The 56,707-nt window shown below is 61.1% G+C and carries 55 protein-coding genes (2 of these 55 cut by a window edge); 28 read left to right on the forward strand and 27 right to left on the reverse strand.

From position 1 onward, the window contains the following. The 5 genes from RLW55_RS07430 to bcsS all read right to left on the reverse strand — a co-directional run. Nucleotides 1-1,921 carry the 5' portion of an efflux RND transporter permease subunit gene (locus RLW55_RS07430; protein WP_423416019.1) on the reverse strand. It extends 1,202 nt beyond the left edge of the window, so only the first 1,921 of its 3,123 coding nucleotides appear in the window; its start codon is at nucleotides 1,919-1,921; its stop codon lies off the left edge, out of view. Beyond that, on the reverse strand, nucleotides 1,921-3,135 hold the full coding sequence (locus RLW55_RS07435; RefSeq protein WP_423416020.1) for an efflux RND transporter periplasmic adaptor subunit: 1,215 nt from the start codon (nucleotides 3,133-3,135) through the stop codon (nucleotides 1,921-1,923). Before RLW55_RS07435 ends, RLW55_RS07430 begins: the two co-directional genes overlap by 1 nt. Next, entirely contained in the window at nucleotides 3,132-3,782 is a 651-nt protein-coding gene (locus RLW55_RS07440; RefSeq protein WP_423416021.1) for a TetR/AcrR family transcriptional regulator, read from the reverse strand. Before RLW55_RS07440 ends, RLW55_RS07435 begins: the two co-directional genes overlap by 4 nt. Before the next feature lie 478 nt (nucleotides 3,783-4,260). After that, nucleotides 4,261-4,566 carry a hypothetical protein gene (locus RLW55_RS07445; protein WP_409561243.1) on the reverse strand — a complete coding sequence of 102 codons (306 nt, stop codon included), beginning with the start codon at nucleotides 4,564-4,566 and terminating at the stop codon, nucleotides 4,261-4,263. 86 nt (nucleotides 4,567-4,652) lie between these two features. Further along, the gene (bcsS, locus tag RLW55_RS07450) at nucleotides 4,653-5,507 is read right to left on the reverse strand and encodes a cellulose biosynthesis protein BcsS (protein ID WP_423416022.1); all 855 of its coding nucleotides are present in this window, start codon (nucleotides 5,505-5,507) and stop codon (nucleotides 4,653-4,655) included. Between the two features lie 565 nt (nucleotides 5,508-6,072). On the opposite strand from bcsS, the gene RLW55_RS07455 reads away from it, so the two are divergent. Beyond that, complete coding sequence (locus RLW55_RS07455) at nucleotides 6,073-6,300, forward strand: hypothetical protein (RefSeq protein WP_409561241.1); 228 nt, start codon at nucleotides 6,073-6,075, stop codon at nucleotides 6,298-6,300. 38 nt (nucleotides 6,301-6,338) lie between these two features. On the opposite strand, the gene RLW55_RS07460 is transcribed toward RLW55_RS07455, so the two are convergent. Then, nucleotides 6,339-6,890, reverse strand: coding sequence for an invasion associated locus B family protein (locus RLW55_RS07460; RefSeq protein WP_013949786.1), 552 nt, complete (start codon nucleotides 6,888-6,890; stop codon nucleotides 6,339-6,341). Nucleotides 6,891-7,336: 446 nt separating this feature from the next. Here RLW55_RS07460 and coxB point away from each other — a divergent pair, with 446 nt between their 5' ends. From coxB to RLW55_RS07520, 12 genes are all read left to right on the forward strand, one after another. After that, nucleotides 7,337-8,320, forward strand: coding sequence for a cytochrome c oxidase subunit II (gene coxB / locus RLW55_RS07465; protein ID WP_409561240.1), 984 nt, complete (start codon nucleotides 7,337-7,339; stop codon nucleotides 8,318-8,320). A gap of 84 nt (nucleotides 8,321-8,404) precedes the next feature. After that, a complete protein-coding gene (gene ctaD / locus RLW55_RS07470) occupies nucleotides 8,405-10,030 on the forward strand; it encodes a cytochrome c oxidase subunit I (protein ID WP_013949784.1) in 1,626 nt (541 codons plus the stop codon). Nucleotides 10,031-10,117: 87 nt separating this feature from the next. After that, the gene (locus RLW55_RS07475; protein WP_409561239.1) at nucleotides 10,118-11,041 is read left to right on the forward strand and encodes a heme o synthase; all 924 of its coding nucleotides are present in this window, start codon (nucleotides 10,118-10,120) and stop codon (nucleotides 11,039-11,041) included. A 6-nt stretch (nucleotides 11,042-11,047) separates the two neighbouring features. Continuing rightward, nucleotides 11,048-11,227, forward strand: coding sequence for a protein CoxF (locus RLW55_RS07480; RefSeq protein WP_409561238.1), 180 nt, complete (start codon nucleotides 11,048-11,050; stop codon nucleotides 11,225-11,227). Then, complete coding sequence (locus tag RLW55_RS07485; RefSeq protein ID WP_013949781.1) at nucleotides 11,227-11,844, forward strand: cytochrome c oxidase assembly protein; 618 nt, start codon at nucleotides 11,227-11,229, stop codon at nucleotides 11,842-11,844. The genes RLW55_RS07480 and RLW55_RS07485 overlap by 1 nt, the downstream gene beginning before the upstream one ends. 121 nt (nucleotides 11,845-11,965) lie before the next feature. Continuing rightward, nucleotides 11,966-12,904, forward strand: coding sequence for a cytochrome c oxidase subunit 3 (locus tag RLW55_RS07490; RefSeq protein WP_409561237.1), 939 nt, complete (start codon nucleotides 11,966-11,968; stop codon nucleotides 12,902-12,904). Between the two features lie 146 nt (nucleotides 12,905-13,050). Next, a complete protein-coding gene (locus RLW55_RS07495) occupies nucleotides 13,051-13,434 on the forward strand; it encodes a DUF983 domain-containing protein (protein ID WP_423416390.1) in 384 nt (127 codons plus the stop codon). A 2-nt stretch (nucleotides 13,435-13,436) separates the two neighbouring features. Further along, nucleotides 13,437-14,231: an SURF1 family protein gene (locus RLW55_RS07500; protein ID WP_423416023.1), complete on the forward strand. Its 795-nt coding sequence runs from the start codon at nucleotides 13,437-13,439 to the stop codon at nucleotides 14,229-14,231. A 97-nt stretch (nucleotides 14,232-14,328) separates the two neighbouring features. Beyond that, a complete protein-coding gene (gene thrC, locus RLW55_RS07505; RefSeq protein WP_414464081.1) occupies nucleotides 14,329-15,744 on the forward strand; it encodes a threonine synthase in 1,416 nt (471 codons plus the stop codon). Next, on the forward strand, nucleotides 15,741-17,042 hold the full coding sequence (locus RLW55_RS07510) for a M16 family metallopeptidase (RefSeq protein ID WP_423416024.1): 1,302 nt from the start codon (nucleotides 15,741-15,743) through the stop codon (nucleotides 17,040-17,042). The genes thrC and RLW55_RS07510 overlap by 4 nt, the downstream gene beginning before the upstream one ends. Nucleotides 17,043-17,048: 6 nt before the next feature. Continuing rightward, entirely contained in the window at nucleotides 17,049-17,657 is a 609-nt protein-coding gene (locus RLW55_RS07515) for a GNAT family N-acetyltransferase (protein WP_013949775.1), read from the forward strand. After that, complete coding sequence (locus RLW55_RS07520) at nucleotides 17,657-21,643, forward strand: EAL domain-containing protein (protein WP_423416025.1); 3,987 nt, start codon at nucleotides 17,657-17,659, stop codon at nucleotides 21,641-21,643. The genes RLW55_RS07515 and RLW55_RS07520 overlap by 1 nt, the downstream gene beginning before the upstream one ends. Before the next feature lie 62 nt (nucleotides 21,644-21,705). Here the strand turns inward: RLW55_RS07520 and RLW55_RS07525 are convergent, their stop codons facing one another. Further along, nucleotides 21,706-22,323: a YqgE/AlgH family protein gene (locus RLW55_RS07525; protein WP_024276502.1), complete on the reverse strand. Its 618-nt coding sequence runs from the start codon at nucleotides 22,321-22,323 to the stop codon at nucleotides 21,706-21,708. Nucleotides 22,324-22,499: 176 nt separating this feature from the next. Here RLW55_RS07525 and RLW55_RS07530 point away from each other — a divergent pair, with 176 nt between their 5' ends. Next, nucleotides 22,500-23,327: a protein-disulfide reductase DsbD domain-containing protein gene (locus tag RLW55_RS07530; RefSeq protein WP_423416026.1), complete on the forward strand. Its 828-nt coding sequence runs from the start codon at nucleotides 22,500-22,502 to the stop codon at nucleotides 23,325-23,327. A gap of 58 nt (nucleotides 23,328-23,385) precedes the next feature. Continuing rightward, entirely contained in the window at nucleotides 23,386-23,883 is a 498-nt protein-coding gene (locus RLW55_RS07535) for a peroxiredoxin (RefSeq protein ID WP_013949771.1), read from the forward strand. Here RLW55_RS07535 and rnhA read toward each other — a convergent pair. Genes rnhA through ispH form a run of 3 tightly spaced genes read right to left on the reverse strand, consistent with a single transcriptional unit; the run spans nucleotide 23,875 to nucleotide 26,355 of the window. Continuing rightward, on the reverse strand, nucleotides 23,875-24,363 hold the full coding sequence (gene rnhA / locus RLW55_RS07540) for a ribonuclease HI (protein ID WP_423416027.1): 489 nt from the start codon (nucleotides 24,361-24,363) through the stop codon (nucleotides 23,875-23,877). The two genes, RLW55_RS07535 and rnhA, sit on opposite strands and share 9 nt — an antisense overlap. Next, nucleotides 24,360-25,331, reverse strand: coding sequence for a homoserine kinase (locus RLW55_RS07545; protein ID WP_423416028.1), 972 nt, complete (start codon nucleotides 25,329-25,331; stop codon nucleotides 24,360-24,362). The genes rnhA and RLW55_RS07545 overlap by 4 nt, the downstream gene beginning before the upstream one ends. A 22-nt stretch (nucleotides 25,332-25,353) precedes the next feature. Further along, nucleotides 25,354-26,355, reverse strand: coding sequence for a 4-hydroxy-3-methylbut-2-enyl diphosphate reductase (ispH, locus tag RLW55_RS07550; protein ID WP_423416029.1), 1,002 nt, complete (start codon nucleotides 26,353-26,355; stop codon nucleotides 25,354-25,356). A gap of 172 nt (nucleotides 26,356-26,527) precedes the next feature. On the opposite strand from ispH, the gene RLW55_RS07555 reads away from it, so the two are divergent. Then, a complete protein-coding gene (locus RLW55_RS07555; RefSeq protein WP_409561228.1) occupies nucleotides 26,528-27,190 on the forward strand; it encodes a hypothetical protein in 663 nt (220 codons plus the stop codon). A 98-nt stretch (nucleotides 27,191-27,288) separates the two neighbouring features. On the opposite strand, the gene RLW55_RS07560 is transcribed toward RLW55_RS07555, so the two are convergent. The 10 genes from RLW55_RS07560 to RLW55_RS07605 all read right to left on the reverse strand — a co-directional run bounded on the left by RLW55_RS07560 (nucleotide 27,289) and on the right by RLW55_RS07605 (nucleotide 36,284). Next, nucleotides 27,289-27,780 (reverse strand): F0F1 ATP synthase subunit B, encoded by a 492-nt coding sequence (locus RLW55_RS07560; RefSeq protein ID WP_409561227.1) that lies wholly within the window; start codon nucleotides 27,778-27,780, stop codon nucleotides 27,289-27,291. A 12-nt stretch (nucleotides 27,781-27,792) separates the two neighbouring features. Further along, entirely contained in the window at nucleotides 27,793-28,353 is a 561-nt protein-coding gene (locus tag RLW55_RS07565) for a F0F1 ATP synthase subunit B' (RefSeq protein WP_414464075.1), read from the reverse strand. Nucleotides 28,354-28,397: 44 nt separating this feature from the next. Continuing rightward, nucleotides 28,398-28,622, reverse strand: a complete 225-nt coding sequence (locus RLW55_RS07570; RefSeq protein ID WP_013949763.1) for a F0F1 ATP synthase subunit C — start codon at nucleotides 28,620-28,622, stop codon at nucleotides 28,398-28,400. Between the two features lie 92 nt (nucleotides 28,623-28,714). After that, nucleotides 28,715-29,464, reverse strand: coding sequence for a F0F1 ATP synthase subunit A (locus tag RLW55_RS07575; protein WP_013949762.1), 750 nt, complete (start codon nucleotides 29,462-29,464; stop codon nucleotides 28,715-28,717). A 20-nt stretch (nucleotides 29,465-29,484) separates the two neighbouring features. After that, nucleotides 29,485-29,892 (reverse strand): AtpZ/AtpI family protein, encoded by a 408-nt coding sequence (locus RLW55_RS07580; RefSeq protein WP_013949761.1) that lies wholly within the window; start codon nucleotides 29,890-29,892, stop codon nucleotides 29,485-29,487. 244 nt (nucleotides 29,893-30,136) lie between these two features. Then, a complete protein-coding gene (locus RLW55_RS07585) occupies nucleotides 30,137-30,376 on the reverse strand; it encodes a hypothetical protein (protein ID WP_414464074.1) in 240 nt (79 codons plus the stop codon). 199 nt (nucleotides 30,377-30,575) lie between these two features. Further along, nucleotides 30,576-34,037, reverse strand: a complete 3,462-nt coding sequence (smc, locus tag RLW55_RS07590) for a chromosome segregation protein SMC (protein WP_423416030.1) — start codon at nucleotides 34,035-34,037, stop codon at nucleotides 30,576-30,578. Nucleotides 34,038-34,099: 62 nt separating this feature from the next. Then, a complete protein-coding gene (locus RLW55_RS07595) occupies nucleotides 34,100-34,912 on the reverse strand; it encodes a DsbA family protein (protein WP_409561224.1) in 813 nt (270 codons plus the stop codon). Nucleotides 34,913-34,924: 12 nt separating this feature from the next. Beyond that, nucleotides 34,925-35,596 carry a DsbA family protein gene (locus tag RLW55_RS07600; protein ID WP_409561223.1) on the reverse strand — a complete coding sequence of 224 codons (672 nt, stop codon included), beginning with the start codon at nucleotides 35,594-35,596 and terminating at the stop codon, nucleotides 34,925-34,927. A gap of 145 nt (nucleotides 35,597-35,741) precedes the next feature. Beyond that, nucleotides 35,742-36,284: a DUF721 domain-containing protein gene (locus tag RLW55_RS07605; RefSeq protein WP_409561222.1), complete on the reverse strand. Its 543-nt coding sequence runs from the start codon at nucleotides 36,282-36,284 to the stop codon at nucleotides 35,742-35,744. Nucleotides 36,285-36,382: 98 nt separating this feature from the next. Here RLW55_RS07605 and mutY point away from each other — a divergent pair, with 98 nt between their 5' ends. Continuing rightward, on the forward strand, nucleotides 36,383-37,513 hold the full coding sequence (mutY, locus tag RLW55_RS07610; RefSeq protein WP_423416391.1) for an A/G-specific adenine glycosylase: 1,131 nt from the start codon (nucleotides 36,383-36,385) through the stop codon (nucleotides 37,511-37,513). 12 nt (nucleotides 37,514-37,525) lie between these two features. Here mutY and RLW55_RS07615 read toward each other — a convergent pair whose 3' ends face one another. From RLW55_RS07615 to RLW55_RS07630, 4 genes are all read right to left on the reverse strand, one after another. Beyond that, nucleotides 37,526-39,715 carry a putative bifunctional diguanylate cyclase/phosphodiesterase gene (locus RLW55_RS07615; RefSeq protein WP_414464072.1) on the reverse strand — a complete coding sequence of 730 codons (2,190 nt, stop codon included), beginning with the start codon at nucleotides 39,713-39,715 and terminating at the stop codon, nucleotides 37,526-37,528. A gap of 318 nt (nucleotides 39,716-40,033) precedes the next feature. Then, a complete protein-coding gene (locus tag RLW55_RS07620; protein ID WP_414464071.1) occupies nucleotides 40,034-41,149 on the reverse strand; it encodes a site-specific DNA-methyltransferase in 1,116 nt (371 codons plus the stop codon). A 173-nt stretch (nucleotides 41,150-41,322) separates the two neighbouring features. Then, nucleotides 41,323-41,964, reverse strand: a complete 642-nt coding sequence (locus tag RLW55_RS07625; RefSeq protein WP_414464070.1) for a ribonuclease HII — start codon at nucleotides 41,962-41,964, stop codon at nucleotides 41,323-41,325. Between the two features lie 32 nt (nucleotides 41,965-41,996). Beyond that, nucleotides 41,997-43,109, reverse strand: coding sequence for a PA0069 family radical SAM protein (locus RLW55_RS07630; RefSeq protein WP_409561217.1), 1,113 nt, complete (start codon nucleotides 43,107-43,109; stop codon nucleotides 41,997-41,999). 153 nt (nucleotides 43,110-43,262) lie between these two features. On the opposite strand from RLW55_RS07630, the gene RLW55_RS07635 reads away from it, so the two are divergent. Then, nucleotides 43,263-43,970, forward strand: a complete 708-nt coding sequence (locus RLW55_RS07635; RefSeq protein ID WP_013949750.1) for a TIGR04283 family arsenosugar biosynthesis glycosyltransferase — start codon at nucleotides 43,263-43,265, stop codon at nucleotides 43,968-43,970. An 11-nt stretch (nucleotides 43,971-43,981) separates the two neighbouring features. Here the strand turns inward: RLW55_RS07635 and moaB are convergent, their stop codons facing one another. Together moaB and RLW55_RS07645 are read right to left on the reverse strand one after the other, a co-directional pair. Continuing rightward, a complete protein-coding gene (gene moaB / locus RLW55_RS07640; protein ID WP_414464068.1) occupies nucleotides 43,982-44,524 on the reverse strand; it encodes a molybdenum cofactor biosynthesis protein B in 543 nt (180 codons plus the stop codon). Between the two features lie 20 nt (nucleotides 44,525-44,544). Next, the gene (locus tag RLW55_RS07645; protein ID WP_423416031.1) at nucleotides 44,545-45,423 is read right to left on the reverse strand and encodes a uracil-DNA glycosylase; all 879 of its coding nucleotides are present in this window, start codon (nucleotides 45,421-45,423) and stop codon (nucleotides 44,545-44,547) included. A gap of 139 nt (nucleotides 45,424-45,562) precedes the next feature. On the opposite strand from RLW55_RS07645, the gene RLW55_RS07650 reads away from it, so the two are divergent. The 3 genes from RLW55_RS07650 to RLW55_RS07660 all read left to right on the forward strand — a co-directional run bounded on the left by RLW55_RS07650 (nucleotide 45,563) and on the right by RLW55_RS07660 (nucleotide 50,235). Continuing rightward, entirely contained in the window at nucleotides 45,563-47,245 is a 1,683-nt protein-coding gene (locus tag RLW55_RS07650; protein WP_414464574.1) for an electron transfer flavoprotein-ubiquinone oxidoreductase, read from the forward strand. A gap of 241 nt (nucleotides 47,246-47,486) precedes the next feature. Continuing rightward, a complete protein-coding gene (locus RLW55_RS07655; RefSeq protein ID WP_409561213.1) occupies nucleotides 47,487-49,301 on the forward strand; it encodes a tetratricopeptide repeat protein in 1,815 nt (604 codons plus the stop codon). A 37-nt stretch (nucleotides 49,302-49,338) separates the two neighbouring features. Then, on the forward strand, nucleotides 49,339-50,235 hold the full coding sequence (locus tag RLW55_RS07660) for a 4-(cytidine 5'-diphospho)-2-C-methyl-D-erythritol kinase (RefSeq protein ID WP_423416032.1): 897 nt from the start codon (nucleotides 49,339-49,341) through the stop codon (nucleotides 50,233-50,235). 30 nt (nucleotides 50,236-50,265) lie between these two features. Here RLW55_RS07660 and RLW55_RS07665 read toward each other — a convergent pair whose 3' ends face one another. After that, nucleotides 50,266-51,282: a polyprenyl synthetase family protein gene (locus tag RLW55_RS07665; protein WP_013949744.1), complete on the reverse strand. Its 1,017-nt coding sequence runs from the start codon at nucleotides 51,280-51,282 to the stop codon at nucleotides 50,266-50,268. A 103-nt stretch (nucleotides 51,283-51,385) separates the two neighbouring features. On the opposite strand from RLW55_RS07665, the gene RLW55_RS07670 reads away from it, so the two are divergent. The 7 genes from RLW55_RS07670 to glyS all read left to right on the forward strand — a co-directional run. Continuing rightward, nucleotides 51,386-51,619, forward strand: a complete 234-nt coding sequence (locus RLW55_RS07670; RefSeq protein ID WP_024276492.1) for a DUF2007 domain-containing protein — start codon at nucleotides 51,386-51,388, stop codon at nucleotides 51,617-51,619. Next, entirely contained in the window at nucleotides 51,606-52,409 is an 804-nt protein-coding gene (locus RLW55_RS07675; RefSeq protein ID WP_423416033.1) for a tRNA1(Val) (adenine(37)-N6)-methyltransferase, read from the forward strand. Before RLW55_RS07670 ends, RLW55_RS07675 begins: the two co-directional genes overlap by 14 nt. Nucleotides 52,410-52,502: 93 nt before the next feature. Next, entirely contained in the window at nucleotides 52,503-53,336 is an 834-nt protein-coding gene (locus RLW55_RS07680) for a S49 family peptidase (RefSeq protein ID WP_423416034.1), read from the forward strand. A gap of 18 nt (nucleotides 53,337-53,354) precedes the next feature. Continuing rightward, nucleotides 53,355-53,561, forward strand: coding sequence for a hypothetical protein (locus RLW55_RS07685; RefSeq protein WP_423416035.1), 207 nt, complete (start codon nucleotides 53,355-53,357; stop codon nucleotides 53,559-53,561). Nucleotides 53,562-53,746: 185 nt separating this feature from the next. After that, entirely contained in the window at nucleotides 53,747-54,694 is a 948-nt protein-coding gene (locus RLW55_RS07690; protein WP_423416036.1) for a glycine--tRNA ligase subunit alpha, read from the forward strand. After that, a complete protein-coding gene (locus tag RLW55_RS07695; protein WP_423416037.1) occupies nucleotides 54,691-55,188 on the forward strand; it encodes a hypothetical protein in 498 nt (165 codons plus the stop codon). Before RLW55_RS07690 ends, RLW55_RS07695 begins: the two co-directional genes overlap by 4 nt. A 142-nt stretch (nucleotides 55,189-55,330) precedes the next feature. Beyond that, on the forward strand, nucleotides 55,331-56,707 hold the 5' portion of the coding sequence (glyS, locus tag RLW55_RS07700; RefSeq protein WP_423416038.1) for a glycine--tRNA ligase subunit beta. It continues 846 nt past the right edge of the window; only the first 1,377 of its 2,223 coding nucleotides appear in the window; the start codon lies at nucleotides 55,331-55,333; the stop codon falls past the right edge of the window.

A 56,707-nucleotide genomic window follows, 5' to 3' on the forward strand; every position in this document is an offset into this window, starting at 1 on the left:
ACCATGCGCGCGTATCGGGAATGTCCGAGATCTTTGCCGCAATAATCGATTTAAGCTGCTTCTGCGTAAGCTTGCGGTCTTCCTTCGGGACGAGCTTCACATAGAGCGCCGCACGCCGGACTTCGAGCTGGCCCGTGGGGCTCGTACCGCCAAGCACGAAAACCTGCGCTACCTCCGGAATGCTTTCCAGCGATTTGACGACCTCATCCGTCTTGGTCAGTGTTTCATCGAGCTGCGTGCCCGGTGGTAATTCAACGGCGACGACGACGCGCGACGTGTCTTCGTCAGGCAGGAAGCCGGTCGGCAGCAGCGTCGTTGCGTAGATCGACGCAGAGAACAGCGCCACGCCGGTCACGAGTGTCAGATAGCGGTGGCGCAGTGTCATCGATAAGAAGCGCGTATAAAAGCGCATGAGCGACCCGTCGGCGTGATGTTCTTCCGGAACGGGACGCAAGAAGTAAGCCGCCATCATCGGCGTTATGAGACGCGCAACGAGCAAAGAGACGAGCACGGCGACGGCAACCGTCAAACCGAATTGCCGGAAATACTGTCCGGCTATGCCGCCCATGAACGATACCGGCGCAAAAATCGCGACGATCGTCAGCGTGATTGCGATCACCGCGAGGCCGATCTCGTCGGCAGCTTCGAGCGCGGCGCGATAGGGCGATTTTCCCATATGCATGTGGCGCACGATGTTCTCGATCTCGACGATGGCGTCGTCGACGAGAATGCCGGTCGCGAGCGTGATGCCGAGCAGGCTGACGAGGTTCAGCGAAAAGCCAAGCGCACTCATCGCCCAGAACGTCGGGATCGCTGCAAGCGGGAGTGCGATGGCCGAGATCAAGGTCGCGCGCCAATTACGCAGGAACACCATGACGACGAGCACCGCGAGCACGGCACCCTCCATCAGCGTTTCCATTGCCGCAACATAGTTGCCGCGCGTATATGCGACCGCGTCGTCGATCTTCGTCAGGTGAACATCGGGATATTCGGCTTCGAGTTCCTTCAGGCTTTCGTTAACCGCGTCGGAAACGGAAAGCTCGCTCGAACCTTTCGTCCGGAACACCGAGAACGACACGACCGGCTTGCTGTCGAGCCGTGCGAACGACCGCTGCTCGCTCGCGTCGTCGATGACTTGACCGAGATCCTTGAGTCTTACTTCGCGCCCACCCGCCAGGATGATCTTGGCATTGGCAAGCGTCTCGACCTGTCGGGCGCCCGCAAGCGTGCGGATCGCCTGTTCCTGACTGCCGATCTCGCCGCGTCCTGAGCCGAGATCGACGTTCGTTGCACGGACCTGAGCGTTCACCTGCGCGGCCGTGATGCCGTAGGACAGCAACTTGTCGGGATCGAGGTTGATGCGGATCTCCCGATCAACGCCGCCATAGCGCTCGACCCGGCCGACGCCCTTCGTCGCCTGCAGCTTGCGCTTGATGACGTCGTCAACGAACCAAGAAAGCTGTTCGAGCGTCATGCCCGGCGAAGTTGCAGCGAACGACAAGATCGCTTGGCCCTCGACGTCGATGCGTTCCACGATCGGCTCGTCGATCGTGCGCGGCAGGTCCGCGCGTACTTTCGCAACCGCGTCTCTGACGTCGTTCAACGAGCGGTCGGTATCGGTGCCGAGCCGGAATTCAAGCACGGTCGACGACAGACCATCCGTCAGCGTCGACGTGATGTGCTTCACGCCGATGAGATTGGCGACCGAATCTTCGATGATCTTCGTCACCTGCGTTTCGAGTTCCGCAGGCGCCGCCCCCGATTGCGTGACTTTGATCGACACGATCGGAATGTCGATGTTCGGAAACCGCGTGACGGGCAGAGATTTGAAACTGAGCGTGCCGAGCAGCATCAGCACCGCGAACAGAACGATCGCGGGAACCGGACGGCGGATCGACCATGCCGAGATGTTGATCCGCATCACTTCGCCTCGCTCAGTCGCGCTTCGGGAAGGATCGGGCGCACGACATCGCCGTCGCGCAGAAAGGTTCCGGCGCGCGTCACGATGAGATCGCCCTCGCTGACGCCATCCTTGATCTCGATGAGATCGTTGGCGACGAGGCCGATCGTGACCATGTGCTTTTTGACTTTGTCGTCTTTCACAACCTGAACCGACGCAAGATCGTGATCGAACGTCACTGCCGATGCCGGAACGGCGAGCCCTCGGCTTGAAGCCGTTTCGATCCGACCGCGCGCGTACGTGCCGATCCGCAAGACCGGATTGACGCCGAGGAAAATCTTTACGCGTCCGAGCCGCGTCGTCTTATCGACCTCCGGCGAAACGAGACGCACCTGACCTTCGAAGTCGCCGATTTGCGGTACCGTGACGATGGCCTTCTGTCCGACCTTGACGTTCTTCAATTCGGTCTCGACGATTTCACCATCGAGCTCGATTTGGCCGTTCTCGATGATGCGAAACATCGGTTCGCCGTTGGCCGATGCCATCGCGCCGATGCGTGCCGTTCGCCTGCTGATGATCCCGTCTTCCGGCGACGTGACGTCGGTATTGCTCCGCCGCCAGAGAAGCTCGCGCCGCTGCGCCTCGACCTGCTCTTTCTCGGCCTCGGCGGCTTTCAGGCCGTCGCGCGCCGCTATGAGTTGCGCCGCCGTCGTCCGCGCAGCGCTCTCACGCTGATCGTAGGTCGAACCGGAGAGATATCCCGATTGCTTCAGCGGCACGGCGCGTTCGAGCTGGGCCTGCGCCTCTTTCGACTGCGCGTCGGCCTGTACGATTTGGCTTTGCGCTTGCGCGATGGCAGCCGTGGCGCGCGCCAGGTTCGCATCATTCTGCGCCAACTGCGCATCGAGCTGCTCAGCCACGAGACGGGCAAGCACCTGTCCCTTTTTCACCTTGTCGCCTTCATCGGCGAGAAGTTCGAGAACGCGAAGGCCCTCGACCTCGGGCGAGACCAAAATTTCTTCGCGCGGCACGAGCGACCCGGATACGGCGGCTGTCTCGACGAAATTCTCCGTCGTCACCTTCGAAACGGTAATCGCAGGTGCGGCAACGGTTTTGGCGACCTCGAGCCGGGCGGCCTGGATTTCCGCCGTGTGCTTCTTTTCGAGGTAGATGTAGCCAGTGCCGGCCAGTGCTCCAGCGGCAACGAGACTGAAAAGGAATTTCTTGAGGTTCATTGTCTGGCCTCACGGGCAGAAAACTTTGTCGAAGGCCGCGCGTCGTCGGACGTGTCTTTCGGATTGAGCAGATCGCCGATGATATCCATGATGACCGGCAGCACGGTGCGCATGTCGGCCGTTGGGTCGATCGCGCGGCGCCAAAACATGCCGTCGCCCAAGACGTTGAACACTTTCACGAGCGTCTGAATGTCTGTTCTGGGTGCGATGCGGCCTTCGTCGATCAGACGGCGAAACAGAGCTTCGAAATTGTCCTTGCAGAATTTGTCGACGCTCATGAAAATTTCGGCGATGCGTGGATTGCGTGTCGCCTCAACGCCCATCTCGGCGACGAAACGCTGCTTCTCCACCGCCTCTTCGAAAAAATAGTGCTCGCCGATCTCGCGCAGCGCCCCGAGGAAATCCGGTGCCGTCGCCAGCGCCGCAAAGCGTTCGGCAAATTCCGCCCGGTCGCGTTCGCACAAGCCCGCGATCAGCGCTTCCTTGCTGTCGAAATAGACATACAGCGCGCCGGGCGAGACATGCGCTTCCCGGCAGATCGCCTGCATCGTCGTCGCGTGGAAGCCGCCGCGCGCGAAGCATCGAAGCGCGGCATCGAGAATGTGCTCGCGCCGCGCACGTTGGGTATCCGGCTTGAGCTTCGGCATAACGGACGGATCGTCCCCTCGGTAAAAATAAAAAACGAATGACTATTCTGTTTGACGTCAGATTGCGGTGGCCGCAAGGCGAATGATTGTTCGCTTTGTAAATTTTTGTTGCAAAGGCATGCCTCCAAAAGCGCCGGTCTGGGGCTTTGCGGCACATAAGTTATTGGATTGAATGAGATATTTAAAAAGAGGAGCAGTAGGTCCCGCAACCCACCGCTCCTCTCTCATCTGCCCGTGCCGTACGGCCGGGCGGATTTCTGCCGGTACGTCGAACGAATCAGACCCGGTTCGTCTCGATGCCGGGTTCGGTGGCGCAAAAGCCCTTTCGGCAGTCAGCGCGCGGCCGTCGGGCGGCTATTGCATTTCATATGGGGCGCTGTTCCAGCGATCGCCAAGGTCACCTTGGCGACGAAACGCATCATTCCGACGCGCGTCGTAGCCGCAGGCCAGGATCGCAGCGGATCGCAGCGACCGCGCCTTAGCGCCGGCAGGGTATTCCGGTGAAGATGCACACCGTTCCTTTGGGACCGGTCATGCATCGTTCTTCGGTATCCTGCGCCCGCCCCCAGTTGGCGTAATCGGGACCGAGTGTCGTCATGGCCCGGACCTTTGCGCGCCAGTTGGCACGCGTCTTGGCCTTTGCCGACCATTCGAAGCGCGATTCCTCGCCTCGCGCCACGACCGGAGCCGAGGCGCACGTGTCGGCATGTGCACCGTTCGGGAATTCAGGAACCAGGATCGTCGCAAGAATGATGACCGAGACGGTCCCGAGAATGTTCTTCATTGTCTCATGCGTGTGGCGGCATCTGCTTTTGGAACAGAATACAACGACGCTTTCCCTCGCCTTGGCAAGTCTTCGCACCAACTTCGTCAGTAGTGGAAAAGCACGTTGAGAGTGCCGTAAGCGGAAGGATCGTCGGGCGTCCAGCCGTCGATCCACCACGCCCCGCCGCTCGCCAGGGACACCTCGCCGCCCGTCCATTCGTAACGTGCGAAAAGACCCGCGCGGCCGTTCCACGCCCCATCGCCCGTTTCGATATTTTTATCGTAGCGAAGCTCCGGCCCGATTGAGAGCGCAGGCGTCACGCGCCAACCTGCACGCCACCGTGACGCCGTCTCGTTTCGCGCCGTCGAATAGCTGACGTCGAGCGACGTCCACGATGTGTCGGTAAGGTTGAGCCAGAACTCCAGCGCGCCTTTGACGCCGAACTCGGTGCCGTCGCTATCGTGCGCCGGATCGAAAGCGTTGAGATGATTTTCCGATGACATCGACAAGCCGCCAAAGGCTTTCGCCGTCAAACGGCCGAGCTGGAGATAATATCCCAGCAGCGCCTCGGCGTAGGAATGCGAGACCTCGTAGTGTTGTCGGGTTCGGTCCTTTTCCGTGCAGATATCGTTCAGCCATGCCATGCCGCAGTTCGTATGCGGACCCATGGAATCGTAGCTATAGCGCCCGTACCCGCCTCCGAAGCGCAACCGCAAGCCGTCGCTGTAGATGTTTGGGCTGAAGGGCACGATCGTCATGCCCGAATAGAATAGCCACTGGTCGCGGGCGGCATCGACGCCGCCATACATTTCGCGCCAGCCGTATGCGGGAACGTCGGGCTGGGCTTGAAGGTCTCCTGCCGAAGCCGCCATGGACGCAGAAATCATGATGAGCGTCGCGATTGCCGCAGCAATCACGCCGGTAACGCCGATGCCCCCCTGACGCCACGCCCCACGCATTCGAACGCCAACTTGAATAAATTTGTATTAGGCAACTTGATCATAAGGCCGTCCGGCGCGAGCTTTCGTCAAGAAGAACAAAGAAGAATTTGCTTAACGATTTGGGTTGCGAAATGTCTAGCAATGCAACTGGAGAACGCGCGGAAGTTTGTCCGCGCCGCTCCGCTCAATTCTACTGTTTGACCTGCCGCAAAGCCCGCAGGAAGGGGCAGACGTTAGAAAGCTGTTACAACGTGCACGGATCTGTGAAATGCAGTCGGTGTCCTACCATGGTACTGACTAAAAAATGGGCGCAAGTCGTCATTGCGAGCGCCAAAAAATATTGTGAGCTCCCAACGGAGCCGAGCAATTGAGTGTCTGGGAGGACGCGTCAATGACAGGTGATACGCAAGTATCCGTAAAAACGACTTCTCTATACTATCCATTTTTCCAGAATATGTTTGAGCTTGTGGACGTAACGTCTTTCGCTTGGCAGCCGGTACTTAAGGCTATCGGCCGGACCCATCTCGAATTCGCAAGCTCGCAGTCCCGGCAATCCCGTGCAGTCGTGCATTGGGTGCATCAGATGACACGCCCAGCGACGCCTGCCGACTTTTTTCACGCGAACATGCAGCTCTGGGCAGCGGTGATGCAGGAGTGTTTGGAGTCTGCGCCGCGCGTGGCGGCAGTCGTCGAAACGGCCGCCGAATCTGTTGCTCCGAAAGTGCTTGAGCTGCCGCATAAGCAGACGCGCGATACGCTGATCCTGTTGGACCGCGACCCAGCTGGCGAGAGCGTGCGTAAAGTCGCCTAAGCAGGGCGGCTCCAGGAGGTTGCCCCAGGCATCGGCTCTTACTTCAGTTCCTTGAGCGCGTCCCCAAAGCCCTTGAGGGAAATCGGGATGCCGATGCCCGCTTCCTCGGTCTGGAAGATGATGAAGATTGCCGTCTTGCCGGTCTTGAGCTGCTCGATCAGCGGATCCTCGACTACAACTTGCGCATAGCACGCGAAGCTGTGACAGCGCAGGAACGGTGCATGGCCGACATCCTTATTGTCGATCTTGAGGCCAAGCCCTGGCGGGAGCAGCACGCCGAGCGGCGCAAACACGCGAAGCACCCGCGTGCCGTTCGAGAACTTCTGAAAATAGACCGTGAGCCCGATATTGTTCTTGTCCTCGGCTGTCACGCTCTGGACCAGGGCGCAGACGGGGTTCTTGGCGCCCGGCGGCGGGTCTTTGCATACAACTTGCCAGTCGCCGTACTGGGCTTTGACGGTTCCTTCCGGCGCATCGACTGCGAACGCCGCCTTCGACGTCGCCAGCATTGTCGCGGCTTGTGCGAATGCGAACAGCATGGCCGCGCCGCACAGATGCGCTACGAAAGTCCAGTTTTTGGCGGCAAACATTTTGCCCAGACGCCCGCAAAATGGGCCTCGGTCGATAGAACCCTCGGTTTCTGGCAACAAGCGGTTGTCCTCGATTTCGCGGGCGACGCCCAATGCGTGTAAAGCGATGGCAGGAGACGCGCTTCGTCGACCAGGAATTCGGCCGAATTCTGTCGCGGCGGGATAGCGACGTCTGATCGCCCAAGGTCACTGATTCGCTGATCCCTCGCATACTTTCGCGAATAAATGACGCAGAAAAGTTCACTTGAGGCACGCGAATGGATTGTGCTCTTTATCAACCCGCTTTAACAAATCGATGAGGCATACGGTCCGAGTTTGTTCGGAGCGTTCCCGGTTGCGAAGCCGGGCAATAATCAAACGGGGATTGGCCGCTGGCCTGCCGCGTCAAGTCAATGGGAGGCTGTCGCGTTCTGAGGGATCCGGCGCGACAAACTGGGAGCGAAGGAATGTCGAAGAGGATGTTTGGCGCGGTTGCCGTTATGGTGGCCGCGTGTTTGGCGGTTGCTCTCGGCGCTGTGACGCCGGCGTTGGCCGGTCTGGGCCAGCCAACGGATGGCGAGCTTGGACTGCAGCTTTCTGCATCCCCTATCATGGATGAGATTTCGAGCCTCTTCGACGTCGTCAACATCATCATCACAGTCGTCGTGCTCTTCGTTCTTGCGCTGATGGTCTACGTGATGTTTCGCTTCAACGAAAAGAAGAACCCGAATCCCTCCCGCACGACACACCACACGCTTCTGGAAGTCGCCTGGACAATCGTCCCGATTCTGATCCTGGTCTTCATTTCGATTCCGTCGTTCCACCTCCTCTTCAACCAGTACACGTTCCCCAAGGCCGATGTGACCATCAAGGCCACCGGCAACGCCTGGTTCTGGGAACATGAGTATATGGACGACAAGGTGACCGTGACATCCAACATGGTCAGCGACGAGGAAGTGCTGCGCAATAAGATCGGCGACGACGCCTTCGATAAGAAGTACGGCTCGCTCGACGGTGCCGCCCTGCACGAGGCGCTCTACAAAGATTCGCTGCCGCTCTGGGGCGAGGAAAAGAAGATCCGCCGTCTTTCGGTCGACCAAGAAATCGCCGTTCCGGTCAATAAGAACGTCGTCGTTCTCGTCACCTCCAATGACGTCATTCACTCTTGGACGATCCCGTCCTTCGGTGTGAAGCAGCAGGCCGTTCCGGGCCGCACGGCGGCCGTTTGGTTCAAGGCAACGAAAATCGGCACATACTTCGGTCAGTGCTCGGTGCTGTGCGGTAAGCTGCACTCGGCTATGCCGATCGAAGTTCGTGTCGTCGAACAGCCGGTCTATGACGCCTGGATGGCGGCCCTGAAAGCCAAGGACAGCAAGAAGGCTCAGCAGATCCTCGACGCGGATACCGCAAGCCAGCCTGTCATCCAGCAATCCGTGGCTCAGGCGCAGTAACGGCAAAGCGGCAGCTGCCCGGCGCAGCAAACGTTCAACCCAATAAAAAGATCACACAAACTACCGGGACAAGGGCTCAACGAAATGGGAAGCACGGCACACGTAGCGGGCAGTGATCACGATCACGCCCCGCCATTCTTCAGGCGCTGGTTCTTATCGACCAACCATAAGGACATCGGCACTCTCTATCTGTTGTTCGCAATCTTCGCGGGCTGCATCGGTGCGTTCCTTTCGGTAATGATGCGACTGGAGCTTCAAGAGCCGGGCCTTCAGTATTTCTCGAACGAAGGCGTCTACAACGTCTTCGTTACGGCCCACGGCCTCATCATGGTGTTCTTCATGGTCATGCCCGCCATGATTGGCGGCTTCGGCAACTGGTTCGTGCCGCTGATGATCGGCGCGCCGGACATGGCGTTCCCGCGCATGAACAACATCTCGTTCTGGCTGCTCCCGATTGCGTTCACGCTGTTGCTGATCTCGCTGTTCGTTCCGGGTACGGGCGATGCCAACGGCGTCGGCACGGGCTGGATCGTCGTCGCGCCGCTGTCGAGCAAGATCGGCCATCCGGGACCGGCGGTCGACTTCGCCATTCTCTCGCTTCACCTTGCTGGCGCGTCCTCGATTCTCGGTGCCATCAACTTCATCACGACGATTTTCAACATGCGCGCTCCGGGCATGACGCTGCACAAGATGCCGCTCTTTGCCTGGTCGGTGCTGGTCACCGCCTTCCTGCTGCTGCTCTCGCTGCCGGTTCTCGCCGGTGCGATCACCATGTTGCTGACGGATCGTAACTTCGGTACGACCTTCTATGATCCGGCCGGCGGCGGCGACCCGCTGCTCTACGCGCACTTGTTCTGGTTCTTCGGTCACCCTGAAGTCTACATTCTCATCCTGCCGGGCTTCGGCATGATCAGTCACATCGTGTCGACCTTCTCGCGCAAGCCGATCTTCGGCTATCTCGGTATGGCCTACGCGATGGTCGCTATCGGCCTTGTCGGCTTCGTCGTGTGGGCGCACCACATGTATACGGCGGGCCTGAGCGTCGATACGCAGGCCTACTTCATGTTCGCGACGATGGTCATCGCTGTCCCAACGGGCATCAAGATCTTCTCCTGGATCGCAACGATGTGGGGTGGCTCGATCCAGTTCCGCACGCCGATGATCTGGGCGCTCGGCTTCATCTTCCTCTTCACGATCGGTGGCGTGACGGGCGTGATGTGCTCCAACGCCGGTATCGACCGTTCGCTGCACAACACCTATTACGTTGTCGCGCACTTCCATTACGTGCTGTCGCTCGGCGCCGTGTTCTCGATCTTTGCGGGCTGGTACTACTGGTTCCCGAAGATGTCGGGCTACATGTACAGCGAATTCCTTGGAAAGCTGCACTTCTGGCTGACGTTCATCGGTGCGAACGTCCTGTTCTTCCCGCAGCACTTCCTCGGCCTTGCCGGCATGCCGCGCCACTACGCCGACTATCCGGAAGCCTTCACCTATTGGAACCGAGTCTCGTCGATCGGGTCGTACATTACGACGGCTGGCCTGCTCGTCTTCCTGTTCGGCATGTTCTATGCCTACTTCATCAAGAAGGAAAAGGCGGCCGCCAATCCGTGGGGCGTCGGCGCAACGACGCTTGAATGGACCCTGTCGTCTCCGCCGGCATTCCACTCGTATGAGACGCTGCCGCGCATCGCTGCGACAGACCATCATTAAGGAAACACGACGCGCTGCGGGCTGGTCTAGCCGGTCCGCAGCCACCTACAATAAAAACAAATAACTTCCAGGACGGCGCTTCGGCTTATGAGCATTCAAAGTGAAATCAGCGACGGCGAACTGATACTTGAGCCAAGTGTCGGCGATTTCATTCAGCTGATGAAGCCGCGCGTGATGGCGCTGGTCGTCTTCACTGCGCTCGCCGCGATGCTGGCCGCTCCCGGCCCGATCAACCCGATTCTCGGCGTCATCGCGATTATCACCATCGCTATCGGCGCTGGCGCATCGGGCGCTCTCAACATGTGGTACGACGCAGACATCGACGCCCGGATGGCGCGTACCGCGGCCCGGCCACTGCCGCGCGGCCGCGTCACCGCCGACGAAGCCCTGAGCTTCGGTGGCGTGCTCGCCGTCTGCTCCGTTCTGACGCTCGGCGTTCTCGTCAACTGGACGGCCGGAGCGCTGCTCGCAATCACCATCGCCTTCTACCTCTTCGTCTACACGATGTGGCTGAAGCGCCGGACGCCCTACAACATCGTCATCGGCGGCGCCGCTGGAGCCTTCCCACCCATGATCGGCTGGGCGGCCGTGACGGGCGGCATCAGCTTTGACAGCCTCTTGCTGTTCCTCATCATCTTCATGTGGACGCCGCCCCACTTCTGGGCGCTCTCGCTCTATCGATGCCGTGATTATGAGCGCGTCGGCGTGCCGATGCTGCCGGTCGTGGCCGGTCTGAAAGAGACGCGCCGCCAGATCCTCTTTTATTCCGTGCTGCTCGTGCCGTTGGCCGTCGTGCCGTATTTCGTCGGCCTCGGCGGCATCGCGTACCTCGTCAGCGCTTCCGTGCTTGGCGCGGTGTTCCTGGCGCTTGCCGTGCGCGTCTATTCCACGACCGAAGGGCGCGAGGCTGACACCGCCGCGCGGCAGCTCTTCTGGTTCTCGATCCTTTATCTCTACGTGCTGTTTGCCGTGCTTCTTGGTGAAGCCGTCTTCAGCCGCATTTTTGCGTGAGGCGGCGTGACGGAAGAACCTAAAGCTCCCGAACCGAAAGCCGCTGAGCGTCTGGACTCGCGCAGCGAGAAGATCCGTCGCCGCCGGTCGATCGCCATCGGGCTTGCGCTCGGCTTTATGGTCCTGGCGTTTTACATCGCCACGTTCGTTCGCCTCGGCGGCAACGTGATCAACGGCATCGGCTGATGGAAAAGGATCGCGCTGTGGAGATCGACAAGGACAAGCCGGCGAAATCCTCTCGCAACAACCGGCGAGCCGTCATGATTTGCCTCGGCGCCCTCGGCGTCATGGGTTCGATCACCGCCATGTCGCCGACGCTTTACACGATGTTCTGCAAGGCGACCGGCTATAACGGCACGACGCAGCGCGTGAAGGCGAATACGAACAAGGTGCTCGATCGCACCATAACCGTGCGCTTCGACTCCAGCACCGCTCCGGGCCTGCCGTGGAAGTTCGAGCCGGAGATTAGCAAGATGGACGTCAAGATCGGCGAAACCGGTCTCGCGTTCTTCCGCGCCACCAACAATTCGGACAAGCCGGTCACGGGTCAGGCCATCTACAACGTGACGCCGGAGATCTTCGGCTTGTACTTCAACAAGATCCAATGCTTCTGCTTCACCCAGCAAACGCTCCAGCCGCATCAGACGGTCGAGATGCCGGTCACGTTCTTCATCGATCCGAAGATCGTCGAGGATCGGGATGCGGCGGTGCAGTCGGAAGTCACGCTTTCCTACGTCTTCTATCCTGTCGATCATCCGGCTGCGACCGCCGATGCTTCGCCGGCTCAGAAGAACGGGGGCTGAGGTCAGCAAGAAGAAGGTTGAGAAAACGAACTGAAAGCTCGGCAGACAGAGACGAACACTGCGGTGCCGCGCATAGGTTCAAGCAAGAACGGGCATAAGCCTGAAGGGGACGGAGACGGAAATGGCGGACACGCACGCGAAGCACCATGACTACCATCTTGTAAATCCGAGCCCCTGGCCGCTCGCCTCGTCGGTGTCGGCGCTCATCATGGCCCTCGGCGCCATCGTCTGGATGCGCACGCATGTCGACGGTCTTGGCGTCCTCGGCATGAAGGGGCCCTGGCTCTTCGCCATCGGCATGACCGCGGTGGTCGCCTCGGCGTGGGCCTGGTGGATCGACGTCATCCGCGAAGCCAACCAGGGTTATCAGACGCCCGTCGTCCAGCTTCACCTCCGTTACGGCATGATCCTGTTCATTGCCTCGGAAGTGATGTTCTTCGTCGCTTGGTTCTGGGCTTACTTCGATTTCGCTTTCTTCCCGGCCGGCGTACACGACCTGATGAACAATGCCGCCTCCGTCGTCGGCACCACCACGCGCGACCAAGTCTTCGGCGGTAAGTGGCCGCCGGTGCCGGTCGCGGCTACCGACGCTACGATCCCCGGTTACTTCAAGCACACGTTCAACCCGTGGGGGCTGCCGCTCGTCAACACGCTCATCCTGCTGACGTCGGGCTGCACGGTCACGTGGGCGCACCACGCGCTTTTGAAGAACGACCGTCGCGGCCTCGTGATCGGCCTCGTGCTGACCGTCATCCTCGGCATGACGTTCACGGCCTGCCAGGCGCTGGAATACAGCCATGCAGGCTTCAGCTTCCCGGGCCATTCCTATGGCGCGACGTTCTTCATGGCGACCGGCTTCCACGGTGCGCACGTGATCATCGGCACGATCTTCCTGCTCGTGTGCCTCATCCGCGCGCTGCGGGGCGCTTTCACGCCGCAACAGCACTTCGGCTTCGAGGCAGCTGCTTGGTACTGGCACTTCGTTGACGTCGTCTGGCTGTTCCTGTTTGCCTGCATCTACGTTTGGGGCGCCGGTCCGATCGTTCCGGGCGCCGAATAAACGGCCGGTGGCGTCGAGAAATGAGATCCAAAGGCAGAAGGCGGCTAATGTGCCGCCTTTTGTCGTTTGAAGCGCGGCGCTCTTCGCAGTTGAATGTCGCACCAGATACGCAGCGTCGCGACAAACGCGATGATGCAGAAATCGAGATGGTCGTGCAGAGCCACACTCAATCCGTTTCGCCCTTGGTCACGGCCGTCACCTGCCGTTGTCCCCGCTGTGGCACCGGCAAGCTTTTCGTGAATGTCCTGAACATGCGCGACAAGTGCGATGCCTGCGGCCTCGACTACAAGTTCGTCGATACGGGTGACGGGCCTGCCGTTTTCGCAATCTTCATCCTCGGCTTTCTCTGCATCGGCGGCGCCCTCATCGCCGAGTTCAAGTTTGGCGTGCCCTGGTGGGTCCATGTCCTCCTATGGGGAATTCTGACGCCGCTGCTCGGCGTTTTGCTGCTTCGTTTCCTCAAGGCGCTGTTGATCGCCTTGCAGTTCAAGAACAAGGCCGAAGAAGGCCGTCTCTCCGAGGAGGGATGAGCATGTTTGCGCGCTGGCGCGCCGCCGGCCTCATCGTCCCGGGACTTTTGACGCTTGCCCTGCTGCCGGTCCTCATCGGGCTGGGCAACTGGCAATGGCACCGAAAGGCCTGGAAAGAGGCGCTGATCTCACGCATCGAGACGCGCCGGACGGCGGAGCCCATCTCCTATCCAGCCGTCCTCGCCGAATACGTGAAAACGGGTGACGTCGAATACATGCACATGCGCGTCACCGGCCGCTTCGATTACAGCCGCGAGCGTCACCTCTATCACCCGACCGATCAGTCGCAGGGCTGGGACGTCTACACTCTGCTTATTCCTGACGGCGGACTGCCGCCGCTCTTCGTGAACCGTGGCTGGGTGCCCGAGACGCTGAAGGATCCCTCGAAGCGCGCCGAGGGCCAAGTGGCCGGACCCGTGACCGTCACCGGCCTCGTTCGTCTGGCGCAACCGAAACCCTGGTTTGCGCCCGACAACGACTATGCCGGCAACCGCTGGTATTGGCCGGACCTGGAGGGCATGCAGTGGGGGCCGGAAGGCCCCCCGACCGCGCTCCAGTTCAACGCCGAGAAGCGTCAGGCCTACGCTCCGTTTTCCCTGGATGCCGACGCCGCGCCCCCCAATCCGGGCGGATGGCCGCGAGGTGGCACGACCGAGATCAATCTGCCCAACAATCATCTCCAGTACGTCGTAACGTGGTACGGGCTGGCGCTGACGCTTATCGCCGTGTTTGCGGTCTTTGCTCGACAGCGACTTGCGGCTGTGGAAGATGATGGACTGCAATCTAAGAAAGAGTAAGTCGCGGTGCAGCCGGACAGCGGGCGAATAAGTTGTTCGACCGAGGCTGTCGAATTAGGCTTGCCGGCCGGGCGACGTTCGTCCGATCCACCGCAGAATGAGAGATAATTTGAACTACATTTCAACGCGCGGCGAAGTCGAAAAACTGGGATTTGAGGATGTCGTCCTCGCGGGACTCGCTCGCGATGGCGGCCTTTACGTGCCGGAAATCTGGCCGGTCCTTTCTTCGGAAACGATAAAGTCTTTCGCCGGAAAATCCTTCGCCGAAATCGCGGTCGAGGTCATTCATCCGTTCACCGGCGATGAGATCTCCCGCGACGACCTCTTTCGCATGGCGAGCGAGGCTTACGCCACATTCGCGAGCGATGAAGTCACGCCGCTGCATGCCGTGAAGCCCGGCTTGACGATCCTCGAACTGTTTCACGGCCCGACGCTCGCCTTCAAGGACGTCGCGATGCAGTTGCTCGCGCGCCTGATGGATCACGTTTTGGCGAAGCGCAGCCGCCGCGCGACGATCGTCGGCGCGACGTCCGGCGATACCGGCGGCGCCGCGATTGAAGCCTTCAGAAGCTCGAAGCGCGTTGACGTCGTCATCCTGTTTCCCGAAGGCCGTGTCTCCGACGTCCAGCGCCGGATGATGACGACGCCGTCAGAGACAAACGTCCACGCGCTCGCCATCCGCGGCACGTTCGACGACTGCCAGGCGCTCGTCAAAGCGATGTTCAACGATCACGCCTTCCGCGATCGCGTCGAGCTGTCGGGCGTCAACTCGATAAATTGGGCACGCATCGTCGCGCAGGTGACGTATTACTTTTATGCCGCTTCGCGCCTTGGCGGCGGTTCGAACGGCGCGCTGTCGTTCGCGGTGCCGACCGGAAACTTCGGCGATATCTTTGCTGGCTACGTCGCCAAGCGCATGGGCCTGCCAATAGAAAAGCTCATCATTGCCTCGAACGAAAACGATATCCTGCCGCGCGCCGTCGCTACGGGCGTCTACGCCATGCGCGACGTCATCGCGACGTCCTCGCCTTCGATGGACATTCAGATTTCCTCGAATTTCGAACGCTATCTGTTCGAAGCCTCAGGTCGCGACGCCGACTTGGTCCGCAGCCTGATGACCTCTTTGGCCGCCAAAGGCTCTTTCGAGCTGGGGCGCGTTGCCCCGATTTTGCAGGCTGATTTCGCCGCCGTCTCCGCGACTGAGCAGGACGTGGCCGATTGCATCCGCGAGACGGAAACGCGCTACGGCTATCTGCTCGATCCCCATACCGCCTGCGCCTTCGTTGCCGCCGAACGCACGAGCGCGGGCGACACCGTCGTTCTCTCTACGGCGCACCCCGCCAAATTTCCCGACGCCATCGAACGGATCACCGGCAAGCGGCCGCCGCTGCCGCCCGGCTTTGAGCATTTGATGACCGACGAAGAACATTTCGAAGTCTTGCCGAACAGCCTCGCGGCGGTCGAAGAGTTCGTTTTGAACCACAGCCGCGCTGCGCCGGGGGTATCGCGATGACGATTGCAATCTCGACGCTGCCGAACGGACTGCGCGTCGTTACGCAACATATGCCCGGCCTTGAGACAGTGTCGCTCGGCGTCTGGGTCGCGGTCGGCGCACGGCATGAGCGTGAAGATCAGCATGGCCTCGCTCACTTCCTGGAGCATATGGCCTTCAAGGGCACGAAGACGCGCTCTGCCCGTCAGATCGCGGACGAAATCGAAGGCATCGGCGGCGACCTCAATGCCTCGACCGGCCTTGATACGACCGCCTATTTCGCCCGCGTCCTGAAGGGCGACGATAAGATCGCGCTCGATGTCATCGCCGACATTCTGCTCAATTCGAAATTTGCCGACGAGGACATCGACCGCGAGCGCGTCGTCATCCAGCAGGAGATCGCCGCCTCCGATGACAACCCCGACGACATGGCCTTCGACCTGATGCAGGGCGTTGCCTTTCCGGGCCAATCGATCGGCCGTCCCATCCTCGGCACCAAGGCAAGTGTCGGCAGCTTTCAGGCCACCGATTTCAAATCCTACCTCGATGAGCACTATCTGCCTGAGGCGATTGTCGTTTCGGCCGCGGGGGCTGTACACCACGAAACCATCGTTCGCCACGTTGAGGCCCTATTCGGGGGGCTCACTTCCCGGCAACAGGGAACTGAATCGCTTGCGCTCTACAGGGGCGGCTTCGCTGCGTCGAGCAAGCCGTTCGAGCAAAGCCACGTTTTGATCGGATTGCCGTCCCCATCGTATTTGGAGCCGGGGTTCTACACCGCGCAGGTGTTTTCGGGGTTGTTCGGCGGCGGAATGTCGTCGCGTTTGTTTCAGGAAATCAGGGAGGATCGAGGCTTGTGCTACTCGATCGACTCCTCGGTTTGGGGACTTAGGGACACTGGAATGCTGTCTGTGCATGCCGCGACTTCCCCGGAGATGGTTGGCGAACTCGCCGACGTCGTCGCAGCGCAGCTTGCGGAAATTGCCGACACCGGCCCGACGGAAGCCGAATTGCAGCGCTCGAAAGCGCAGCTCAAGGCGGGTCTGCTGATGGCGCTTGAAAGTTCGGCGGTCAACGCCGAGCAGATGGCGCGTCAGCTTCTGACCCAAGGGCGCCTCATCCCGGTTACCGAGCTGATCGAGCACGTCGACGCTGTTGACCGCGCTCGGATCAAGGCTTTTGCCCAAACGTTGACCGAGGAAGCGCCGTCTGTCGCCGTCATCGGGTCTGGCCGGAAATCGTCGGGACAAGCTTCGCGCATTGCGGCGCAGTTCACATCGCGCCATGTTCCGGCTGCGGTTGGCAAGGTCGCGAGGTGACAGGGCGTGGCATTCCTTCGTTCGATACGTCCCGATGAAGATTTCGAGGTCGTCCACGGCCGCGCCCTGACGTTGCGTCAGCCGGCGCCTGCCGACTATACGGCCTGGGCCGAACTCCGGTCCGCCAGCCGGGCGCACCTTACGCCGTGGGAGCCGACGTGGTCGCCGGACGATCTGTCCCGCGCCATGTATCGGCGCCGCCTTCGCGCTTACGCCAAGGACATCCACAACGACGTCTCGTATCCCTACTTCATCTTCGAGAACACGACAGGCACACTGCTCGGCGGCGTCACGCTTTCCAACGTCCGCCGCGGGTCGGCGCAGACGGCATCGCTAGGCTATTGGATGGGCGCGCCGTTCGCCGGTCGCGGCCACATGCGGGAAGCCGTCGCTATGCTGCTGCCGATGGCCTTCAATGCCTTGCGGCTCCACCGCATCGAGGCGGCGACGATGTTGAAAAACTTTGCTTCGATGCGCGTCCTTGAATCCGTCGGTTTTCAGCGCGAAGGGTTGGCGCGCGGATACCTGAAGATTAATGGCCGATGGGAAGACCATCTGCTTTACGCGCGTCTGGCTGAGGGGCCATCGTCAGGCACTTCGGAACTGGGGGGGTAATGGCAGTCTGGGGGGTTGACGGAGGGAAACGGACACGGTCCTGGCTGGCGTTGCTGGGCCTCGTTGTCACGTGCCTCGTTACGCTCGTCGGACGGGCCGAAGCGCTGACCCCCATTCCCGTCGAAGGCGACCAGGACCGGATCGAGATCACGACCCTCGGAGAAGCCTACGAAGGCCGCGGCGACAGCCTGCAGGTCGAGACGGCCGCCGGTCCCGACGGCGTTTCCGGCCGCATGACCGTTCGCGCCTCCGTTCCGGGCACCAGTCCGAACTGGGTCGTCTTCGCGTTGACGAACAAGACCGACAAATCCCTTGAACGCCTGTTGACAGCCGACCGCTACAACGTTGTGGGCTCCGGCGCCGTCTGGCCCGACCTCGACGCCCGCCGCATCGAGAGCGTTACGCCGTCGGTCGGTTTCGTGCCCGAACGCATCAAGAGTGATAAGGCGGACGTTTTCCGCATCACGCTCGAACCGGGGCAGACGATCACCTACGTCGCTGAGCTTGCGGGTGATCGCTACGCCCGCATGTATCTCTGGCAGCCGATCGACTACGAAATCAAAACCCGCGACCGCCAGCTATTTAATGGTGCGATGCTCGGCCTGACGGGCCTGCTCGCGATCTTCCTGACGTCGATCTTCGCCGCCAACCATAAGCTGATCTTTCCCGCCGCGGCTTTGGTCGCGTGGACGGTCCTCAACTATCTGTGTGTCGATTTCGGCTTCTTCCATAAGCTCTTCAATTTGAGACCGGAAGACAACGCCGTCTATCGAGCCGCTGGCGAAGCGGCGATGGCGGCGAGCTTCGTGATGTTCTTCTCGACGTTCCTGCGCTTGGGGCTCTGGCACGGCATCGTGCGCATGATGATCGGCGTCTGGATCGTCGCGCAGCTGACGTTGATCGCCGTCGCCGTCATCGATCCGCGGCTGGCGGCGACGTTTGCCCGATTATCGTTCCTGGCCATCGGTAGTATTGGCGCGCTCTTTACGCTCTTCCTGGCTTTCAAGGGACAGGATCGCGCCCTGTCGCTCGTGCCGACCTGGGTTCTGTTCCTGGTCTGGATTTTCGCGACTGGCATGACGCTTACCGGCCGCATGTCCGGCGACGTGGTCGTCTCCAGTCTCGTCGCCGGCCTCGTACTGGTCGTCATTCTGATGGGCTTTACGGTCACGCAATTTGCGTTCCGCTCGTCGGATGCCATTTACACCGGCGCTCCCACCGAGCTGCAGGGTCGGTCGCTGGCGCTGGCTGCATCCGGATCGACCATCTGGGAATGGAATATCCGCCGCGACGAGATCAAGGTCGGGCCGGAGGTTGAGATCGCCTTGTCTCTCATGCCGGGCGAATTGACGTCGAAAGTCGATGATTTCCTCAAACACGTCCATCCGACCGATAAAGAGCGTTTCCGCGTCACGATGATGTCGGCACAGGAACGCTCAGGCATTCGCATCAAGAGCGATTTCCGTCTCCGCCACGCCGACAACAGTTGGCGCTGGTTCGAGCTTGAAGCCGCCAGCGTTCCCAATGCCGACGGCCGTACCCTGCGCTGCGTCGGCCTGATCCGCGATGTCTCCGACAGCAAGCGGGCGCACGAACGCTTATTGCACGACGCGGTGCATTGCAGCCTGACGGGCCTGCCCAACCGCGAACTGTTCATCGACCGGCTGAAGTCAGTCATCGTACGCGCCAAGACCGACAACACCGTCAAACCGTCGGTGATCTTCATCGACCTCGACAAGTTCAAGAGCGTGAACGCTTCGTTCGGCCTCGTTCGCGGCGACAGCTTGCTGCTGACGGTCGCGCGCCGCCTGCAACGCCATCTTGGGCCGCAGGATACGGTTGCTCGCGTTGGCGGCGATCAGTTCGCATTGCTCTTCATCGGTGAGCGGGAAGCGCGCAATCTGCCAGCGCTCGCTGAACGCATTCGCCGCTCCTTGCGCGCCCCGATACCACTTGCGAACCAGGAAGTGATCTTGACGGGATCGATGGGTGTCGCGCTGTGGGATGGAACGCAAGGCGCCGACGGCGATCTCCTGAAGGATGCCGAACTGGCAATGTATCGCGCCAAGCGCGGCGGCCCGGACCGTATCGAGGTCTTCGAGCCGTCGATGCGCCGCGACCGCGATTCTGACGCTCAGATCGAAGCCGATCTGGCGCGGGCCATCGAGAAGAACCATCTCAAGGTTCTCTATCAGCCCATCGTTTATCTGCCGACCAAAGAGCTGGCCGGCTTCGAAGCCCAGTTGCGCTGGGAGCATCCCAACCTCGGTCTCGTCAACCCGATGGCGCAGTTGGCTGATGCTGGCGACAGCGAGATCCTGATCAAGCTTTGCTCGCACCTGCTCCTGCGCGCCTCGCGCGACGTTGCACGCTGGGTGCTTGAGCTGCCACGCTCGGAGCGGCCGATCTTCGTTTCGGTGAATGTCTCCGGCCGTCAGTTCTTCCGTCCGGAGTCGGTTCAGGAAGTCCGCCATGTGCTCGGCCGCAATATTGCGCCTGCCGGCACCATGCGGCTCGAAATCTCCGAGAGCCTGCTCATGGACAACCCAGAGCAGGCGGTCGAAGTTTTGAAGATGCTCAGCGGCTCGGGCGTCGAGCTGACGCTCGATGACTTTGGCAACGGCTTCTCATCGCTCGCCTATCTGCATCGTTTCCCCTTCGATACGATCAAGATCAACAGCACGCTAGTCCGCGGCAGCGGCACTGGAGACGGTGCCGCGATCATGAGGTCGATGGTGGCGCTCGCGCACGAGCTGTCGATGACCATCGCGGCAGAAGGCATCGAACGGGCCGACGAGGCCGCATTCCTGCGCTCGATCGGTTGCGAATACGCACAGGGCTATCACTTCGGCGAGCCGATCCCCGAGCGCGCCGTCTCGCAGCTCTTGAAAATGGTCCGGCGTTCGGAGCGCAAGCTGCAGCCGCGCGGGTTCTTCCGGCCAAAGGCGAAAACGCCCGGCAAAGAGGTGACGAAGAAGTCTGGAAAGCTCATTACGGCATCGGCCAAAGCGCCGCCGCAAGATCCCAAGACAGCCAATCCCGCCGCAGTCCCGGCAACGGCCGGTTCGCCTGCGACGAAACCGGCGGCTTTGCCGTCCGGATCGGTCGTCCGGCAGCGTCAGAAACCGGCCGCTCCCGCTGCCGCCAAGCCGAATGGCGTCAACGGCATCGCCCCGGCGACCGTCGCTGCTCTCAACGGTGCTTTGAACGGTTCGGCAAAGCCCGCCGATACGCCTTCGCGCAATCCCGACCCGGCTACGGCTCCGCCGACGCTCTCGGCGTTGGCTCCGGTTCCTCCCAACCCCTTGAGCAATCGCAACGGCAACCACGGCGCCGGTCCGATCACGCAGTCGCCCCAGACGCGAACGGCAGCGCCGAGACTGGCCGACGCCGGTCCGTCGGGTCCCGGCGGGCCGCTGGCGCCGTCGCCACAAACCATGCCGCCGCCTTCGATGTCGCCCCAGACGTCGAACCGGCAAGCCCCCCATATGCCCGCGCCACCACACGCCAATGGCGTACCGACGACGGTCTCGCCGCAATCTCGGCAGGCGCCGGATCGCGCGCAGCAAGACGAGCGCAGCAAGAATATCGTTTCGCCGCTTGCCGAGGCGCTTGCGCGCGCCAGCGCGTCTCCGGCACCGCCGCCTCCCGGTGCACCTTCCGCCCCGTCTCAAGCGGCATCACCACCGCCGTCGCCGCGAACCGGAACGCCTATCCCTGCGTCGCTGCGCAGCGATACGCCGACCATCATCCCGCCTACCGCGCCACCGCCGCTTCCGGGCAATGGCAACGGCTCGGGATTTCCCTCTCAGTCGTCGACGCAGCCTGATTTCTCAACGCTGCCGCCGTCGATCGCTCAGAGCCTCGCCCGTCTCGCCGGCGCCCCACTGCCGGGCAACGGCAACACCGCCGGCGGTCCGGCCTCGAGTGACAGCGCGTCTAGAGAGCCGAAGAAACCGTCAAAGGTCGGCTCCGCCGGCGTTTAGGCGCCCTGTAGCCTCATGAGAGAAGAGAGACCGCGGCCGACGCCGCTCCCTCCAGCGCGCCCTTAAGCGTGTCCGGCGTCGCTGACGAGATGTGAAAGATCAATCCCGATCTTGGCCAACGCCCGCGAGTATTTGCTCTCCAGGTCATCATCGAAAATGATGTCGGGATCGGCCGGGCAGTGCAGCCAGCCGTTCGCCTGCAGCTCCGTTTCGAGCTGCCCTGGCGACCAGCCCGCATAGCCGAGTGCCAGCAACGCCCGCTCCGGCCCGCGTCCCTGCGCGATGGCCTTCAGAATGTCGATGGTTGCCGTCAGGCAGACCCCCTGTTCGATCGCAAGCGTCGAATCTTCGGAGAAATAGTCGGAGCTGTGCAGCACGAACCCGCGCCCCGTCTCGACTGGTCCGCCGACCTGAATCGGCAGCGACAGCACCTCGCTCGTAATTTCGTCGTCAGGATCACGCGGAGAAATACCGAGCCGTTCGAGAAGATCGGGCGCTGTAATATGGTTGGCGCGTTGATTGATGATCAGCCCCATCGCGCCTTCGGCAGAATGCGCGCACATGTAAATGACCGAGCGCTGGAAGCGCTTGTCCGTCATCGACGGCATAGCGATGAGGAGCTGGCCTTCGAGCTTGATCTCTGAGCCGTCATCTGGGCTCAACTGTCGGCTGACCTTCATATTGTCCAGACTAACCTCATACAACGGCGGCGTGAAGATCTTTAAAGTCCGGCAAACCAGCATCTGGATCTGTAACGAGAGGCGATCCCGCCGCATATAAGGGCTCGTAGGGGTCGAACGAGAGCCCGGTCCGGGCCGACATGACAATGAATTTAAGCATTGGAAGGCGAGCGAGCGTGATCAGACTGGCTTTGGCATTCTTTCTACTGAGCGGCACGGCGGCATGGAGCGATGCCGGACCAGTTGCCTCCGACTGGTTTCGCGGCATGGACAATCAGGCGCGCCTGATTGCCGGACACGCCTCCCGCGATGGCAAGACGGCGCTCTACGCCGGCGTCGACGTTTCAATGCCCGGGGGCTGGAAAACCTATTGGCGCACACCGGGCGACGCGGGCGGCGTCCCACCCGATTTCGATTGGACAGGTTCCGATAATCTCGCCTCGGCGACGGTCCTTTATCCGGCACCGCACCGCATTCACGACAAGGCCGGCGACGTCGTCGGGTACAAGAACGCCGTGTTGTTCCCAGTTCTAGTGACGCCGAAAGACCCGAGCAAGCCCGTCACGCTCCAAGGCAAGGTTCAGTACGGCATCTGCAAGGACATTTGCATTCCCGCCGAAGCCGAGCTGCAACTCACCATTCCGCCGGACGTCGGTACCTCCGCAGAGCTGACGGCAAGTCTTGCGCGTGTGCCCGACAAAGCGGCGCGATCGGGCATCGACCCGACCCTGGCGTCCTGGCATCTGAATGACAGTGCGGGCAAGCCGAAGCTTATTCTCGATATCGCCAGCTCCGAGCTCAAGACTGCCGATGCCTTCGTCGAAGGGCCGGGAGGAATTTACGTTCCGTTGCCGAAACGCTCGGCCGATCAATCCGGCAAGGCGGTATTCGAGGTCGATCTGACCGACGGCGTCAACATCAAGGACCTCAAAGGCAAGCCGCTGACGGTCACGATGATCGACGCCAAAGGCCAGTCCGAGACGACGATTGTCCTTGAGAAGTAAGGCTTCCGGTCTACATAGAGGACCGGCCGACGAGGCCTGAAACGCAGAGGACATGCCCATGACGCTCAAGGTCGGTGATCGCCTGCCGGACGGAAAATTCACGGTGATGGGGCCAGACGGTCCACAGCCCAAAACAGTCGGCGAAATCTTCGCTGGCAAGAAAGTCGCGATGTTCGCGGTGCCGGGCGCTTATACGCCAACGTGCAGCAAGAGCCACATGCCGGGCTTTGTCGATCGAGTCGACGAGTTACACGCTAAGGGCATCGACACGATCGCCTGCACCGCCGTGAACGACGTGTTCGTCCTGACGAACTGGGCGAAGGACATGGGCGCGACCGGCAAGATCGAAATGCTTGCCGACGGTTCCGGCGATTTCGCTAAAGCCATCGGCCTTGAAATCGACCTCTCGAACTTCGGCCTGGGTCTGCGCTCGAAGCGTTACGCCATGCTGGTCGATGACGGCGTCGTCAAAGTTCTGAACGTCGAGGACTCGCCGCCCATCGCTGACAAATCGAGCGCCGCAACGCTCTGCTCGATGATCGACCGCTCAATCTGAGTTGTCGCCGGGGAGCTGCGAAGCTCCCCGGCGTTTGAACGGCGCCATTGCGAGGCGCGCCAATTCGTCGGCGCGCTCGTTTTCCGGATGCCCCGCGTGTCCCTTCAGCCAATGCCATGTGACGTGATGCTTGGCGCGCAGCGCGTCCAGTTCCTGCCACAGCTCGGCATTCTTGACGGGCTTCTTGTCGGCCGTCTTCCAGCCGTTCTTCTTCCAGCCGTGAATCCACGCCGTGATGCCCTGGCGCACGTAGTTGCTGTCGGTCCAGAGATCGACATCGCTTTTTCGCTTGAGGGCTTCGAGCGCCGAGATCGCGCCCTTCAACTCCATGCGATTGTTCGTCGTCAGCTTTTCGCCGCCGTTGATCTCTTTGCGGTGTGCGCCGGAAATGAGAATGGCGCCCCAGCCTCCGGGGCCGGGATTACCCGAGCAGGCGCCGTCGCTGTAGATTTGAACTTTCGGTCGTTGTTCGTCTGTCATGAAATCAATTGTGGTGCGTAGTCCGCGATGCTTCCGACCGATTGGTGGAATTTGAGCCGTCGGACATAGTCCGCGGGATCCTTGCGCGCAACGAGCGCGTCTTTCGGCGTGTTGAGCCAATCATAGCTGCGCGTCAGCAGAAAGCGCATCGCTGCGCCGCGCGCTAAGATCGGCATTGCGTCTCGTTCGCGATCGGTAAGCGGCCGAACGCTGTCATAGCCTTTCAGCAGGGCTGCGCCTTTTGCCGGTTCGAATGCCGATGCCGCATCGAAGCACCAGGCGTTGAGACAGACCGCGATGTCGTAAGCCAGCGCATCATCGCACGCGAAATAAAAATCGATGATCCCGGAAAGCTTGTCGTCGAGGAAGAAAACGTTGTCGGGAAAGAGATCGGCATGAATGACGCCATGCGGCAGATCCGTCGGCCATTTCTCTTCAAGGAAACGCAGCTCGGTCGCGATCAGCGCTCCAAGGCCCGGACAGATCTCTTCCGTCCGCTCTGCAAATTTGTCGTAGAGCGGCCGCCAGCCCGCAAGCCCCAGAGCGTTGGCGCGGTGCAAGGGAAAGTCCTCGCCCGCCAAGTGCATGCGCGCCAGCGCTTTGCCGAGCTCGAGACAATGCTCAACCTTCGGCCGTTTCGGCCACACGCCCTTAAGAAACGTGATGAGCACCGCATTGCGTCCGGCAAGCTCGTTGAGAACGTTGCCGTTCCGATCTCGAACCGGCAGCGGACACGTGACGCCGCGCGCGCACAGATGTTCCATCAGGCCGAGGAAGAACGGCAGATCGGCGACGTCGACGCGCTTTTCATAGAGCGTCAGAACGAACGTGCCGCCGGTCGTGTGCACCAGATAATTGGTGTTCTCGACGCCTTCCGCGATGCCCTTGAACGAAAGCAGCTTCCCGAGATCATACCCGGCGATAAAGCGCGCAAGCTCGTCGTCGCTGACTTCCGTATAGACCGCCATGTTCCTGTGCGCCGAATGGGAGCTAGTGCTGTTCGGCCGGAGCGCGAGCGACCCGGACCTCACGCGGCACATTGAAGACCACGCGCTCCTCGAGTGTCGTGACGATATCGATCGTCACATCATAGCGGTCGCGGAACGCTTCGACCACTTCTTCGACGATGACTTCCGGCGCCGATGCGCCTGCCGTGATTCCCACGGTCTCTGCGCCTTCGAGTTTGTCCCACGGAATGTCGGCCGCCCGCTCGACAAGGAACGAGAAGCGGCAACCGGCCCGCGACGCAACTTCGACAAGACGCAGCGAGTTCGAGCTTTTCGGGCCGCCGACCACTAGCAGTCCGTCGATCTGCGGAGCGAGCGCTTTAACAGCGTTCTGACGATTGGTCGTCGCGTAGCAGATGTCTTCCTTCACCGGGCCGCCGATGCCGGGAAAACGCGCCTTCAGCACGGCGACGATTTCAGCGGTGTCGTCGAGCGACAGCGTCGTTTGTGTGACATAGGCCAGATTGGATGCATCTTTCGGTGTGAACGCCTGTGCGTCGTCGACCGATTCGATGAGCGTAATCGCGCCTTGCGGCAGTTGCCCCAGCGTGCCGACCACTTCCGGGTGGCCAGCGTGTCCGACGAGAATGATTTCGCGGCCTTGCTCGTGGTGGCGGGCCGTTTCCATGTGAACTTTCGAAACCAGCGGACACGTCGCGTCGACGACAAACATGTTACGGCTGCGTGCCGCAGCAGGTATGGCCTTGCTCACACCGTGTGCTGAAAAGATCACGGGCTGTTCGGTATCTGGAATCTCATCCAGCTCTTTCACAAAAACGGCGCCTTTCGCCCGCAGGGAATCAACAACATAACGGTTGTGTACGATCTCATGACGGACGTAGACGGGGGCGCCGAATTTGGTCAAAGCCTGTTCTACAATTTGAATTGCGCGATCAACGCCGGCACAGAAGCCGCGCGGCGCAGCGAGAAGGATCTTGAGGGGCGGCTTTTTCACGGTCGCATTACTTTGGTTAAGGCCGGACATGGAAGAAAGACGTCCTCTATATTCGTTCGGCATGCATGAAAATGCATTTGGGGACCAGTGGCGTCGGATGCTACGGTGCTTTTCGGACAATACAAGGGGCCGGGGGTCCGAACCTCGGGGGACAGTGTTGCGCAACTGGGGTTATCGGCATCCTTTTAACAGGGATGTGACGTTGACGCGTCGCTTCTTTGCACCGACCGCCCGAATAATGGCAGCGGTGACGCTTGTTATGCCGCTTACGGCGCTTGGTGGCTGCGGCATGTCCTCGCTGACGTCCGGCCTCGGCGGCGGAATGTTCGGAGGCGGCTCTTCGGGAAATACCCAAGTCGCATCCGTCAACGAAGCCCAATTGCTCGACGCGGCCAAATCCAACGACACCAGCGCGACAGGAAGCACGTTCGTCGGCGATGTTGACGCCGGTTGCCCGCGTCTCGTCATCGCGCCGCATGACAACTACATCACTTTCTACGAAATCGGCCATGTCGGCGATGCGCTGGCCGTCGCACAGCGCGGCGAAATCACCAAGACGGCGCGCGAGTGCCAAGTCGAGCCCGGCCGCGTGACTGTGAAATATGGCTTCTCGGGCCGTGTGCTGCTGGGACCCAAAGGCCAGCCTGGCAACGTCACTTTGCCGATTACGGTGTCCGTCAACGATGGCAAGCGCACGCGCATTGCAACCGACAGCGTGAAGCTTGATGTCAACGTCGGCCTCGATAAGCCGATCAGCTATTTCTCGACCGTCCGCACTGTCACGTTCCCGATTGCTGAAGGCACGCGGCCTGGCGAGTATCAGCTCGTCGTCGGCTTCGACGGCAGAGCGCCAAGCTCCGGTTGATCCGTCAGCTGTCCGCTTTCCTCTAACCGAAATTCAAGCCAACAAAAAAGCCGAGCATAAAGCCCGGCTTTTAAACTTTCTGGCCGTCTGCGATTCGCTCAGTTGAGCTTGCCGCTGAGATCGCCAATCGATTGCGAAACCAGCGAGTCGCCGGTCGCGCCTGCTGCGCGCGTCTTCAGGATTTCGTGCGCCGCTGCGAGCGCCGTTTCCACGGCGACGGAGCGAACTTCGCCCAGGGCTTGTGCTTCGGCGCGTGCAATCTTGTCTTCAGCGATTTTCGAGCGCCGCTCCAGGCTCTCAGTGAGGGCCTTGCGAGATTCGCTTGCGAGCGCTTCCGCCTCGCGCTTGGCCTGCTCGATGATCGACTGAGCTTCAACCTCGGCTTCGCGGGCCTTGCGCTGATAGTCCATCAGCAGCGACTGCGCTTCTTCGCGAAGCTTACGCGCCTCATCGAGCTCCTTGCGGATGCTGTCGGCACGCTCGTCGAGCGCCTTCGCGACGACGCCCGGAACGCCATAGTAGACGAGCAGAGCAAGGAACGCCACGAAGGCGACAAGCACCCAGAAAAGCGGATTAGTTGGATCGAACATGGTCCTAAATCCTCAACTGCCCGCTACCGGACGCAACACCTTCTTCACGTCCTCGGCAGGAACATCCTGACCGATGAGCTTCTCGACGACGGCACGCGTCGTGTCCGTCGCGATATCGCCAATTGCCGACAGCGCCTTAGTCTTCGTTGCGGCGATGCGTGAATCGGCGTCGCGCAGCTTTCCTGCGATCTGCTCATCGACGCGGTGACGCTCGGCCTCCGTTTCGGCGGCGAGCTTCTCGCGCGTATCCTTGGCGATGCTCGAAGCGTTAGAACGAGCGTCGGCGAGCGCCTTTTCGTAGTCGGCGAGCGCCTTGTCGGTTTCGTCCTTCAGGCGTGCAGCAGCATCGAGATCGCGCTTGATCCGGTCCCGGCGCTCTTCGATCACTTCGCCGACGCGCGGAAGCGCGATCTTCGACATGACGAAAAACAAAGCCAGGAACGTTACGACGAGCCAGAAGAGCTGGGTCTCGAAGGTATGCGGATTGAGCTGCGGCAAGCCACCGGACTTGGCGGCTTCCTCGGCCGCCTCAGCGGCGACCGCGAACAGCATTGTCGTGCCGGCAAACATCATAGCCTCCGGTTGATCGGGCTTGGTTCAGTAGTCCCGGCCCAGTCTCAACCGTAGAGGATGATGAGCGCGATCAGAAGGCCGAAAAGGCCCGTCGCTTCAGCGAGAGCGAAGCCGATCAGCAGGTTTGTGAACTGCGAAGCAGCAGCCGACGGGTTGCGCAGCGCGCCCGAGAGGTAGTTGCCGAAGATGTTGCCGATGCCGATGCCGGCGCCGATGAGCGCGAAGCAGGCGAGGCCGGCGCCGATAAACTTGGCGGCTTGCGGATCCATTGGAGTATCTCCCTTTGTGTTCGGTTTTAGAGGTTTCAGATTGACAAGCAAAACAGGGCGCCGGCGGGTGGCCCGCCTTCGCCCTGAAATGTTCAATGGTGCATGTTGACCGCGTCGTTGAGGTAGATGCAGGTCAAAACCGTGAAGATGAACGCCTGCAGAAATGCAACGAGCAGTTCAAGACCCGTGAAAGCCACCATGAAGCCGGTGGGTGCGATCTTGCCCCACCAGGGCAGCAGCACCGCAAAGCCTGCAAAGACTTCGAGCATGGTGTGGCCCGCCATGATGTTGGCGAAGAGACGCACCGAGTGGCTGATCGGGCGGATAAGATAAGACGTCAGTTCGATCGGAATGATGATCGGCATGAGCCAGAGCGGCACGCCGGCCGGCGCGAACAATCTCAGATAGCCAACGCCATGCTTCCAGAAGCCGACGAACGTCGCCACGAGCCAGACCATGGCGGCCAGCGCGAACGTCACGATGATGTGGCTGGTGACGGCAAAGTTGCCTGGGATGAGGCCGAAGATATTGAGAACCAGGATGAAAATGAAGATCGTGAACACCCAGGGGAAGAACTTCATGCCTTCCTCGCCGATGTTCTCTTTCACCATGCCGGCGATGTATTCGTACGTCACTTCCGCCGTCGACTGGAGACGGGTCGGAACGAGCGCACGGCCGCGCATGGCATAGAGCAGGTAGCCGACAATGACCGCAAACGCGAGAACCATCATCAGCGATGAATTGGTGAACGAGATGTCGTGACCGAAAAGATCGAGATCAACGATCTTCGTGATCTCGAACTGCTCCATCGGACCATGATGTCCGGCGCCTTCAGCGGCCAAGGCCTACCCCCTAGTCTCTCTCATTCGTCGTCGTCATTTTTGACTGACGGCGCCGCCTTTTGTAGCGGTTCGTTTTTTGCCTGCGCCTCTTGAGCGGCGCGGACAACATTCAAAAGACCTGCCGCAAAGCCGATTATGACCATCACGATCATCAGCCAGGGCGCCGTGCCGAACTGCCTGTCCAGAAGCCAGCCAACGCCGCCGCCGAAAACGACGCCGACGATCAGCTCGGCCGCGAACTTGAAGGCGGCTCCATAGGCGGATTGATCTTGAGGTCCTCCGCCCGCCGATCGTTCAGCCTTTGCCTTCTGCGCTTTCAGCGCGTCAAGCTTCTGGCCAAGTTCCGCCGACCGCTTGCGAAACGCATCACGGTCTTCCGGGCTGATTTCGCCGCGTTCCGGACTTTGACCCTTGCCATCGGCTGACATGGCTCAAACCATCCAGATATTGCGGAAAACCGGCCGCTCAGGGAGATCGACGGCGCGGACCATAGTTAGGGGGTCTGGGGGTGTCAAGGAATTGGGCATAACGCTTTCTACCATGGGGGTACGGCGAAACCGCGCAGGCTTTTGCTGAACTATTTTCAGTCTGATCTGCAAGGGAAAGCCCTCGTCCGGCACAGTCCCCTGCGCAGACGAGGGCGCATTATTCTGAGGGCTTTTTGCGCAATGGTTAAGGGGTGGACGGATTTTGTGCAGGTGGGGTTGTCGTTGCCGGGGCAGTCTCGGGCGCGCCGCCGGCCCCTGGCTGGGCCGTAGCGGACGGAGGAGCCGCCTGCTGGGTGTTCTGGCTAGGGTTGCCGCCGGACGACGCATCGACCCTCGGTGGCGTCGCACGCCAGAAGCCGATGACAAGCACGACGCCTACCACCGTAGCCAGCACCATCGACGCGAGCAAAACCCGAAAGTTCATTTTGCGAGGGCTGCCTTGCCGCGCATCGGTCGGTGGAAGAGTGTCTCGGCGCGCGCGAGGATCTCGTTGTGGTTGCATAGGGCGGCTCCTTTCTCTTGATGAGACGGAACGCCCCCCTTATGCGACAGGTTCCCGCACGAGCGCGTGACCACGCGCGGTCCATGGGCCTTCGGAGCAGCCGCTCAATTAGGTGTGCTGTTCAGCTGGCTTCGCGGAAGCTCTGCGCGGTCTGCAGGTCGACGGAAACGAGCTGCGACACGCCTTTCTCGGCCATCGTCACGCCGAACAGCCGGTTCATCCGCGCCATCGTCATCGGATGGTGCGTGATGGTTAGGAACCGTGTCGCGGTCTCGGCCGCCATCTGCTCCATCAGACGGCAGAAGCGGTCGACGTTGGCGTCGTCGAGTGGCGCATCGACCTCGTCGAGCACGCAGATCGGCGACGGGTTTGTCAGGAATACCGCAAAGATCAGCGAAAGCGCCGTCAGCGTCTGCTCGCCTCCCGAAAGCAGCGATAGCGTCGCGGGCTTCTTGCCGGGCGGCTTGGCGATGATCTCAAGCCCACCCTCCAGTGGATCTTCTGGGCTCTCGATCATTTCGAGGCGCGCTTCGCCGCCACCGAAAAGATGCGTGAACAGCCGTTCGAAATGGCCGTTGACCGTCTGGAAGGCGCCATCCAACCGCGACTTGGCCTCGCGATTGAGCTGCTGGATCGCCTGGCGGAGTTTCGCGATGCCTTGTTCGAGGTCTTCCCGCTCGGCCACCAGGGTTTCGAGCTGTTTCGAAACTTCGGCCAGATCCTCGTCGGCCTGAAGGTTGACGCCGCCGAGCCGCTCGCGGTCGGCCTTAAGCTTCGCGAGCGACCGCTCGACGTCGATGAGCGCCGGAATGGACGAGGCCTCGGGGAACGCAGCCAACGCCAAGCAATCCTCCGGCGCGACTTCGAACGTCTCACGAATGTGGCGCGCCGCCTCTTGCCGTTTGTGTCGAGCGTTCTCAAGCCGCGTCTCGATCCGTGCCTTGGCTTCGCGCGCGCTTGACACGTCAGCCTGCGCCGACCGGAGAGCGTCCGTCGCAGTCTTGACGGCAGACTCCGCCGCCGCCAGCGCGTCGGCTGCTTCGCGCCGCTCTTGATCTGCCCGCGACAAGGCCGAAAGCAACGTTTCGCGCTGGGCCGCAATCTTTTCCGGCAGGTCCGCCGCAGCCGCGATCTCGTCGCGAGCCTCTTTCAGGCGCCTGCTGAGGCTTTCGACCTGCGCTTCGGCGCTCGCTTGCCGCCCCTTCCAGCGCGCGATCTCGGCATTCGAATGCCGGATGCGTTCGGCACGGATTTGCTTGTCGCGATCGAGGCTGCCAAGCCGGATGCGGGACTCTGAAACATCGCGCCGTGCCTGCTCGGCTTCGGCTTGCGCGGCCTTCAGCTGCGGTTCGAGATCTTCGCCCTCGTTCATCGTCACAATGTGGGCTTCGATCTCGACATGGCGCGCCTGCGCCGTGGTCAGTTCTTCATCTGCGCGCGCTCGTTGCGCAACAACGGCGGCGAGTTTCGTCTCGCTCTCGCGCTGAAGTTTTTCCAGCGCCGTGAGCTGCTGGCGGACCTGAGCGAGTTCGTTCTGCTTTTCGCGATAAAGCTGACGCAGCCTCCGCTCTTCCGCTTCAGCCTGCTGCGCGGCTGCCGCCGCCGCGCGTTCGGCTTCAATCGTGTCTTTGGCTTCGTTGAGCACCGCCTGCGCACGGCGGTCGAGTTCCGCCAGCCGGTTCTTGTGCGCGAGGCGCTGGGCGGCAGGCGTCACGCCGTCCGACGCTGCAACAAAACCGTCCCACCGCCATAGATCGCCCTCCGGTGAGACGAGCCGCTGGCCGGGCTTCAAATGCGGCTGCAGGCGCGCACCGTCTTCACGCTCGACGACGCCGATCTGCCGCAGCCGCCGCGTCAGTTCCAGCGGTGCTTCGACATGCATATCGAGCGGCTCGGCGTCGGCGGGAAGTGCATGATCTTCCGCCGGCAGATCGAGACGGCGCCAGTGCACCGCCGCTTCCGGATCGATTGGCGCTTCGAGATCGTCACCGAGTGCGGCACCGAGCGCGGCTTCATATCCGGGCGATACGCGAATGAAATCGACGGCTGGCGGATAAACGTCTTCGTCTCCGCGCGCGAGCAGCTTGGCAATCGTCTCGCGTTCCGTTGAAAAAGCATTGGCCGCGAGACGCACACGTTGAGCCTCGTCGCGGCGCGCTTTCGCTTCGACCTGTGAAGTCTTGACGGTCTCCTCGGCGGTGAGCGCATCGGCCTCGATCTTGCTGATCTCTTGCGCCAGCGCCTGTCCGCGCTGTGCCATGTCGGCAACTTTTTCGCCGTCCGGCGCCTTCGCGGTAAGATCGGCGATCTGCGCATCGAATGCCGTGATCTGCCGCATGATTTTGGCGACGACGTCTTTGCGCTCGCCAAGGGCCGCTTCGAGGCTCCTGAGCTTGGCACGGGCTTCCGCCGCACGATGCGTGATGTCGGCGAAATGTGCATCTGCTGCGGTCTGCCGGGCTTCGGCTGCCGCGAAGCGGGCTTTCTCCGCCGTCTCTTCGTCGATCGCCTTGCTGTCGGCGTCCTGGATTGCTTTGAGGTCGGCTTCGAGATGGACGAGCGTTTCCTTGGCTTCGTGAATGAAGCCTGTTTCGCGCGTCAAATCCGTGTCGAGCTGTTTTGCCCGCGCTTCGAGTTCTCGAGCCCGCTCGGTGGCCCGAGTTGCTTCGCGTTCGAGATTTTCCTGCTCGATTTTGAAACGCGCCAACGCCGCGCCTTTCACGGCTTCCGCTTCCCTGAGCGCCGGCAACGCTTCGCCGAAACGAAGTTCATCGTTGAGGGACTTCGCTTCAACTTCCGTCGCCGCACCGAGCCGCATCATGGCGTCGGCAAGTTGCGTCTCTTCGGCTTCAACGCTGTGCTGTGCGTCTTCCCACGTCAGATGCAGCGCCAGCGCTTCCTGCTGTCGGATCTCGGTTGAAAGCTCTTTATAGCGACGCGCTTGCCGCGCCTGCCGCTTCAGCGATTCCGTCTGCGATTGCAGTTGTCCCGCAACGTCGCTGACCCGCTCGATGTTGGCTTCGGCCGCCTTGAGCTTCAGCTCCGCCTCATGGCGGCGCGTGTGCAGACCCGCGATGCCTGCCGCATCTTCCAGAATGCGCCGCCGCTGTTCGGGCTTGGCATTGACGAGTTCGCCGATCTGCCCCTGCCGGACGAGCGCCGGCGAGCGCGATCCAGTCGCCGCGTCTTCGAACAGCACTTTGACGTCGCGCGCCCGTACTTCGCGTCCGTTGATGCGATAGGCTGAACCCGCCTCGCGCTCGATCCGCCGCGTAATCTCGATGACGTCGCTGCCGTTGAACTCGGCCGGAGCCTTCCGTGCGCTGTTGTCGAGGAACATCGTGACTTCGGCGCTTTGCCGTTCCGGCCGTCCGCCGCTGCCGGAAAAAATGACGTCGTCCATTGCGGCGGCACGCATCGACTTATGCGAGCTTTCGCCCATCACCCAGCGAAGCGCTTCGAGAAGGTTCGACTTTCCGCAACCGTTGGGACCGACGACGCCCGTCAAACCAGGCTCGATCACGAGTTCGGTCGCGTCCACGAAGGACTTGAAGCCGAGAAGCCTGAGCCGGGTGATTTTCATGTCGGTCGCGTCAGTCCTCGATGCCGGTATTGCCGTGCCTCAGGACCGTCGCGACGCGCCCCTCAGGGACTTGCCGAGGCCGTCGGCGTATTCTGCGGCCGGGTCGCCTGTTCGACGTAATCGGCGATTTCGGCAATCGTCAGCTCTTTCTTGATGAGCTTGGTGCCGATGAAAAAATTCGGCGTTCCGATGATGCCGAGCTTGCGCCCACGATCCTTAACCCACTTCAACTTGGCGATCATGTCTTGATTCTGCAGACAAGCGTCAAACTGCGGGCGAGTCATCCCCACTTGTTTAGCGACCGCGTAGATGGCATCGAGCCGCACCTCTAGGCTTACCCAGGAAGGCTGCTGCTCAAGAAATTTCCCGTAGAGTTCCAGATACTTGTCAGGTGGCGCGCAACGCAGGGCAATGGTAGCGTTGCCGGAGCTTTTGCCGATCGGGAATTCCCGCAGAATATACCGCACGCGGCCTGTATCGATGAACCGCCGCTTGAGCTCCGGATATACCGTCAAATGGAAGTTCCGGCAGTGCGGGCACGTCAGCGAGGCGTATTGCACGATCGTGACCGGCGCATCCGGCCGCCCCCAGCTCATTTCCGGGAGCGGGCTCGGTGCCATGATGTCGGCAATCGTCGGGTTCTGGATAACCTGTCGCCCGGTGGTCGAAGCCGTGGCCGTCGGATCGCTAAACGGCGTCGGCATACCGTCATCCGGCGTATCCGAGCTTGTCGATGGATAAGCACCGAGGCCGCTGCTATCGGACGAGATGCTTGCCGTCGCCGGTGACAGCGACGGCAGTGTCGAACCGCACCCTGCGAGCCAGCCGGTCAACAGCAGGGCGGCAGCAAGTTTGAGCGGTCGAGCGACAGACATTTGATTTCCCGGTTACTTCCCCGCCAGCAGCGGTTCGAGCACCTTATCAAATGCTTCCATCGTTGGCGCTTCTTGCAGCTTCTTGCCGTTGATAAAGAAGGTCGGTGTGGCATTGACGCCGAACGTCTCGCTGGCGCGCGACCGCTCGGCCGTGATCGCGTCAAGAAGTTTCTGATCTGTCAGACACTTATCGAAGCTCTCCTGCGTGAAGCCGGCCTGCTTGGCAATGTCGAACAGCTTCGGCACCGGGCTGCCTCCGGTGAACGCCCAATCCGACTGTTTTTCATAGAACGTCTCGATCATCGGCAGGGCTTTGTCTTTGCCTGCGCAGCGCGCCAGCATCGAAACGGCGGCGGCGAGATTATCGAGCGGGAAATCACGGAAGATGTACCGGACCTTACCCGTATCGATGTACTTCTTCTTGAAAGGCTCGAAGACTTCGTTGGTGAAGTGCGCGCAGTGTGGGCACGTCATCGACGCGTATTCGACGACCGTGACTTTGGCATCCGCCGAGCCGAGGGACAATTCGTCGAGCCCGTCCGGGGCCTTCATCAGTTCGGCGACCGGAACTTCTGCCGGGCCGTCTTTGCGCTGCGCGAAGCTCGGCTCGGCGCTCGTAAACGCAACGCCGACGACGGCCGCCAAAGCGAGCAGGCCTGGAATGATTTTTTTGAACGTGTTCAAGGTCCCAACTCCTCTGGGAATGCATCTCGCAACAGAATGGCGGTAAAAGAACGTCCGCCAGAAACCGTTCCGGCGCCCGAATAAGCCCAATCCCGGGTGAATAGCAACCGAACGGAGCGATCAACACTATGGGAAACTGGCCGTCTCAGCGCGCGCTCGCCGCCGCGACACTTCTGCCGAGCGTCTGCAACGCCGTGTCGAAATCCCCCGACGCCGGGAGCACGGGTTCTTTTCGTTCGCTTTGAGCGATTAAGTCCTTGGCCGCAATCGGCTCTTCCATCCGCGGGACCTGCCGGATCTTGATCTGGGCAATGGCGCGATAACCGAAATACCGATTGATCCGGTCGATGATTTCCCCATGCCGGTAGGAAACATCCAGTGCAAACGCCGGGTCCGTCGCGACAATCAGCGTCGCGCCAGAGCTGCGGCCCTCGTCGTCGGCATCCACCGGCGCTTTGCCGCCCCGCGGCCATTTGATCGAGTCCGGTCGTGTCAGCCGGGCAAGGTCCTTCCCGACGATCGTCTCCCACGACGACATGATCTCGGCGCTGTGGAAGCCGAATTTCTGGAATACGGCCGATGTCACCTTGGGCACGAACGCGCCCACCGCTTTCGCGAACACACCTTTGGCCGGGCGCGTATCCGCCGGCAGCGCCTTCATCTGGGCTGTGGGTTCATAGTCTGACAACGGCGTTTCCCCCGCCTGGCGGTCTTGTGGTGACGTATAGGACAGATACCATTGTCGATGCGATTCGAGCTTCCCGCGCAACCGGAGACGCCAAGCGCATGGGCGCGGTCCAGGAAAATATCGCCGAGCGACGAAAGCAGCAGCAGCTTCCGCTGCGGCCCGCCGGTCCGTTGACGGTCAAGGCTCTTCTTGACTGGTACGCGGCCGAGAGGCGCGACCTGCCGTGGCGCTACGGCCCCCGCAAGGCCGCCGACCCTTATCGCGTCTGGCTATCGGAAATCATGCTGCAGCAGACGACGGTGAAGGCGGTCGTCCCGTATTTCCAGAAATTCGTCGCCCGCTGGCCGACCGTCACCGCCCTTGCGGCTGCCCCTCTCGAAGAGGTCCTGCAGCAATGGGCGGGCCTCGGCTACTATTCCCGCGCTCGCAACTTGAAAGCCTGCGCCGACGTGGTGGTACGCGATTACGACGGCGCGTTTCCCCGCGCTGAGATCGAGCTTCTGAAGCTCCCCGGCATTGGCCCCTATACCGCCGCGGCCATATCGGCGATCGCATTCGGCGAAAAAGCGACGCCGGTTGACGGCAACGTCGAGCGGGTGGTGTCGCGCCTGTTCGCTGTAAGGCAGCCCTTGCCCACCGCCAAGCCCGAGATCCGCAGGCTCGCTGCAACGCTTACGCCGCAGCGCCGGGCGGGAGACTTCGCCCAGGCGATGATGGACTTAGGCGCTGAAATCTGCACGCCGAAAAAACCTTCGTGCCTCGTCTGCCCGGTGCAGCAGGATTGCGCCGCGAGCGCTCAGAACCTCGCCGAGCTGCTGCCGCTGAAAGCCGCGAAGACGGCGCGCCCCTCACGCTATGGCATCGCGTTTCTTGTGCAGCGGGAGGACGGCGCAGTGCTGCTGCGCCAGCGTCCCGAGGCGGGCCTGCTCGGCGGCATGCTCGAAGTGCCCTCGACCGCGTGGGGAGACGCGCTGCCGACCAAGACGCAAGCGATGCGTTCGGCGCCCGTTTCGGCGTCATGGATGCCGGTGCCGGGTACAGTCGTGCACGTCTTCACCCACTTTCGTCTGGAACTCGTCGTCTACCGCGCGCTCGTGTCGGTCGACGCCGGCTTCACGCTCTGGGCTGAGCCGGAGCGCTGCCGCTGGGTCCATCGTCGCGATCTTCACGGTCAAGCGCTGCCGAGCGTGATGAAAAAAATCATCGCGCACGGCCTTGCCGACAACTGAAGCGCCAGCCGCCTATATCAGGCGGAACTGGCTTTGCTGGTTGAGGGTGTCCAAGATCTCGGGCACTTCTGTCACCGGCCGCGCCTTGCTGTAGAGGAAGCCCTGGCCTTCGTCGCATCCGACGGCGCGGAGGAATTCCTGCTCGGATTCGGTTTCGATGCCTTCGGCCGTGATCGTCATGCCGAGGCTTGATCCCAGACCCATGATGGCGCGAATGATCGCCTGCGATTCATTGCCGAACCCGATGCCGCGAACGAACGATCCGTCGATCTTGATTTTGTCGAACGGGAACATGCGCAGATAGCTGAGCGACGAGTAGCCGGTGCCGAAGTCGTCCATCGAGATGCGGACGCCGAGACCTCTGATGGCATGCAGGATCGTCAGCACGCTTTCGGAATTTTCAAGCAGCAGCGCCTCGGTGATTTCGAGTTCCAGCCGGCCCGGTTCGAGACCCGATGAGCGCAGCGCATCCGACACCGCATTGAAGACGTTCCCGATGCGGAAGCGCTGGGGCGACATGTTCACCGCGAGCCGTGCCTTCTTCGGCCACCGGGCCGCATCGTGGCAGGCACGCTGCAGCACGAAATCGGTGATGGAGCCGATAAGCCCGCATTCTTCTGCAATCGGAATGAATTCCGACGGCGGGATATAGCCGCGTTCGGGGTGCGGCCAGCGCAGCAAGGCCTCAAAGCCGGACACTTCGCGCGAACTTAGAGAAACGAGCGGCTGATAATGAATTTCGAGGCCGCCATTGAGGAAGGCCTGGTGCAGGTCGGCTTCGATCTTGCGCCGCGCCTGAACGCGAACGTTCATCTCCGCTTCGAAATAGCGGTAGCAGCCTTTGCCGTCTTCCTTCGCCTGATAGAGCGCAAGGTCGGCATTCTTCAACAGGACCTCGGCCTCCTCGCCATCGCTCGGACAGAGCGCGATACCGACGCTTGCCGTGACGTTGATCGTGTGATCGTCGACTCTGAACGGCTCGCGCAGAACATCAATGATCCGCTGTGCAACCGAGCTGACCTCGACGGCATGGTTGGCGTTGGCGAGCACGACGGCAAACTCATCGCCGCCCAATCGCGCAGCCATGTCGTCTTTGCGCAGCGTGCCTTGAATGCGCTCGCTCAACTGCTGCAGCAGCGAGTCGCCGGCGGCATGCCCCATCGAGTCGTTGATGATTTTGAAATTGTCCAAGTCGATGCAGAGCACGGCAACGCCGGTACCGGAGCGCTTCCTCAACATCAGCATGTCGTTGAGGCGCTTGCGCAGGAATACGCGATTGGCGAGGCCGGTCAGCGCATCATGGTGAGCAAGATAAGCAACCTTCGCTTCCGCCGCTTTACGCTCCGTAATGTCGATTGCCGCAAACAGGATCGCAGGCGTCTGCCCTTGCGTGATCGAGCTTGAATAGATGGCAACGTCGATCGACGTTTTGTCGGCTTTGAGATGACGCCAGGTTTGGCCTGCAAACTGCTCGGCCCTGCCGTCGTAAAGGCTATCTAGATTCTGATGATCGTCGGGATGATGAAGGTCGAACAGGGTTTTGGTGTGGAGATCCTCCAACGCAAACCCATAGTGTCGTAGCGCCGCTCTGTTGGCGCTGAGAATGACTTTGTCTTCCCGGCGCGCAACGAACATCGGCACGGGATTGGCTTCAAACAGCATCCGGAATGATGCTTCCCGCTCCTTGAGTTCGCTGATGTCGACGCGTAGGCCGACGACGCCGCCATCAGTCGTCAGTCGTTCGTCGATGAGAATGCAGCGCCCGTCGGAGATCCACTGTTCGTGCCGATCCTTTGGCTGAAACAGCCGTCGGACGCGTTCGGCGATCCACTGCTCTTCGCGGCCCCGTGCTTCCGGATAATCGCCCCGCGCGACGCCGATCCTCAGCGTGTCTTCGAGACGAACGCCGATTTCAAACAGGTCCGCGCTCTTTTTGTAGATGTCCGCATATTGCTGGTTCCAGAGAACATAGCGTCCATCGCTGTCGAGAACGACAACACCTTGAGGGAGCATGTCGATGGCTTCGCGGAGCTGTCGGTTGGTGGCTTCGGCACGTTCGAGCCGCTGCATCACATCGTCGGCGTCGCGCTTCCGACGCTTCGGCATCGCGGTCAGTCGGCGCCGTGTCCTGAGGCGTCCCGAGCTTGTCGAAACGTCCGGCGCCATAGAAATCGGAGACTTACGAAGAAGATCGTGAGCCATTGGTACCCCCACGCTAAAAATGTTGCGGAGGAGTATTTGCGCGGCCCGTTAATGGAGCTTCACCGCGTTCAGTAGAGAAAAACGCGGCGCTGCTCGTTATCTGGTCAGACTGTATGTGCGCTTGCCGAGGCTTGCAGCAAGCTGACTACTGAATAGTCACATTGAGGTTTTTGTCGATGAGTTTGGGAAATCTTCTGCCGAACTGACAGGCAGGACATTTCGTCGTGCATGGTTATGGATGTCTTAAATCGCGCGTATTTGCGCGGATCTGCGAGGCGACGGCTGCCAACAGCGCCCGCCGTCGCCTCGCAAATGACTTCAGATCGCCATGCGGCCGTTCAAGCCGAGCTGACGCTTGGCCTCGGAACGGAGCGCGTCGATGGGTTTGAGTTTTCCTTCGACCTCGTAATGCCAAAACGTCCACCCATTGCACGCGGACTTGCCTTGAACGATGGCGCCAAGCCGATGAATTGACGCCTGCTGTCCGGCATAAAACAGCGTGCCGTCGGCGCGGACTTCGGCGCGCACTTCGCGGCGCGGATCGAACAGCTTGCGGCCGGGTTCGAGAATGCCGAGTTCCAGGATCTGCCCGAACGGAATGCGCGGCTCGTTGCGCTTCGACGGGATCGCTTCGATCGCGTCGAGATCGAGCGGCCGCACCTTCGCGATCCGCTCGTCCGCCGCTTTCGCATAATCCATGTCGCGCTCGATACCGATGAACTTGCGGCCGAGCCGCTTGGCGACGGCGCCGGTCGTGCCGGTGCCGAAGAACGGATCGAGCACCGTATCGCCAGGCTTCGTCGAAGCGATCAGAATGCGATGAAGCAGCGCTTCCGGCTTTTGTGTCGGATGCGCCTTGCGGCCACCGTCGTCCTTCAGGCGCTCTGGGCCTGAGCAGATCGGAAACAGCCAATCGGAGCGCATTTGAACATCATCGTTCGATGCTTTCAGACTTTCGTAGTTGAACGTCACGCGCGATTTCTTATCGCGGCTCGCCCAGATCATTGTTTCATGCGCGTTGGTGAAGCGTTTGCCGCGGAAGTTCGGCATCGGGTTCACTTTGCGCCAGATAACGTCATTCTGAATCCAGAAGCCGAGGTCCTGGATCGCGACGCCGAGGCGGAAGATGTTGTGATAGGAGCCGATCACCCAGATCGCGCCATCCGGTTTCAGCACGCGGCGGCATTCGGCAAGCCAGGCGCGGCAAAAGGAATCATAGGCGGCGAAGTCGTCGAATTTGTCCCACTGATCGTCGACGCCGTCGACTTTCGTGTTGTTCGGTCTGAGGAGGTCGCCCGCAAGCTGCAAATTATACGGCGGGTCGGCGAAGATGAGATCGACGCTAGAGCTTTCGAGCTTCTTTAGCTCAGCAATGCAATCACCAATAAGAATCTTTCCGCTTTCCGAGCGGCCCTTGACGCGACGCGAACCCATGAACTCGAACCTGTACGCTACTATGAACTGAGCGCCCGCCATAAACTTACGCAACGGGCTGCCGAGCTTTGTACATCATGGGAATCGGGCTTGGATACGCTCAAAAGACGCGCAAGCGATTTATATTTTTTGATTCGATCTGCAACCTGATCCGTTTACGGAAAACATATCGTTCAGACGAGGGCGCCGAGGCCGAGCGCGAGCTGCACGGGCTTGAATGAGCGCCGGTGTAGCGGCGAAACACCGAGCTTGTTGATGGCAGCCTGATGTTCCGGCGTGCCGTAACCCTTGTGACGCTCGAAGCCGTATCCCGGATAATCGCGCGCCATCTGCACCATGATGCGGTCGCGCGTGACTTTCGCGATGATCGACGCCGCCGCAATGGACAGACACTTCGCGTCGCCTTTGACGATGGTTCGCGTCGTCATCGCGACCCGCGGCGCCTTATTGCCGTCAACCAGCACAAGCTTCGGTGCGTTGGCAAGTTGCCCGATGGCCTGCGCCATCGCCCACAGCGTTGCGGCAAGAATATTGTCGCGATCGATGCGATCGACCTCCGCGACGCCGACGCCGACGATGGCGACCTTCATAATGCGATTGAAGAGATAGGCGCGGGACTCTTCATCAAGCGCTTTGCTGTCGTCGATGTTCGCCGGAATTTTATCTGGATCAAGAATGACGGCCGCCGCAACGACCGGTCCCGCCCACGGGCCGCGCCCGGCTTCGTCAACGCCCGCGATCGGCCGAAACCCGAGCTGATGTTCGGCAGCTTCGAGTTCGAACGTCGGCTTGATGCGCGAATCGGCGATTTTCATTCGCCAGTTTGGTCATCGCGCAGAACAAGCTGTCAAAGCAGGGAGAGCTGTTGTCCACCGTTACCGGGACGCAGGAAGAGATCGGTTCGCAAGGCAACTCGTTCTTCGCCGAGACCGAGTCGCTTCTTGGCCAGCCGAAAGCGCAGCGCGATTTGCGTCGCATATGGTCCGCGCCCGACTTGGCGCACTCCGAAGTCCGGTGTGTAATCTCGCCCGCCGTGCATCGATCGCAAAAGCGAAATGACTCTGTCGGCACGGTTTGGAAATTCTTCCGCCAGCCATTCGCGAAAGAGATCTTTGATTTCGAGCGGCAGGCGCAGAAGCACATATCCAGCATTGCAGGCACCGGCCTCGCGCGCCGCTTCCAGGATGGGTTCGATCTCGTGGTCGGTCAGCCCGGGAATGATCGGAGCGACCATGACTGTGACGGGTATCCCGGCGTCGGCGAGCTTCTTCACGGTTTCGAGACGCTTTGACGGCGTTGCTGCCCTAGGTTCCATCGCGCGCGCCACGCGGCGGTCGAGCGTGGTGATCGACACCGCGACGCGCGCCAGATTTTTCTCGGCCATCGGTGCCAGGAGGTCGATGTCGCGCGCCACCAGCGCCGACTTCGTGATGATGCCGACCGGATGGTTGGTCTGCGCCATCACCTCCAGGATCGAGCGCGTAATCCGCCGCTCCCGCTCGATGGGCTGATAAGGGTCGGTGTTGCCGCCGAGCGCAATTGTGTGCGGTCGGTAGCTCGGCTTCTTGAACTCACGCTCCAGCAGAGCGGCGGCGTTCGGCTTGGCATAGAGCTTCGTTTCGAAGTCGAGGCCCGCCGAATGTCCCAGATAGCAATGGCTCGGACGTGCGTAGCAATAGATGCAGCCATGCTCGCACCCCCGATACGGATTGATCGAGCTTTCAAACGAAACGTCTGGGCTGTCGTTGTGAGAGATGATCGACTTTGCGGCTTCTTCGATCACCTCGGTCTTGAAGGCGTCGAGATCGCCGAGGCTTTCCCAGCCGTCGTCGAAGGCTTCGTGGACCTCGGCTTCGAACCGTCCGGTTTTATTCGTCCGCGCGCCGCGCCCGCGCCGCCGCTCCGTATCGACGGCATGCGGGGCGGGAAGCGGGTTTTGATGGTCTCGGTCGGGCGCCATTGTTCGCGGTCGTTGCTGAGGATGTTCAGCCAATAGCACACGGCGCGGAACAAATAAAGAACATGCGGAGAGCGAACCGTGCCATGGCGATTGGTTAAGCCCCGCGACGTGGCGCGCCTTGCCGTGCGCGGATTGACGTGTCAGGAAAAGAGAATGATCTCAGTAATCATTCCCGCTCGGAATGCTGAACATACGTTACCGGCGACGCTATCTGCCCTGGTTCCGGCGGCAGTGGACGGACTCGTTAAGCAGGTCATCGTCGTCGATGGCGGGTCGACCGACAAGACTGCTGAGGTAGCCGATCAGGCTGGGGCCGACATCGTCAAGAGCGCGCCCGGACGCGGCGGCCAGTTGGCCCAAGGCGCTGAAATCGCCCGCTTTCCTTGGCTCCTTTTTTTGAATGCGGATACCGTCTTGGAAGACGGCTGGGAACGAAGTGCAACGTCGTTCATGCGCCGCGTCGATTTCGGCGAACGGTCGATGGCCGCGGGCGCCTTCACGTTCCGTCTCGATGACAAGGGCCTGGCGCCGCGGCTGCTCGAACTGGTCGTGCAGTTGCGCTGTAAGCTCCTGCGCGTGCCTTATGGCGATCAGGGCTTGCTGATCCCGCGCCGCCTGTTCGATGACGTCGGCGGCTACCGCAATCTGCCGATCATGGAAGATCTGGACTTGGCGCGCCGTATCGGACGCCGGCGCCTCACAATTCTCGATGCCAATGCCGTGACGTCGGCGGAGCGTTATCGGCGCGACGGCTACCTCTCGCGATCGTTCCGCAACCAGATCTGTCACATGCTGTACGGCGCGGGCATTCCGGTCAGCATGATCGCGCGTCTTCAGGGCAAGGTCGAAACCGGCGCTTAAGCGCGCCCGTCTCACGCCGACGTGCGATGCTCTTCGAGCCGCGGCAGGATTTCGATGAAATTGCACGGCCTGTGGCGCATATCGAGCTGGAGCTTCAGGATGCCTTCCCAGGCGTCTTTGCATGCGCCCGTCGAGCCGGGCAGACAGAAAATATAGGTCCCGCGCGCCACGCCCCCGCACGCGCGCGACTGGATCGTCGACGTGCCGACCTTCTGATACGACAGCATGTGAAACAGGATCGCGAACCCTTCGATCTCCTTCTCAAACAACGGCTTCACCGCTTCCGGCGTAACATCCCGTCCCGTGAACCCGGTGCCGCCCGTGGTGATGACGCAATCGACGGACGCGTCATTGATCCATCCCTCCACGATGCCGCGGATCTGCGCCTTGTCATCTTTCGCAAGCTTGCGGTCCGCGAGTTCGTGGCCCGCTTCGCCAATGGCGCGCTCGAGATAGGCGCCAGATGTATCTTCCGCGAGCGTGCGGGAATCCGACATCGTCAGGATTGCGATGCGGATGGGAACGAATTGGCGTTCGGCGTCGATGCCGGCCATGGCAAGCCTCGTTGTGTTGTCTAAAGCTTCGACTTGATTTGTAGCAGATCCATCCACGCGAGCTGCTTGGCGGCAGGCGTTCGCAGCAGATACGCCGGATGCAACGTGGCGATAGCCGGGATTTTTCGCTCCCCGACTTTAACCTCGCGCCACTTGCCCCGAAGCCGCATGATGCCTTCCGTTGCGCCAATCACTTCCTTCGCCGCCGCGCCGCCAACGGCGACCAGCATCTTGGGCGCGACAAGCTCGATCTGCCGTTCGAGAAACGGCCGGCAGGAGAGCGCTTCCTGTGGCGTCGGCGTGCGGTTTCCCGGCGGCCGCCAATAGACGATATTGGTGATGTGCACGTCACCTTCAGACAGCCCGATTGCGGCAAGCATCTTGTCGAGCAATTGCCCCGCACGCCCGACGAACGGCTTACCTGCCAAATCCTCGTCGCGTCCGGGTGCTTCGCCGATGAACATAATGTCGGCCTGCGGCGCGCCGCGATAGAAGCACAGCTTCGTTGCCGTCGATTTGAGGCCGCAGCCGTCGAAAGCCTGCAGCGCTGCTTCCAGCCCTTCAAGCGATGTCACGGCGCGCGCGATGCGGCGGGCGCCCGTTTCAGCTTCGCTGGCGCCGAGCGGCGTCGCGGCGCGTGGTCGGCTCGGATCGAGCCCCGGCGCACTTTGCGCGGGCCCTGGTCGCGCCGATTGTGACGGTGCTGCCGGACGGGCGGTCGGCGCGGCCTTTTCACGCTCCGGCGCGTCGCGTTCCGGCCACGAAAAACCGGCCCCTGGCGCCTCGTCTCCGCGCGCCAGCCAGTCGTGCGCCGTTTCGCCAACGGCCGCATCGACGCCCATGGCTTGAAACCAATCGAGCAGCGCCAGCATTTCGTCTTTATCGTAAGAGTTCGTCATTGGGGCCGACAATAAAGATGCGCGCCGTCAATTGCACGCATCGGCAACAGACTGTGGCGCGTTATTGGTCAACTTGACGCTTTCCCTCCCGCAACCTAATCGAAACCGATGGACTTTCGAACATCCAAAAGAGGTGATGATGGCCGTTGACGCCGCCGACCTGCCGGCCCGCGAGGCAATGGACTTCGACGTAGTGATCGTGGGCGCTGGCCCTGCCGGGCTGGCCGCAGCGATCCGCTTGAAGCAGAAAGCGGCCGAAACAGGGTCTGATATCTCCGTCGTGGTGGTCGAGAAAGGCTCCGAGATCGGTGCCCATATTCTGTCCGGCGCCGTCATCGACCCGATTGGTCTCAATCGTCTCATCCCCGATTGGAAAGAGCGCGGCGCGCCCGTTGAAACGCCCGTTACGGAAGACGTGTTCTTGGTCCTTGGTCCCGCGGGCAAATTGCGCCTGCCGAACTGGCCGATGCCGCCGCTGATGCACAACCACGGCAACTACATCGTCAGCCTCGGTGCACTGTGCAAATGGCTTGGCGATCAGGCGGCGGAACTGGGCGTCGAGATCTATCCGGGCTTTGCTGCGAGCGAAGTGCTCTATGATGAGAAAGGCGCTGTCGTCGGCATCGCGACGGGCGATATGGGCGTCGGCAGGGATGGTGAGCCGAAGGACAGTTTCGTGCGCGGCATGGAACTGCGCGGCAAGTACACCTTGATCGCGGAAGGCGCGCGCGGATCGCTGGCCAAGGACCTCATCCGCCATTTCGACCTCGCCAACGATCATGAGCCACAGAAGTACGGCATCGGCCTAAAGGAACTGTGGCAGGTCGCGCCGGAGAAACATCGGCCGGGCTACGTTCAGCACTCGTTCGGCTGGCCCCTCGACAACAAGACCGGTGGCGGATCTTTCCTTTATCACTACGGCGAAAATCTCGTCGCGGTCGGCTTCGTCGTTCACTTGAACTATGCGAACCCTTACCTCTCGCCGTATGAAGAGTTCCAGCGCTTCAAGACACATCCCGCCATTCGCGAAACATTCGAAGGTGGCAAGCGGATCGGCTATGGCGCGCGCGCAATTACGGAAGGCGGCTGGCAATCGCTGCCCGATCTCGTCTTTCCGGGCGGCGCGCTTCTGGGCTGTGCAGCCGGCATGGTCAACCTGCCGCGCATCAAAGGCAGCCACAACGCGATCCTGTCCGGCATCGCTGCAGCAGATGCCGTCACGGCCGCGATCGCGGCAGGCCGCGCACATGACAAACTCGATGCCTACGAGACCGAGGTCCGCACTGGCGACATCGCGCGCGATCTGAAGCGCGTACGCAATATGAAGCCGTTCTGGTCCCGCTTTGGAACGGTGCTCGGCGTGCTGCTGGGCGGCACGGATCTTTGGCTCAACACCATCATTTCCGGCGTCGGCCTCGGCTTCACGTTAAAGCACGGCAAGAACGACGCTTTGGCGACAGGCAAGGCCAAGAATTTCAAGCCGATCGCCTATCCCAAGCCCGACGGCAGATTGACCTTCGATCGGCTGACGAACGTATCATTCTCGGCGACCAATCACGAAGAAGATCAGCCGGTTCACTTGAAGCTTCTCGATCCGACCGTGCCGATTGCAGTCAATCTGCCGGAATACGCAGAGCCCGCGCAGCGCTATTGCCCTGCCGCCGTTTATGAGATCGTACAAGGAGATGGCGGCGAGCCGCGATTCCAGATCAACGCGCAGAATTGCGTCCATTGCAAAACCTGCGACATCAAAGACCCAAGCCAAAATATCAATTGGACGTGCCCCGAAGGTGGCGGCGGGCCAAATTACGCCGGAATGTGACGATGTAGTTCAAATGCTGGTAATCCTGCGTCCGAAAATTCGGCGCCGTTCCAGCATGCGGGGGCTTAATTGCTGCGCTGGCTGAGCGTTATGCCGATAGGCGTTGACGGTTGATAACAGTTAGCAATTTCGGCTCATGTCTTATTTTTCACGTAAAGCTTGTCGCCAAGCTTGCGATATCTTTGCTAGGCTCGCCGCCGCAGGAATCGAATTGGCTTCCGGCAGCAAAGGGAAAAAGTCGATGCGGGGACTCCTCGGGCGTGGGCTGAGTGTATGCCTAGTAGCGGTCGCTCTGACGGTTGCCGGGTTTTTCAGCGAGGCTCCGGCCCGCTCGCAAGACCAGGAACCTGGTCAGGACGAAGTTTCAAATTCCATTCTCGGCAACTACCTCGCGGGACGTTTCGCGCGCGCCGCGCAGGACACCGAAGAAGCCGCTGAATTTTACGGCCGCGCCCTTGAGCGTGATCCGGACAACGAGGTGCTGCTCGAGCAGGCCTTCCAGATGGAAACGATGTCCGGCGACTGGCCGAAAGCGATCCCGCTTGCGGAGCAACTTTCTGCCTCGCAGGGCTCGCATCGCATGTCGCAGTTCCTTCTCGGCGTCACTGCGTTCAAGGCCGGTGACTACAAGAAAGCCGAGGAGCGTTTCGCAGCAGCATCCGAAAACCCGATTGGCGAACTCACCAGCGCAATTGCCATCGGCTGGACGCGTCTCGCCGCCGGAGATACGGACGGCGCGTTGAAGGCGCTCGATCTTCCCAAGCAGCCGGACTGGGCGCAGTTCTATCTGCGCTATCACCGTGCGCTGATCGCCGATATCGCCGGCCGCAAAGCTATCGCGCGCGCATCGTATGAAAAGGTTTTCCGTCAGGACAGCCGCACGCTCAGAACGTCGCTGGCCTATGCTCAGTCGGCGGCCCATTACGGCGACTTCAAAACGGCGCGCATGGTCATCAATAAACAGCTCGCCAAGAGCCAGGGCGACCCACATCCCCTCGCCAAGGAGATGCTGGATACGATCAAGCAGAAAAAGAAACCGCCGTTTCTCATCGCCAATGCGACCGACGGCCTATCGGAAGTCTTCTATGGCCTGGGCGAAGCCCTGGCCGGTGAGGGCGGCGTAAGTCTGGGCACGATTTATCTCCAGCTCGCGCTCGACGCCAAGCCCGATCACATCTTTGCACTCGCTGCGCTCGCCAACGCGCAGGAAGCTGTGAAGCGCTACGACGAGGCGCTGCAAACGTACGACAAGATCCCCAAAGGCACGCCGCTCCAGAGCGCGATCGACATTCGCCGTGCGTTCGATCTGAACTCGCTCGACAAGACGGACGAGGCCAAGGCAATTTTGGTCAAGCTGTCCGAGGAAAATCCGAAAGACGTTCGGCCGTTGGAAGCGCTCGGCAACATCATGCGTGCGCGCAAGGATTATGCCGGCGCCGTCACCTATTTCACCAAGGCGCTCAAGGTCATCAACAAATCCGACCCGCGCAATTGGGGCTATTTCTATGCCCGCGGCACGTCCTATGAGCGGCTGAAGAATTGGCCCGCCGCTGAAGCGGATTTGAAGCGTGCGTTGGCGCTCGCGCCCGATCAGCCTCTCGTTCTGAACTATCTCGGCTACTCCTGGGTCGATCAGGGCAAAAACCTGAAAGAGGGCACGCGCCTGATCGAGAAGGCCGTGCAACTCAAGCCGGATGATGGCTACATCGTCGATAGTCTTGGCTGGGCGCACTACAAGCAAGGCAACTTCAAGGAAGCTGTCCGCTATCTAGAGCGCGCCGTTGAGATTAAGCCGGAAGATCCGACCCTGAACGATCATCTGGGCGATGCCTTCTGGAAGGTCGGCCGCGAGCGCGAAGCGCGCTTCCAGTGGGCGCAGGCTTTGTCGCTTGACCCGGAGCCGGAGGACGTCGACAAGATCAAGGCCAAGCTTGAACGTGGTCTGGATGCGAAGGGCGAAGCCAACGCTTCTGGCAAGACGCGTCAGGTTCAAACCGAGACATTACGCCGACGCAGCGAAAACAAGACCGGAACTTCCGGCCGAGCAGTTGAGTAGTAACTGCGCGTCAATATTAATCGTAGAAGACGGGCGCTTGAGCGCCCGTTTTCGTATCGTGGAATGCATGTCGAAATTGGAATTCGCACCAGCCAAGATCAACCTAACGCTTGAAGTCTTAGGGCGCCGGTCGGATGGCTATCACGAGCTGCGGAGCCTCGTCGCCTTTGCGGCCGACGTCGGCGATCGCCTGACGCGCGAAGCTGGCCCTACGTCCAAAACCGAAATTACCGGACCGTTCGCAGCTGGCCTCGGCGATGCCAATCTTGTCGATGAGGCCGTCGCGGCGATCTCGCGCTTGGTGCCGGATTTCGTCGCCGGTCGTCTGACATTGGAGAAAAATCTCCCTGTGGCGAGCGGCATTGGCGGCGGATCGGCAGACGCGGCCGCGGCGCTCCGCCTTCTCAGTGCCAGCCGTTCCGACTTGGTATCGCGTGATCTTACTGACATCGCGCGCGCACTTGGCGCCGACGTTCCGGTCTGTCTGAAAAGCCAAAGCGCCGTGATGACGGGAACCGGCGAGAACATCACCGATATCGTCCTGCCGGCCGAGCTTTACGCAGTGTTCGCCAATCCTCTCGTTGAGGTACCCGCCAAGAAGACGGCCGAAGTTTTCCGCCTTCTCAATGCCGGGCCATTGCCCGCCGATCTGGCGCCGGAAAATCCGCCTGTGTTCTCAAGCATCGGCGACGTGATCCGTTACGCGGCATTGCGCGGCAACTCACTCGAAGCGCCTGCGCGCCAGCTTTTTCCCGAAATCATCAACGTGCTGTCGGAACTCGCGAAGCTGCCGCGGTCGCGGGTCGCGCAATTGTCCGGCGCCGGCCCGACGTGTTTCGCTCTGTTCGAATCCGAAGCCGCAGCACAGACGGGCGCGCGCATGCTCAAGACGCGCCAGCCAAACTGGTGGATCGCAGCCTCAAGGTTGACTTGAAGGCCATTGGCCGCGGCGTCCGAGCACCGATCAGTGTGAACGGCCGATACAGAACTCGATGACTTGTTCCAGCGCGTCTTTTTCGCGGCTTTCCGGGAATATCGCCAGCGCGTCACGCGCAATCGCGCCATACGAACGCGCCCGCTCGAATGTCGCCTCGATCGCCTTGTGACGGCGCATCAGGCTGATCGCATGCTCCAGGTCGCCGTCCGTGATGTTGCCCTCGGCAATCGTCCGGTTCCAGAATTGTCGCTCGTCGTTCGATCCCCGCCGGAACGACAGGATGACGGGCAGTGTGATCTTGCCTTCGCGGAAATCGTCGCCGACCGACTTGCCGAGCCGCGTGCTGTCCCCTGCATAGTCGAGCGCGTCATCGACGAGCTGGAACGCCAGCCCGAGATTTTTGCCGTATGATCGCAGCGCCGCCTGCTCTTCGGTAGGTCGCTGCGTCAGTGCCGCACCGGACTCCGCCGCCGCCGAGAAGAGCGCCGCCGTCTTGGAATTGATGATCGTGAGGTAGTCGTCTTCCGTCGTCGACGTATTCTTCGCCGCCGCAAGCTGCATCACTTCGCCTTCGGCAATCGTCGCCGCGGCATTCGACATGATGCGCAGCACCGAAAGCGATCCGACGTCGACGAACATCTTGAAAGCCTGGCCGAGCAGAAAATCGCCGACGAGCACGCTCGCCTGGTTGCCCCAGATCATCCGCGCGGTCTTGCGTCCGCGCCGCGTCGCGCTTTCGTCAACGACGTCGTCATGCAGCAGCGTTGCTGTGTGCATGAATTCGACGGCCGACGCCGTGCGGATGTGGCCGTTGCCCGTGTAGCCGCACAGTTTCGCCGCCGCGAGCGCCAGCATCGGCCGCAGCCGCTTGCCGCCGCTGTCGATCAGGTGGTGCGCGAGTTCCGGGATCATGTCGACATCGGACACGGCCTTGTCGAGGATGATGCGATTGATCGCTTCCATGTCATCGGCCACGAGATCGAGAAGCGGCTGCAGCTTCTGGCTCGTTTCGCGGACGTCTTCGAGCGGTATTACGCGACCCAAGGTGGCCCCCAATGTTCTAGACCATGCTAATATAGGCAGTCGTCTTTAGACCGTCACGCGGCATCGGGCGTGGCAAAAATTATCGTTCATTTTGGGAATTGCCATGCGCGAGTTAATTTTGACGAACGACCTTGTGCTTATCAGTTATGTCGAGGCTCTGCTCGCAGGTCAGGGCATCGAAGCGGTCATATTTGATCGAAATATGAGCTTGATGGAAGGGTCAATCGGAGCATTCCCGCGACGTCTTGTCGTCACGGACGACGATTGGAACAAGGCAAGCCGGGTTCTGAGGGAGGCCGGACTTGGTGAATGGGTCGTGGACCATGAGCGTGCTTGAGACAGATCTGCCGCAAAGCGAAAACGTCAGTGAGGACCTGTTTCTTGGCGATGCGTTGACTGTGCATCAGCCGCGAAGCGGCTATCGCGCCGGGACCGACGCGGTGCTTCTGGCCGCCACCTTGGCTCCGGAATTGGTTGGTGAAGAGACGGTTTTGGACGTCGGCTCGGGGGTCGGCGTCGTCGGACTGTGCGTGGCGGTACGTTGTCCCGGCGCCAGGGTCGTTCTGCTCGAACGCGAGCCAAAACTAGCGGCGCTCGCCCGCCACAATGTTGACCACAACAACTTGAGTGCACGCGTGTCGGTTGTCGAAACGGATATTTCGCGCGCAACGGGTGCGTTGGATGCCGCCGGAATTGCGTCCGAAACATTCGCCTTTGTGCTCGCCAACCCGCCCTATCACGAAGCCGGACGCAGTACCACGGCGGGAAACCATCTTCGCGCCGCCTCCCATCAGATGCCGCAGGACGCGCTGGAAATCTGGGCGCGGTTCATGAATCGCATGGCCGCTCCCGGAGGCCGCGCCGCGATGATCCATAAAGTGGAGGCGCTGCCGCGCATTCTCTCGGCTTTCGAAGGCCGGTTTGGCGGCGTGAACATCTTGCCCATTTATGCGCGTGCGGACGAACCGGCCATCCGTGTGATCGTTTCCGGAATCAAGGGCAGTCGCGCCCCGATCTCGATCAAACCGGGCCTCGTACTGCATGGACCCGATCAGGCGTTCCTGCCTGAAATCGAAGCCGTTTTTCGCCACGGCGCAGCGCTGCCGTCGCAAATTGGCGGCCGATAGCCACTGGCAGCAGGTCCGTGATTGCACTAGACAATCCGCTCTTCATGTCGCGCAAACCAATCCTCCCAAAGTCGCCCGCAGGAGTTTGAATTTATGTGGCCGTTTTCGCGCACGCCCGTCGTTCCAGTTCTTCGCTTCAGTGGCCCGATCGGCATGGCGACGCCGCTACGGCCTGGACTGTCGCTTGCGAGCTATGCCGCCGCCATCGACAAGGCGTTCTCGCTGTCGAAGCTTCCCGGCGTTGCGGTGGTCATCAATTCGCCGGGCGGATCGCCGGTGCAGTCCAACCTGATCTTCAAGCGTCTTCGTCAGTTGGCTGCCGAAAAAGACAAGAAAATCTATGTTTTCTGCGAAGACGTCGCGGCATCGGGCGGATACTTTCTCGCCATCGCAGGCGATGAAATCTATGCCGACCCATCCTCGATCGTGGGCTCTATCGGCGTCGTATCGCGCAGCTTCGGCTTCGTCGAGCTGATCGACCGGATGGGTGTCGAACGCCGCGTCTACACGGCCGGAGCCAACAAAAACCAGCTCGATCCTTTCCTGCCCGAGGATCAAGATGACATCGCGCGCCTGAAAGCCATCCAGAAGGACGTGCACGACGTCTTCATCGGCCTCGTCAAGGAACGTCGCGTCGGCAAACTCAAAGCCCCAGACGACGAGCTTTTTTCCGGCGCATTCTGGTCGGCGGCCAAAGCGGTTGAATTTGGCCTCATCGACGGCATAACAGACGTCCGTTCGAAGATGCACGAGGTGTTCGGAAGCAAGGTGCGGCTCAAGGTCGTCGAGCCGGACCGTGCAGGGCTTTTGTCGCGCCTCCGCCGTGTGCCTGGCGCATCCGGCCTAGGCGATGGCGGTCTTGCTTTTGCCGACGATCTGGTGTCGGCTATCGAGGCGCGCACGCTCTGGTCGCGCTTTGGGATTTAGGGCCCGGAGGGCCGAGCAATGCCCCCAGTCATATTTCTAGCCGTTGTCGGTGCTGCCGGTCTGGCCGGATACCGTTTGCTGTCTGCTCTGGCTCGCCAAGGCCAAGCCGTACGCGAGCAGGAAGCCCGCATGCGCCGCGCCACCGCGCCAGTCCGCGACCTCGGCAATCTCGAATGGGATGAAACGGCCGGCGTTTATCGCCCCCGCCAGCAGCGCGACAGTTAAAGGCTCTGTTACCCTCCACTATCGCGTTTCCGGCCCTTGGCGTGGCACCGCAGCATTCTTGGCGCCGCACTGTCCGTGTCCGTCTTTCGACCGGCAAGCCTGTAAAATCGCCTCAGCGATGCGTGACAAGGGGCCCTTAACGCGTATATTGCGGCCGAAAATTCAGCCGGAATGAGCCAAAAGACATGCCCCAGACGTCGGTTGCAACGAAAGCCGGACGCCTTCCCGCGTTGCGCCCTAAAGCTGCCTTCCAGGACCTGATCCTCACCCTGCAAAGCTTCTGGAGCGCCGAAGGCTGCGTCATCCTCCAGCCCTACGACATGGAAGTTGGCGCCGGCACCTTTCATCCGGCAACGACGCTGCGCTCGCTCGGGCCGAAGCCCTGGTCGGCGGCATACGTCCAGCCTTCGCGCCGTCCGAAAGACGGCCGCTACGGCGAAAATCCCAACCGGCTCCAGCACTATTACCAGTTCCAGGTCATCATGAAGCCGTCGCCTGCGAATATGCAGGAGCTCTACCTCGCGAGCCTCGACGCCATCGGCATCGACACCTCGCTGAACGACATTCGCTTCGTCGAGGACGACTGGGAAAGCCCGACGCTCGGCGCTTGGGGTCTCGGCTGGGAAGTCTGGTGCAACGGCATGGAAGTTTCGCAGTTCACATACTTCCAGCAGGTCGGCGGCTTCGACTGCAATCCCGTAGCAGGTGAAATTACCTACGGCCTTGAGCGCCTCGCCATGTACGTTCAGGGCGTCGACCGCGTCTTCGATCTGAACTTCAACGGCCGCGATGACGATAAGCGCCTGACCTACGGCGATGTCTTCCTGCAGGCCGAGCGCGAGTACTCCCGCTACAACTTCGAGCACGCCAACACCGAGGCGCTGCTCCGCCATTTCAAAGACGCCGAAGCCGAATGCGTGGCCTTGCTTGAGGCCGGCGCCAAGAATGGTGAGGAGCACTTGCTCGCGCTCCCCGCCTACGACCAGTGCATCAAGGCGAGCCACATCTTCAACCTGCTCGACGCTCGCGGCGTGATCTCGGTCACGGAGCGTCAGAGCTACATCCTGCGCGTCCGCGAGTTGGCGAAAGCCTGCTGCGGCGCCTGGCTAAAGACAGAAGGAGGACGCGCATGAACGACACCACGCTTGGGATAATCGCTTTAGCCGTGCCGCTGATCATTATCGGCTTCTTCGCTCTTCGACGGCTGCCTTGGGTTTTCGCATTTTTCGTTGCGCTCGTTGCCGTCGGCATCGGCTATCTGCACACGACTGGCGCAATAAAGGATATCGGCCACCAGGTGCGCGTAGCGCTGCCCGCAGGCATGATCCCGGAGCACAAAAAAGCTGAAGAAGCCGAGCCCGCCGAAGGCGGCGCGATGAAGGCGCTCCCGCCACCGGCAGAGCCTGCTCCGACACCTCCGGCGACACCACCCGCTGCGGAGCCGGCGCCGACACCTCCGGCGGCGGAATCGACACCGGCAACGCCTGCACCGGAAGCGACGCCGTCAACGCCGTCGACGACGGAACCGGCGCCTGCTGCACCGGAAACTGCACCCGCTCCGGAAAGCAAACCGGAAGAATCCACGACGCCGCCAGCAGCTCCTGCTCCGGCGCCGACGAACCCATAACGCAACCGCTCTCCCCGTTGCGGCTTCGCGGCGGGGAGAGACACAGGGTGAGGGGGCGAAAGCAGCACCCTGCAATTCCACCCCTCACCCCACTCTTTCCTGTATGACTGGGAAAGAGCCAGTCTCGCGAGATCGATCCTGAATGTCTGAACTTCTGCTTGAGCTTCTGTCGGAGGAGATTCCGGCGCGCATGCAATTGCGTGCGGCGGATGATTTGAAGCGCCTCGTCGTTGAAGGCCTGAAAGCACGCGGCCTTGACGTCGGTGAAGCGCGCGCCTTTTCGACCCCGCGCCGCCTGACGCTCGTTATCGAGAACGTCCCGCACGGCTCGCCCGCCATTTCCGATGAAAAGAAAGGCCCGCGCGTCGGGGCGCCTGAGCAAGCGGTTCAAGGTTTTCTGAAGTCTGCCGGTCTCGCGTCGATCGACGACGCGACCATCGTCAAGGATGAGAAGAAAGGCGACTATTACGTCGCCAAGATCGAAAAGCCCGGCCGTGCCGCGCCCGAAATCATCGCCGAAACGGTGACGGACGTTGCCGCGAAATTCCCCTGGCCGAAGTCGATGCGCTGGGGCTCCTCGCCCTTCCAGTGGGTGCGCCCGTTGCAGTCGGTTCTCTGCCTGCTCGGCGGCAAAGTCGTGCCGTTCGAGATCAATGGTATTGCGTCAGGCCATGAGACGCGCGGTCATCGCTTCCTCGGTCCCGGACCGTTCAAGGTTAAAAGCTTCGCCGACTATCAGGAGAAGCTTGAGAGCCATCACGTCATTCTCGATCCGGCAAAACGCGCTGCGGCTATCTCCGAGCAGGCGCACGCGCTTGCGAAAGAAGCGAAGCTCGAACTCGTCGAAGACGATGCGCTGATGGCCGAGAACGCCGGCCTCACCGAATGGCCGGTCGTGCTGATGGGCTCATTCGAAAAAGCGTTTCTTGAAGTGCCCGGCGAAGTTCTGATCACGTCGATGAAGACGCATCAGAAGTGCTTCTCGGTGCGCGATCCGAAAGCGAAGAAGCTCGCGAACAAATTCCTGCTCGTCTCGAACCTCGTGGCGAAAGACGGCGGCACACAGATCGTCTCGGGCAACGAGAAGGTCATTCGCGCGCGTCTCTCGGATGCGAAGTTCTTCTGGGAACAGGACCTCAAGCATCCGCTGGGTGAGATGGCGGGCAAGCTCGCGCACATCACGTTCCACGAGAAGCTCGGCAGCCAGAAAGATCGCGTCGAGCGCATCGAGCAGTTGGCGTTTGAACTCGCTGGCGCATGCGACGCCGACCCGCAAGACGCGCGCCGCGCCGCGGGTCTGTGCAAGGCGGATCTCGTCTCGGAAATGGTCGGCGAATTCCCCGAGCTCCAGGGCCTGATGGGCCGCTACTACGCCGAGCACGTCGGAACGAAGCCTGAGATCGCCCGCGCGCTGGAGCTGCACTATAAGCCGAAAGGCCCGACCGATACGGTGCCGCGCGAGGATCAGGGCGACGCCGTCGCGGTTGCCGTCGCGCTCGCCGACAAGCTCGATACGCTC

It is taken from the genome of Hyphomicrobium sp. B1 (assembly GCF_049532635.1).
Taxonomy (GTDB): domain Bacteria; phylum Pseudomonadota; class Alphaproteobacteria; order Rhizobiales; family Hyphomicrobiaceae; genus Hyphomicrobium_B.

Coding starts and splice junctions, on each gene's coding strand:
- RLW55_RS07435 (WP_423416020.1), bottom strand. CDS start 3,135: ATGAACCTCAAGAAATTCCTTTTCAGTCTCGTTGCCGCTGGAGCACTG.
- RLW55_RS07455 (WP_409561241.1), top strand. CDS start 6,073: ATGACACGCCCAGCGACGCCTGCCGACTTTTTTCACGCGAACATGCAG.
- RLW55_RS07460 (WP_013949786.1), bottom strand. CDS start 6,890: ATGTTTGCCGCCAAAAACTGGACTTTCGTAGCGCATCTGTGCGGCGCG.
- RLW55_RS07485 (WP_013949781.1), top strand. CDS start 11,227: ATGGAAAAGGATCGCGCTGTGGAGATCGACAAGGACAAGCCGGCGAAA.
- RLW55_RS07655 (WP_409561213.1), top strand. CDS start 47,487: ATGCGGGGACTCCTCGGGCGTGGGCTGAGTGTATGCCTAGTAGCGGTC.
- RLW55_RS07675 (WP_423416033.1), top strand. CDS start 51,606: ATGAGCGTGCTTGAGACAGATCTGCCGCAAAGCGAAAACGTCAGTGAG.
- RLW55_RS07490 (WP_409561237.1), top strand. CDS start 11,966: ATGGCGGACACGCACGCGAAGCACCATGACTACCATCTTGTAAATCCG.
- RLW55_RS07615 (WP_414464072.1), bottom strand. CDS start 39,715: ATGGCTCACGATCTTCTTCGTAAGTCTCCGATTTCTATGGCGCCGGAC.
- rnhA (WP_423416027.1), bottom strand. CDS start 24,363: ATGACAGACGAACAACGACCGAAAGTTCAAATCTACAGCGACGGCGCC.
- RLW55_RS07535 (WP_013949771.1), top strand. CDS start 23,386: ATGACGCTCAAGGTCGGTGATCGCCTGCCGGACGGAAAATTCACGGTG.
- ctaD (WP_013949784.1), top strand. CDS start 8,405: ATGGGAAGCACGGCACACGTAGCGGGCAGTGATCACGATCACGCCCCG.
- moaB (WP_414464068.1), bottom strand. CDS start 44,524: ATGGCCGGCATCGACGCCGAACGCCAATTCGTTCCCATCCGCATCGCA.
- RLW55_RS07635 (WP_013949750.1), top strand. CDS start 43,263: ATGATCTCAGTAATCATTCCCGCTCGGAATGCTGAACATACGTTACCG.
- RLW55_RS07560 (WP_409561227.1), bottom strand. CDS start 27,780: ATGTTCGATCCAACTAATCCGCTTTTCTGGGTGCTTGTCGCCTTCGTG.
- RLW55_RS07545 (WP_423416028.1), bottom strand. CDS start 25,331: ATGGCGGTCTATACGGAAGTCAGCGACGACGAGCTTGCGCGCTTTATC.
- RLW55_RS07620 (WP_414464071.1), bottom strand. CDS start 41,149: ATGGGTTCGCGTCGCGTCAAGGGCCGCTCGGAAAGCGGAAAGATTCTT.
- RLW55_RS07595 (WP_409561224.1), bottom strand. CDS start 34,912: ATGTCTGTCGCTCGACCGCTCAAACTTGCTGCCGCCCTGCTGTTGACC.
- mutY (WP_423416391.1), top strand. CDS start 36,383: ATGGGCGCGGTCCAGGAAAATATCGCCGAGCGACGAAAGCAGCAGCAG.
- ispH (WP_423416029.1), bottom strand. CDS start 26,355: ATGTCCGGCCTTAACCAAAGTAATGCGACCGTGAAAAAGCCGCCCCTC.
- smc (WP_423416030.1), bottom strand. CDS start 34,037: ATGAAAATCACCCGGCTCAGGCTTCTCGGCTTCAAGTCCTTCGTGGAC.
- RLW55_RS07690 (WP_423416036.1), top strand. CDS start 53,747: ATGCCCCAGACGTCGGTTGCAACGAAAGCCGGACGCCTTCCCGCGTTG.
- RLW55_RS07495 (WP_423416390.1), top strand. CDS start 13,051: ATGGTCGTGCAGAGCCACACTCAATCCGTTTCGCCCTTGGTCACGGCC.
- RLW55_RS07500 (WP_423416023.1), top strand. CDS start 13,437: ATGTTTGCGCGCTGGCGCGCCGCCGGCCTCATCGTCCCGGGACTTTTG.
- RLW55_RS07670 (WP_024276492.1), top strand. CDS start 51,386: ATGCGCGAGTTAATTTTGACGAACGACCTTGTGCTTATCAGTTATGTC.
- RLW55_RS07445 (WP_409561243.1), bottom strand. CDS start 4,566: ATGAAGAACATTCTCGGGACCGTCTCGGTCATCATTCTTGCGACGATC.
- coxB (WP_409561240.1), top strand. CDS start 7,337: ATGTCGAAGAGGATGTTTGGCGCGGTTGCCGTTATGGTGGCCGCGTGT.
- RLW55_RS07680 (WP_423416034.1), top strand. CDS start 52,503: ATGTGGCCGTTTTCGCGCACGCCCGTCGTTCCAGTTCTTCGCTTCAGT.
- RLW55_RS07475 (WP_409561239.1), top strand. CDS start 10,118: ATGAGCATTCAAAGTGAAATCAGCGACGGCGAACTGATACTTGAGCCA.
- RLW55_RS07585 (WP_414464074.1), bottom strand. CDS start 30,376: ATGAACTTTCGGGTTTTGCTCGCGTCGATGGTGCTGGCTACGGTGGTA.
- RLW55_RS07570 (WP_013949763.1), bottom strand. CDS start 28,622: ATGGATCCGCAAGCCGCCAAGTTTATCGGCGCCGGCCTCGCCTGCTTC.
- RLW55_RS07650 (WP_414464574.1), top strand. CDS start 45,563: ATGGCCGTTGACGCCGCCGACCTGCCGGCCCGCGAGGCAATGGACTTC.
- RLW55_RS07525 (WP_024276502.1), bottom strand. CDS start 22,323: ATGAAGGTCAGCCGACAGTTGAGCCCAGATGACGGCTCAGAGATCAAG.
- RLW55_RS07520 (WP_423416025.1), top strand. CDS start 17,657: ATGGCAGTCTGGGGGGTTGACGGAGGGAAACGGACACGGTCCTGGCTG.
- thrC (WP_414464081.1), top strand. CDS start 14,329: ATGAGAGATAATTTGAACTACATTTCAACGCGCGGCGAAGTCGAAAAA.
- RLW55_RS07625 (WP_414464070.1), bottom strand. CDS start 41,964: ATGAAAATCGCCGATTCGCGCATCAAGCCGACGTTCGAACTCGAAGCT.
- RLW55_RS07685 (WP_423416035.1), top strand. CDS start 53,355: ATGCCCCCAGTCATATTTCTAGCCGTTGTCGGTGCTGCCGGTCTGGCC.
- RLW55_RS07440 (WP_423416021.1), bottom strand. CDS start 3,782: ATGCCGAAGCTCAAGCCGGATACCCAACGTGCGCGGCGCGAGCACATT.
- RLW55_RS07580 (WP_013949761.1), bottom strand. CDS start 29,892: ATGTCAGCCGATGGCAAGGGTCAAAGTCCGGAACGCGGCGAAATCAGC.
- RLW55_RS07645 (WP_423416031.1), bottom strand. CDS start 45,423: ATGACGAACTCTTACGATAAAGACGAAATGCTGGCGCTGCTCGATTGG.
- RLW55_RS07565 (WP_414464075.1), bottom strand. CDS start 28,353: ATGATGTTTGCCGGCACGACAATGCTGTTCGCGGTCGCCGCTGAGGCG.
- RLW55_RS07695 (WP_423416037.1), top strand. CDS start 54,691: ATGAACGACACCACGCTTGGGATAATCGCTTTAGCCGTGCCGCTGATC.
- RLW55_RS07630 (WP_409561217.1), bottom strand. CDS start 43,109: ATGGCGCCCGACCGAGACCATCAAAACCCGCTTCCCGCCCCGCATGCC.
- bcsS (WP_423416022.1), bottom strand. CDS start 5,507: ATGCGTGGGGCGTGGCGTCAGGGGGGCATCGGCGTTACCGGCGTGATT.
- RLW55_RS07510 (WP_423416024.1), top strand. CDS start 15,741: ATGACGATTGCAATCTCGACGCTGCCGAACGGACTGCGCGTCGTTACG.